Source organism: Paraplanobispora takensis (assembly GCF_016863195.1).
GTDB classification, from domain to species: domain Bacteria; phylum Actinomycetota; class Actinomycetes; order Streptosporangiales; family Streptosporangiaceae; genus Planobispora; species Planobispora takensis.
Genome location: NZ_BOOK01000055.1, coordinates 1 through 56624, shown reverse-complemented (window position 1 = coordinate 56624; position 56624 = coordinate 1). Strand labels below are relative to the sequence as shown.

General features: G+C 71.3%; 56 protein-coding genes and 1 tRNA gene (1 of these 57 running past the window's edge). 41 read left to right on the top strand and 16 right to left on the bottom strand.

Annotated features, from left to right (window positions below):
• The 8 genes from Pta02_RS33430 to Pta02_RS33395 form a co-directional block, all read left to right on the top strand.
• Nucleotides 1-739: the end of a glycosyltransferase family 2 protein gene (locus Pta02_RS33430; protein WP_203878995.1), read on the top strand. 1157 nt of this gene lie to the left of the window's left edge; only the last 739 of its 1896 coding nucleotides appear in the window; its start codon lies beyond the left edge, outside the window; the stop codon is at nt 737-739.
• A 200-nt stretch (nt 740-939) separates the two neighbouring features.
• Nucleotides 940-1962, top strand: a complete 1023-nt coding sequence (locus Pta02_RS33425) for an energy-coupling factor ABC transporter permease (protein WP_203878994.1) — start codon at nt 940-942, stop codon at nt 1960-1962.
• A gap of 73 nt (nt 1963-2035) precedes the next feature.
• Complete coding sequence (cbiQ, locus tag Pta02_RS33420; protein WP_203878993.1) at nt 2036-2815, top strand: cobalt ECF transporter T component CbiQ; 780 nt, start codon at nt 2036-2038, stop codon at nt 2813-2815.
• Nucleotides 2812-3543, top strand: coding sequence for an energy-coupling factor ABC transporter ATP-binding protein (locus Pta02_RS33415; RefSeq protein ID WP_203878992.1), 732 nt, complete (start codon nt 2812-2814; stop codon nt 3541-3543). The genes cbiQ and Pta02_RS33415 overlap by 4 nt, the downstream gene beginning before the upstream one ends.
• Before the next feature lie 165 nt (nt 3544-3708).
• Nucleotides 3709-4047 (top strand): STAS domain-containing protein, encoded by a 339-nt coding sequence (locus Pta02_RS33410; RefSeq protein ID WP_203878991.1) that lies wholly within the window; start codon nt 3709-3711, stop codon nt 4045-4047.
• An 80-nt stretch (nt 4048-4127) separates the two neighbouring features.
• Nucleotides 4128-4901 carry an SDR family oxidoreductase gene (locus Pta02_RS33405; protein ID WP_203878990.1) on the top strand — a complete coding sequence of 258 codons (774 nt, stop codon included), beginning with the start codon at nt 4128-4130 and terminating at the stop codon, nt 4899-4901.
• A gap of 8 nt (nt 4902-4909) precedes the next feature.
• The gene (locus Pta02_RS33400) at nt 4910-5695 is read left to right on the top strand and encodes a crotonase/enoyl-CoA hydratase family protein (protein ID WP_239131430.1); all 786 of its coding nucleotides are present in this window, start codon (nt 4910-4912) and stop codon (nt 5693-5695) included.
• A 156-nt stretch (nt 5696-5851) separates the two neighbouring features.
• Nucleotides 5852-6496, top strand: coding sequence for a rhomboid family intramembrane serine protease (locus Pta02_RS33395; RefSeq protein ID WP_203878989.1), 645 nt, complete (start codon nt 5852-5854; stop codon nt 6494-6496).
• On the opposite strand, the gene Pta02_RS33390 is transcribed toward Pta02_RS33395, so the two are convergent.
• On the bottom strand, nt 6490-7113 hold the full coding sequence (locus Pta02_RS33390) for a TetR/AcrR family transcriptional regulator (RefSeq protein WP_239131429.1): 624 nt from the start codon (nt 7111-7113) through the stop codon (nt 6490-6492). The genes Pta02_RS33395 and Pta02_RS33390 overlap by 7 nt on opposite strands.
• A gap of 89 nt (nt 7114-7202) precedes the next feature.
• On the opposite strand from Pta02_RS33390, the gene Pta02_RS33385 reads away from it, so the two are divergent.
• The gene (locus Pta02_RS33385) at nt 7203-7784 is read left to right on the top strand and encodes an anthrone oxygenase family protein (protein WP_239131428.1); all 582 of its coding nucleotides are present in this window, start codon (nt 7203-7205) and stop codon (nt 7782-7784) included.
• Between the two features lie 49 nt (nt 7785-7833).
• Here the strand turns inward: Pta02_RS33385 and serC are convergent, their stop codons facing one another.
• A complete protein-coding gene (gene serC, locus Pta02_RS33380; RefSeq protein ID WP_203878988.1) occupies nt 7834-8943 on the bottom strand; it encodes a phosphoserine transaminase in 1110 nt (369 codons plus the stop codon).
• Nucleotides 8944-9067: 124 nt separating this feature from the next.
• Nucleotides 9068-10174, bottom strand: coding sequence for a citrate synthase 2 (locus Pta02_RS33375; RefSeq protein ID WP_203878987.1), 1107 nt, complete (start codon nt 10172-10174; stop codon nt 9068-9070).
• Between the two features lie 169 nt (nt 10175-10343).
• On the opposite strand from Pta02_RS33375, the gene pdxH reads away from it, so the two are divergent.
• The 5 genes from pdxH (at nt 10344) to Pta02_RS33350 (ending at nt 16491) form a co-directional block, all read left to right on the top strand.
• Nucleotides 10344-10997 carry a pyridoxamine 5'-phosphate oxidase gene (gene pdxH, locus Pta02_RS33370; protein ID WP_203878986.1) on the top strand — a complete coding sequence of 218 codons (654 nt, stop codon included), beginning with the start codon at nt 10344-10346 and terminating at the stop codon, nt 10995-10997.
• A 56-nt stretch (nt 10998-11053) separates the two neighbouring features.
• Nucleotides 11054-12304: an MFS transporter gene (locus Pta02_RS33365; RefSeq protein ID WP_203878985.1), complete on the top strand. Its 1251-nt coding sequence runs from the start codon at nt 11054-11056 to the stop codon at nt 12302-12304.
• 208 nt (nt 12305-12512) lie between these two features.
• Nucleotides 12513-13217 carry an iron-dependent transcriptional repressor DtxR gene (locus Pta02_RS33360; protein WP_203878984.1) on the top strand — a complete coding sequence of 235 codons (705 nt, stop codon included), beginning with the start codon at nt 12513-12515 and terminating at the stop codon, nt 13215-13217.
• Nucleotides 13218-13337: 120 nt separating this feature from the next.
• The gene (locus Pta02_RS33355) at nt 13338-15569 is read left to right on the top strand and encodes an ATP-binding SpoIIE family protein phosphatase (protein WP_203878983.1); all 2232 of its coding nucleotides are present in this window, start codon (nt 13338-13340) and stop codon (nt 15567-15569) included.
• 133 nt (nt 15570-15702) lie between these two features.
• Entirely contained in the window at nt 15703-16491 is a 789-nt protein-coding gene (locus Pta02_RS33350) for an alpha/beta fold hydrolase (protein ID WP_239131427.1), read from the top strand.
• A 25-nt stretch (nt 16492-16516) separates the two neighbouring features.
• Here Pta02_RS33350 and Pta02_RS33345 read toward each other — a convergent pair whose 3' ends face one another.
• A complete protein-coding gene (locus tag Pta02_RS33345) occupies nt 16517-16678 on the bottom strand; it encodes a hypothetical protein (RefSeq protein ID WP_176728366.1) in 162 nt (53 codons plus the stop codon).
• Between the two features lie 133 nt (nt 16679-16811).
• Between Pta02_RS33345 and Pta02_RS33340 the strand changes: the two genes are divergently transcribed.
• Entirely contained in the window at nt 16812-17312 is a 501-nt protein-coding gene (locus tag Pta02_RS33340; protein WP_203878982.1) for a hypothetical protein, read from the top strand.
• On the opposite strand, the gene Pta02_RS33335 is transcribed toward Pta02_RS33340, so the two are convergent.
• Complete coding sequence (locus Pta02_RS33335) at nt 17309-18646, bottom strand: methyl-accepting chemotaxis protein (protein ID WP_203878981.1); 1338 nt, start codon at nt 18644-18646, stop codon at nt 17309-17311. The genes Pta02_RS33340 and Pta02_RS33335 overlap by 4 nt on opposite strands.
• A 108-nt stretch (nt 18647-18754) precedes the next feature.
• A complete protein-coding gene (locus Pta02_RS33330; protein WP_203878980.1) occupies nt 18755-19900 on the bottom strand; it encodes an acyl-CoA dehydrogenase family protein in 1146 nt (381 codons plus the stop codon).
• A gap of 288 nt (nt 19901-20188) precedes the next feature.
• On the opposite strand from Pta02_RS33330, the gene Pta02_RS33325 reads away from it, so the two are divergent.
• Together Pta02_RS33325 and Pta02_RS33320 are read left to right on the top strand one after the other, a co-directional pair.
• Complete coding sequence (locus Pta02_RS33325) at nt 20189-21556, top strand: hypothetical protein (protein WP_203878979.1); 1368 nt, start codon at nt 20189-20191, stop codon at nt 21554-21556.
• A gap of 27 nt (nt 21557-21583) precedes the next feature.
• Nucleotides 21584-22438: a class F sortase gene (locus Pta02_RS33320; RefSeq protein ID WP_203878978.1), complete on the top strand. Its 855-nt coding sequence runs from the start codon at nt 21584-21586 to the stop codon at nt 22436-22438.
• 41 nt (nt 22439-22479) lie between these two features.
• Here the strand turns inward: Pta02_RS33320 and Pta02_RS33315 are convergent, their stop codons facing one another.
• The gene (locus Pta02_RS33315) at nt 22480-22899 is read right to left on the bottom strand and encodes a hypothetical protein (protein ID WP_203878977.1); all 420 of its coding nucleotides are present in this window, start codon (nt 22897-22899) and stop codon (nt 22480-22482) included.
• 340 nt (nt 22900-23239) lie between these two features.
• Here Pta02_RS33315 and Pta02_RS33310 point away from each other — a divergent pair, with 340 nt between their 5' ends.
• The 4 genes from Pta02_RS33310 to Pta02_RS33295 all read left to right on the top strand — a co-directional run bounded on the left by Pta02_RS33310 (nt 23240) and on the right by Pta02_RS33295 (nt 29392).
• Nucleotides 23240-24151: a hypothetical protein gene (locus Pta02_RS33310; protein ID WP_203878976.1), complete on the top strand. Its 912-nt coding sequence runs from the start codon at nt 23240-23242 to the stop codon at nt 24149-24151.
• Between the two features lie 13 nt (nt 24152-24164).
• Nucleotides 24165-25103: a class F sortase gene (locus Pta02_RS33305; protein WP_203878975.1), complete on the top strand. Its 939-nt coding sequence runs from the start codon at nt 24165-24167 to the stop codon at nt 25101-25103.
• Nucleotides 25100-26764: a DUF2079 domain-containing protein gene (locus tag Pta02_RS33300; protein WP_203878974.1), complete on the top strand. Its 1665-nt coding sequence runs from the start codon at nt 25100-25102 to the stop codon at nt 26762-26764. Before Pta02_RS33305 ends, Pta02_RS33300 begins: the two co-directional genes overlap by 4 nt.
• 351 nt (nt 26765-27115) lie before the next feature.
• The gene (locus Pta02_RS33295) at nt 27116-29392 is read left to right on the top strand and encodes a rhamnogalacturonan lyase family protein (protein ID WP_373872429.1); all 2277 of its coding nucleotides are present in this window, start codon (nt 27116-27118) and stop codon (nt 29390-29392) included.
• Nucleotides 29393-29461: 69 nt separating this feature from the next.
• Here Pta02_RS33295 and Pta02_RS33290 read toward each other — a convergent pair whose 3' ends face one another.
• Complete coding sequence (locus Pta02_RS33290; protein WP_203878972.1) at nt 29462-30061, bottom strand: TetR/AcrR family transcriptional regulator; 600 nt, start codon at nt 30059-30061, stop codon at nt 29462-29464.
• Between the two features lie 89 nt (nt 30062-30150).
• Here Pta02_RS33290 and Pta02_RS33285 point away from each other — a divergent pair, with 89 nt between their 5' ends.
• Together Pta02_RS33285 and Pta02_RS33280 are read left to right on the top strand one after the other, a co-directional pair.
• Nucleotides 30151-30516 (top strand): DUF4267 domain-containing protein, encoded by a 366-nt coding sequence (locus tag Pta02_RS33285; RefSeq protein WP_203878971.1) that lies wholly within the window; start codon nt 30151-30153, stop codon nt 30514-30516.
• 166 nt (nt 30517-30682) lie between these two features.
• A complete protein-coding gene (locus Pta02_RS33280) occupies nt 30683-31828 on the top strand; it encodes an acetyl-CoA C-acetyltransferase (protein ID WP_203878970.1) in 1146 nt (381 codons plus the stop codon).
• 200 nt (nt 31829-32028) lie between these two features.
• On the opposite strand, the gene Pta02_RS33275 is transcribed toward Pta02_RS33280, so the two are convergent.
• The 6 genes from Pta02_RS33275 to Pta02_RS33250 form a co-directional block, all read right to left on the bottom strand.
• Nucleotides 32029-32199 (bottom strand): hypothetical protein, encoded by a 171-nt coding sequence (locus Pta02_RS33275; RefSeq protein WP_203878969.1) that lies wholly within the window; start codon nt 32197-32199, stop codon nt 32029-32031.
• A gap of 277 nt (nt 32200-32476) precedes the next feature.
• Nucleotides 32477-34351: an acyl-CoA dehydrogenase family protein gene (locus Pta02_RS33270; protein WP_203878968.1), complete on the bottom strand. Its 1875-nt coding sequence runs from the start codon at nt 34349-34351 to the stop codon at nt 32477-32479.
• 32 nt (nt 34352-34383) lie between these two features.
• Complete coding sequence (locus tag Pta02_RS33265; protein WP_203878967.1) at nt 34384-35790, bottom strand: sensor histidine kinase; 1407 nt, start codon at nt 35788-35790, stop codon at nt 34384-34386.
• Nucleotides 35790-36485, bottom strand: coding sequence for a response regulator transcription factor (locus Pta02_RS33260; protein ID WP_203878966.1), 696 nt, complete (start codon nt 36483-36485; stop codon nt 35790-35792). Before Pta02_RS33260 ends, Pta02_RS33265 begins: the two co-directional genes overlap by 1 nt.
• Nucleotides 36486-36655: 170 nt before the next feature.
• A complete protein-coding gene (locus Pta02_RS33255; protein WP_203878965.1) occupies nt 36656-37180 on the bottom strand; it encodes a hypothetical protein in 525 nt (174 codons plus the stop codon).
• Between the two features lie 122 nt (nt 37181-37302).
• Nucleotides 37303-38013, bottom strand: a complete 711-nt coding sequence (locus tag Pta02_RS33250) for a class I SAM-dependent methyltransferase (RefSeq protein ID WP_239131426.1) — start codon at nt 38011-38013, stop codon at nt 37303-37305.
• Nucleotides 38014-38437: 424 nt separating this feature from the next.
• Between Pta02_RS33250 and Pta02_RS33245 the strand changes: the two genes are divergently transcribed.
• From Pta02_RS33245 to Pta02_RS33235, 3 genes are read left to right on the top strand one after another with little or no spacing between them, the layout of a single operon-like run.
• Entirely contained in the window at nt 38438-40480 is a 2043-nt protein-coding gene (locus Pta02_RS33245; protein ID WP_203878963.1) for an ATP-binding protein, read from the top strand.
• Nucleotides 40481-40532: 52 nt separating this feature from the next.
• Nucleotides 40533-41102, top strand: a complete 570-nt coding sequence (locus tag Pta02_RS33240) for an RNA polymerase sigma factor (RefSeq protein ID WP_203878962.1) — start codon at nt 40533-40535, stop codon at nt 41100-41102.
• Entirely contained in the window at nt 41089-42057 is a 969-nt protein-coding gene (locus tag Pta02_RS33235; RefSeq protein WP_203878961.1) for a hypothetical protein, read from the top strand. The genes Pta02_RS33240 and Pta02_RS33235 overlap by 14 nt, the downstream gene beginning before the upstream one ends.
• 40 nt (nt 42058-42097) lie before the next feature.
• On the opposite strand, the gene Pta02_RS33230 is transcribed toward Pta02_RS33235, so the two are convergent.
• A complete protein-coding gene (locus Pta02_RS33230; protein WP_373872428.1) occupies nt 42098-43141 on the bottom strand; it encodes an adenosine deaminase in 1044 nt (347 codons plus the stop codon).
• Nucleotides 43142-43233: 92 nt separating this feature from the next.
• On the opposite strand from Pta02_RS33230, the gene Pta02_RS33225 reads away from it, so the two are divergent.
• From Pta02_RS33225 to Pta02_RS33215, 3 genes are all read left to right on the top strand, one after another.
• Nucleotides 43234-43734, top strand: a complete 501-nt coding sequence (locus Pta02_RS33225) for a SigE family RNA polymerase sigma factor (RefSeq protein WP_203878959.1) — start codon at nt 43234-43236, stop codon at nt 43732-43734.
• Nucleotides 43731-44717 (top strand): PASTA domain-containing protein, encoded by a 987-nt coding sequence (locus tag Pta02_RS42085; protein WP_203878958.1) that lies wholly within the window; start codon nt 43731-43733, stop codon nt 44715-44717. Before Pta02_RS33225 ends, Pta02_RS42085 begins: the two co-directional genes overlap by 4 nt.
• A 207-nt stretch (nt 44718-44924) precedes the next feature.
• Nucleotides 44925-46973: an ATP-binding protein gene (locus tag Pta02_RS33215; protein WP_203878957.1), complete on the top strand. Its 2049-nt coding sequence runs from the start codon at nt 44925-44927 to the stop codon at nt 46971-46973.
• A gap of 108 nt (nt 46974-47081) precedes the next feature.
• Here the strand turns inward: Pta02_RS33215 and Pta02_RS33210 are convergent, their stop codons facing one another.
• Nucleotides 47082-48287, bottom strand: coding sequence for a pyridoxal phosphate-dependent aminotransferase (locus tag Pta02_RS33210; RefSeq protein ID WP_203878956.1), 1206 nt, complete (start codon nt 48285-48287; stop codon nt 47082-47084).
• A 244-nt stretch (nt 48288-48531) separates the two neighbouring features.
• On the opposite strand from Pta02_RS33210, the gene Pta02_RS33205 reads away from it, so the two are divergent.
• From Pta02_RS33205 to Pta02_RS33150, 12 genes are all read left to right on the top strand, one after another.
• A tRNA-Trp gene (locus Pta02_RS33205) sits at nt 48532-48604 on the top strand.
• A 75-nt stretch (nt 48605-48679) separates the two neighbouring features.
• A complete protein-coding gene (gene secE, locus Pta02_RS33200; RefSeq protein WP_203878955.1) occupies nt 48680-48928 on the top strand; it encodes a preprotein translocase subunit SecE in 249 nt (82 codons plus the stop codon).
• Nucleotides 48929-49013: 85 nt separating this feature from the next.
• The gene (gene nusG, locus Pta02_RS33195) at nt 49014-49856 is read left to right on the top strand and encodes a transcription termination/antitermination protein NusG (RefSeq protein WP_203878954.1); all 843 of its coding nucleotides are present in this window, start codon (nt 49014-49016) and stop codon (nt 49854-49856) included.
• A gap of 116 nt (nt 49857-49972) precedes the next feature.
• Nucleotides 49973-50404 carry a 50S ribosomal protein L11 gene (gene rplK, locus Pta02_RS33190; protein ID WP_203878953.1) on the top strand — a complete coding sequence of 144 codons (432 nt, stop codon included), beginning with the start codon at nt 49973-49975 and terminating at the stop codon, nt 50402-50404.
• Nucleotides 50405-50496: 92 nt separating this feature from the next.
• Nucleotides 50497-51210, top strand: a complete 714-nt coding sequence (gene rplA / locus Pta02_RS33185; RefSeq protein ID WP_203878952.1) for a 50S ribosomal protein L1 — start codon at nt 50497-50499, stop codon at nt 51208-51210.
• 143 nt (nt 51211-51353) lie between these two features.
• Complete coding sequence (locus Pta02_RS33180; RefSeq protein WP_203878951.1) at nt 51354-52193, top strand: SCO4651 family lipoprotein; 840 nt, start codon at nt 51354-51356, stop codon at nt 52191-52193.
• 315 nt (nt 52194-52508) lie between these two features.
• Nucleotides 52509-53033, top strand: a complete 525-nt coding sequence (gene rplJ / locus Pta02_RS33175) for a 50S ribosomal protein L10 (protein WP_203878950.1) — start codon at nt 52509-52511, stop codon at nt 53031-53033.
• Between the two features lie 82 nt (nt 53034-53115).
• Entirely contained in the window at nt 53116-53511 is a 396-nt protein-coding gene (gene rplL, locus Pta02_RS33170) for a 50S ribosomal protein L7/L12 (RefSeq protein WP_203878949.1), read from the top strand.
• Between the two features lie 231 nt (nt 53512-53742).
• Entirely contained in the window at nt 53743-54744 is a 1002-nt protein-coding gene (locus Pta02_RS33165; protein ID WP_203878948.1) for an ABC transporter ATP-binding protein, read from the top strand.
• A 92-nt stretch (nt 54745-54836) separates the two neighbouring features.
• Nucleotides 54837-55319, top strand: a complete 483-nt coding sequence (locus tag Pta02_RS33160) for an Rv1363c family protein (protein ID WP_239131424.1) — start codon at nt 54837-54839, stop codon at nt 55317-55319.
• Nucleotides 55316-55852 (top strand): Rv1363c family protein, encoded by a 537-nt coding sequence (locus Pta02_RS33155; RefSeq protein ID WP_239131423.1) that lies wholly within the window; start codon nt 55316-55318, stop codon nt 55850-55852. Before Pta02_RS33160 ends, Pta02_RS33155 begins: the two co-directional genes overlap by 4 nt.
• 453 nt (nt 55853-56305) lie before the next feature.
• Nucleotides 56306-56624 (top strand): hypothetical protein (locus Pta02_RS33150; RefSeq protein ID WP_203878947.1); only part of this gene is annotated, 319 nt, incomplete at its 3' end.

The following is a 56624-nucleotide window of genomic DNA, read 5'->3' as shown; positions in this document are numbered from 1 at the left end:
CTCGCTGGTGCTCAAGCCGCGGCAGGCGGGCGAGGGGCCGGACTCCGCCGTGGTCGTCCCCGTGGCCTCCGACGGCGAGGAGTTCGCCGGGGTCGTCGACCTCGCCGTGCTGCCCTCCGGCGTCTGGGACGTCCACGTGGCCGTCGTCTGCGAGGGGGTGGTCAGGACGGGGCGGCTCGGCGCCGAGCGCGACCAGCGCATCGCCCGCCCCGCGCCCCGGATGATCGGCGGGACGGTCGTGCTGCCGTACTTCACCCGCCCCTACGGCAACCTCAGCGTCGACGTCGGCGGGCACGTGGTCAGCCCGCCCGGCATCGTCCGGCTGGTCCGCGCCCGCTGGGCCGCCTGGCACCGGCTGGTCCTCGACGGCGAGATCACGATGGGCGCGCTCACCCCGGACCCGCGGACGGTGCGCCACCTGGTGTGGCGCGAGCGCGGCTCCGGGAAGGAACGGCGCGTGCCGGTCGCGTCCGAGCCGGGCGGGACGTTCACGGCCGGTCAGGCCGTCGGCAGGCTGCGGCCCGGCACCTGGGACGCCTACCTGGAGCTGGAGCTGGGCGGGCCGCCGGTGCGCTTCCGGGTCGAGGCCGAGCCGGAGCTGGTCGCCCCGCCGCGCACGTGGTGGCGGGGGACGGCCGTGCGGACCGCCAAGCCGTACGCCACGGCCGGCAAGGGACGGCTCAGCCTGGTGGTGCGGGCCACCGGCCCGAAGGCGCTCCTGCGCCGCCTGCTGCGCTGAACCTCCCTGCGCCCTCCCACCGGGCCTCCCTGCGCCCTCCCGCTGAATCCTCCGGCCGTGCGACACATCCAGGAGCCGGCGTCCGCCGTACTGGACTGTGAAGCGTTCGCTCCTGCCATCGCCTCCTTAATGCCCATAGATTGCAATAACAAGGTGATGGCTTAAGGTGATGGGGCACCGCGCATTACCGGAGGTCTCCCGTGCACGTTCCCGATGGTTTCTTCAACCTGGCCGTATCGGTCTCCGCCGGGGCCGTCGCCGCGGCCGGGGTCGCAGTCTGCCTGCGCGGCGCCCGTCGCGAGCTCGACGACCGGACCGCCCCCATGGCGGGCCTGGTGGCCGCCTTCGTCTTCGCCGTGCAGATGCTGAACTTCCCGGTCGCCGCAGGAACGAGCGGTCACCTGCTCGGCGGGGCGCTGGCGGCGATACTCGTCGGGCCGTACACGGCCGTGCTCTGCATGGCCGTGGTCCTGCTGGTGCAGGGCTTCTTCTTCGCCGACGGAGGGCTGACCGCGCTGGGCGTCAACATCACGCTCATGGGCCTGGTCACGGTCCTGGCCGGCTGGGGCGTCTTCCGCCTGATCACCCGCAGCGTGCGGAGCCGGGCCGCGATCACCGCGGCGTCGTTCGCCGCCGCGCTGGTCTCGGTGCCGGCCTCGGCCCTGGTGTTCACGCTGCTGTTCTGGATCGGCGGCACCGCGCCCGTCGAGATCGGCACGGTCGCCGCCGCCATGGGCGGGGTGCACACCCTCATCGGCATCGGCGAGGGCCTGATCACCGCGGTCACCGTCGGCACCGTGCTGGCCACCCGGCCCGACCTGGTGTACGGCGCGCGCGGGCTGGCCGCCCCGCTGGTCCTGCGCGGCGCCGACGGCGACGTCACCGTGGTCCCGGAGGGCCGGGTCGGCGTCAGGACCCCGGTCAGGCGCTCTCGCCCGTTCCTGCTGGGAGGCGTCGGCGTCACGCTCGTGCTGGCGGGCGCGGTCTCCTTCTTCGCCTCCGGCGACCCCGACGGGCTGGAGCGGGTGGCCGAGGACGAGGGCTTCATCGGCCAGGCCGCCGACCACGCGTTCGGCGCCTGGACGCTGGCCGACTACGGTGACGTGGGCGGGATCCCGGTCGGCATCGCGGGGATCATCGGCGTGGGGATCACCCTGATCGTCGCGGGAGTCGTCGCCTACGCCGTGCGCCGGCGCGGCCACGGCGGCGACCTGCCGGTGTGACGGCCCGCCGCGGGGAGAAGGCGGCCCATCCGGGCGCGTCCCGGGCGCGAACGCCCGGCAGAGAGGATGTCCAGTGAGCGCGGGTCACCACCAGCTCTACCGGGCGGGCGACACGCCCGTCCACCGGCTGCCGCCGCAGTGCAAGCTGGCGGCGGTGGCCGTGTTCGCCCTGGTCGTGGTGGCCACGCCGCGCGAGTGGTTCGCGGCCTTCGGGGCCTACGCGCTGCTGCTGGCCGGGGTGGCCGTGACGGCCCGGGTCCCGGCGGGGTCCGTGCTGCGGCGGATGGTGATCGAGATCCCGTTCGTGCTGTTCGCGCTGGCGATCCCGTTCATCGGGACGGGGGAGCGGGTGCAGGTCGCCGGCCTGTCGCTCAGCCTGCCCGGTCTGTGGGCCGCGTGGAACATCCTGGCCAAGGCCACCCTGGGCGTGGTCGCGAGCATCCTGCTGGCGGCCACGACCGAGCCCCGGATGCTGCTGCTGGGCGCCCGGCGCCTGCGGCTGCCGCCGATGCTGGTGCAGATCGCGATGTTCATGCTCCGCTACATGGACGTGATCCTGGAGGAGATGCGCCGCATGCGGGTGGCCAGGGAGTCGCGGGGGTTCACCGCCAGGGACGCACGGCACATCCCGGTGGTCGCCCGCTCGGCCGGGGCGCTGTTCATCCGCTCCTACGAGCGGGGGGAGCGGGTGCACCTGGCCATGCTCAGCCGCGGCTACACCGGCTCGATGCCGGTGATCCAGGATCTGACCCCCTCTGCCGGGCAGTGGCTCCTGGCCGGTACGCTGCCGGGCGCGGCGCTCGCGCTCCTGCTGGGAACCTGGGGGCTGAGGGCGATGTGGGGGATGTCATGACGGCGTCGCTGGAAGTGGACCGGCTGGCCTACGCGTACCCGGACGGCACGCAGGCGCTGTTCGGCGTGGACCTGCGCATCGAGCGCGGCGAGCGGGTCGCGCTGCTCGGGCCGAACGGCGCGGGCAAGACCACCCTGGTCATGCACCTCAACGGCATCCTGACCGCCGGGCACGGCACGGTGACCGTGGCCGGCCTCCCGGTCTCCAAGGACTCGCTCAAGGAGATCCGGCGCAGGGTCGGCCTCGTCTTCCAGGACCCCGACGACCAGCTCTTCATGCCGACCGTCCGGGACGACGTCGCCTTCGGCCCGGCGAACCTCGGCCTGCGGGGGGAGGAGCTCCAGCAGCGGGTCAAGGACGCGCTGACCCGCGTGGGCATGCTGGAGGCGATCGACAGGCCCCCGCACCACCTGTCCTTCGGCCAGCGCCGCCGGGTGGCCGTGGCCACCGTGCTGGCGATGGAGCCGGAGATCCTCGTACTGGACGAGCCCTCGTCCAACCTGGACCCCGCCTCGCGCCGGGAGCTCGCCGAGATCCTGCGGAGCCTCGACGTGACCGTGCTCATGGTCACCCACGACCTGCCCTACGCGCTGGAGCTGTGCGAGCGCTCGCTCATCCTGTCCGGCGGCGTGATCGCCGCCGACGGCCCGACCCGGACGATCCTCTCCGACGCCGCGCTGCTCGCCGGGCACCGGCTGGAGCTTCCGTACGGCTTCACCGTGCCCTGAGCCGCCCCTGAGTCGTCCTGGGGCGTTCTGGGCCGCCCTGGACCCTCCTGAGCGGGCCTGGGCCGTTCTGATCGTGCTCCGCGGATCGATCGCGGAGCCGGACGACCTCGCATACGGTTGTGCAAAAGTAAAGAGACTTGCCTCTCATGGCCGTGAGGAGTGCCGATGAAGCTACGGCTGGCTCGTCGCATCGTCGGCGACGCCGTGGTGGTGGCCGTCGAGGGTGAGCTCGACCTGTTCACCGCGCCCTTCCTGCGTGACGAGGTGCGTGAGGCCATCGAGCTCGACGGCTCGCGGCTGGTCCTCGATCTGACGGAGCTGTCGTTCATGGACTCCAGCGGCCTGTCGGTGCTGATCGAGGCCTGGCGGCTGGCGACGAGCGGGGGCGGAGGGGTCTGCCTGGCCGCTCCCCAGGCGCCGGTGGCGCGGATCCTGCGCACGACCGGCCTCGACCGCCGCATCAAGGTCCACCCCGACGTCGACAGCGCCGTCGGGACGATCTAGACGTCGGACGGGGAGGGTGTGACGGAGATTTAGCCCACCCCCAGTAGAACTTCATTCGGTAGCCGCGTTAAAGTCCGCTCATGGACCTGAACGGAGCAGCAGCAATCATCTCGGGCGGTGCCAGCGGACTCGGTGAGGCCACGGCCCGCGACCTCGCCGCGCACGGTGCCACCGTGGTCATCGCCGACCTGAACGAGGAGCGCGGCAAGGCGCTCGCCGACGAGCTCGGCGGTGTCTTCGTCAAGACCGACGTGTCCGACGAGGCCCAGGTGCAGGCGGCCGTGGACGCCGCGGTGGCCACCGGCAAGCCCCTGCGCGTCGTGGTGAACAGCGCGGGCATCGGCTGGGCCACCCGGACCGTGAACCGTGACGGCTCGCCGCACGACCTGGCCTCCTACCGCAAGGTCATCGACGTCAACCTGATCGGCACCTTCAACCTGATGCGCATCGGCGCCGCCGCCATCGCCAAGACCGAGCCGGTCGACGAGGACGGCCAGCGCGGCGTGGTCATCAACACCGCCTCCGTGGCGGCGCTGGAGGGCCAGACCGGCCAGGTGGCGTACTCGGCCTCCAAGGGCGGCATCGTCGGCATGACGGTCCCGGCGGCCCGTGACCTGGCCGCCGTCGGCGTCCGCGTCAACACGATCTGCCCGGGCATCATCGACACCCCGATCTACGGCTTCTCGCCCAACTCCGACGAGTTCAAGGCCAAGCTGGTCGCGCCGGTGGTCTTCCCCAAGCGCATGGGACAGGCCTCGGAGTTCGCCCACCTGGTCCGCGCGCTGATCGAGAACGACTACATGAACGCCGAGACCATCCGCTTCGACGGCGGCATCCGCTTCCAGCCCAAGTAGGAGTCACCTTGTCTGAGCCGACTTCCGGAACCGGTGACGAAGTCCTGGTCGAGGTCGAGGACGGCGTGGCCGTCATCACGATCAACCGTCCCAGGGCCAAGAACGCCGTCAACGGCGTCGTGGCCCGGGGCATCGCGGCGGCGCTGGACGAGCTGGAGGAGCGCAAGGACGTCTCCGCCTACGTCCTGACCGGCGCGGGCGGCACGTTCTGCGCGGGCATGGACCTGAAGGGCTTCCTGAGCGGGGACTTCCCGGTCGTCGAGGGCCGGGGCTTCGGCGGCATCGCCGAGGCGCCGCCGGCCAAGCCCATCGTCGCCGCCGTCGAGGGCTACGCCCTGGCGGGCGGCTTCGAGCTGGCTCTGGCCTGCGACATCATCGTCGCCTCCGAGGAGGCCAAGTTCGGCCTCCCCGAGCCCAAGCGCGGCCTGGTCGCCGGGGCGGGCGGCGTGATGCGGCTGCCGCGGCGGATCCCGTACCACCTCGCCATGGAGATCGCCCTGACCGGCGACCACTTCCCGGCCTCCCGGCTCTACGAGGCCGGCCTGGTCAACCACGTCACGCCCGCGGGCGAGGCGCTGGCCAAGGCCCTCGAACTCGCCAAGAGGATCGCCGCGAACGCCCCCCTGGCGCTGGCGGCGACCAAGCGGGTGATCGTCGAGTCCGCCGACTGGAGCCTCGACGAGATGTTCAAGAAGCAGGGCGAGATCATCAACCCGGTGTTCGGCTCCAAGGACGCCATGGAAGGCGCGGCCGCTTTCGCCGAGAAGCGCGCTCCGCAGTGGAAGGGCGAGTAGGCTCCCCTCTTCGGACTTCCTCCGGGCGCGCCGGGTGCGATCCGCGTGATCGCACCCGGCGCGTTCTTGTCCGGAAGTGCGTACGGTGAAGGTGTGGGCGCGTGCGGCAGGGGCACGTGACCTTCACCTGAAGGCTCCACGAAGCCAGGAGACCGCATGAGCGACTATCCGACCGGGATCACTCCTTCCGGCCGCCCTTCCCGTGAGCGCCTGCGGCGCGGCGCGAGCAGCCTGGTGGCCGGTGCCCTGGGCGCGGCGCTCCTGGTCATCCTCCTGGTCGGGAGCATGTGGGCGATCGAGATCGCCGACTACGTGCTCCCCGGCAGCTTCGACGACAACGGCATCAGGGCCTGGAACCCCGACGGGCTCCCGGGCATCGTCTTCGCGCCGTTCCTGCACGCGGACTTCGGCCATCTGATGGCCAACTCGCTGCCCCTGCTGGTCCTCGGCTTCCTCGCGGCACTGCGCGGGGTGGGCCGCTTCCTGGCCGCCAGCCTGATCATCATCCTGGTCAGCGGCGTGGGCGTCTGGCTCACCAGCGACCCCAGATACGTCACGGTCGGCGCCAGCGGCCTGGTCTTCGGCTACTTCGGCCTGGTCGTGGCCCGGGGCCTGTTCGACCGCCGCCTGCTCGACATCGTGATCGGCATCGGCGTCGCCATCGCCTACTACTCGATCATCTGGGGCGTCCTGCCGACCGAGGCCGGCGTCTCCTGGCAGGGCCACCTGTTCGGCCTGGTCGGCGGCATCCTGGCCGCCTGGGTCCTGCGCCGCAAGCGCTCCGAGATCGCCCCTTACTGACCCACGCCTGTCAGGGCCAGGAAGCGGTCGGCCGCGAGGCGGGCGCCGGTGCGGATCTCGTCGGCCGAGGGGGTCCGCTCACCCAGCAGCACCCGGATCTGCAGATCGCGTACGGCCAGGCCGTACAGAAGCCCGAACGCCTCCGCCGGGTCGTCGATCCGCAGTGCCCCGTCGGCGGCCAGCCGGCCGAGATAGGCCTCGACCAGCGGGCCGGTGGCGTGCCGGCCGTGCCGCAGCAGCAGCTCCGACAACTCCGCCGACGCCATGGCCGCCCGGTTCAGCGCCACCGAGGCCTCGCCGACGAGCAGGCCGAGCAGGTTCTCCGCGATGGCGGCCAGCATGGCGCGCGGTTCGGCCGGGCGTTCGAGAGCTGCCGTCACCGCGGCGTTGACTTGCTCCGACTGCCGTTCGATCAGCGCCGCCAGCAGCCCCTGACGGTTGCCGAACCAGCTGTAGAGGCTCTCCTTCGACGACCCGGCGCGGGCCGCCACCGCCTGCATCGTCATGCCCTCCACGCCGTGCTCGACGAGCTCGGCGAGTGCGGCGTCGAGCGCCGCCCGGCGCCGGGTGGCCTGTTCACCCGAGCGGGGGCGGCCACGGCGGCTCTGTCCGGTCACGATCTCTCCTGCTTCCTGCTCGCCATTATTCGAACCATGGAGTACGGTTAAATACGTACCCGATGGTTCGATTTTAGCCGGAGCCCTCCATGCTGCTCTCCCCGCCTCCCTCCGAGACCTCTGGAACCCCCGAGACCCCCACCCCCGCCAGCCGGGCCGCCGAACGCGCACGCGGCTGGGCGCTGGCCTCCGCGACGACGCTCATGGGGCTGATCGCGGGGTTCTTCTACGCCTATGCCTGCTCCGTCATGATCGGGCTGGCGCGGGTCGGCGACCGCGTCTTCGTCGACTCCATGCAGTGGATCAACGCGACCGTGCGCAACGTCTGGTTCGCCCCCGGTTTCTTCGGCGCGCTGGTGGCGACCGCCGTCGCCGCCGTGCTGCACCTGGGCCGGGCGGGCAGGCCGGTGCTGCCGTGGGTCCTCGCGGCGCTCGTGCTGTACGGCGCCGCCTTCGCCGTCACCATGGGTGTCAACGTGCCGCTCAACGATCAGCTCGCCGCGGCCGGGGACCCGGCGGCGATGGCGGACCCGGGAGCGGTGCGCGCCGCCTATGAAGGCGTCTGGACGGCCTGGAACACCACGCGCACGGTCGCCTCGACCGTGGCGCTGGCCTGCCTGGTCCGGGCGCTGGTGCTGCACGGCCGGCACACCGCGCGCCGGGAGCGCTGAAAAAGGAAAAGCCCCGGGGATCCGTCCCCCGGGGCCTTCGCGGGAAGCGTCAGAGGCGCTCGACCACGTAGTCGATGCAGCGGGTCAGGGCCTCGACGTCGTCGGGGTCGACGGCCGGGAACATGGCGATGCGCAGCTGGTTGCGGCCGAGCTTGCGGTAGGGCTCGGTGTCCACGATGCCGTTGGCGCGCAGGACCTTGGCGACCGCGGAGGCGTCCACCTCGTCGGAGAAGTCGATGGTGCCGACCACGTTGGAGCGGAACTCGGGACCGGCGAACGGCGTGGTGTAGGAGGTCTTCTCCGCCCACGTGTAGAGCCGGCCGGCCGAGTCGGCGGTGCGGGCGGTGGTCCAGGCCAGGCCGCCGTTGCCGTTCATCCACTCGATCTGCTCGGCGAGCAGGAACAGGGTGGTGACCGCCGGGGTGTTGTAGGTCTGGTCCTTGGAGGAGTTGTCGATCGCGATCGGCAGGCTGAAGAACTCGGGGATGTAGCGCCCGCTGCCGGCGATCTCCTCGACCCTGGCCAGCGCGGCCGGGGACATCAGGGCGATCCACAGGCCGCCGTCGGAGGCGAAGCTCTTCTGCGGGGCGAAGTAGTAGACGTCGGTCTCGCTGATGTCGACGGGCAGGCCGCCGGCTCCGGAGGTGGCGTCCACGAGGACGAGCGAGCCCTCCTCGCCGACCCGCCTGATCGGCATCGCGACGCCGGTCGAGGTCTCGTTGTGGGTGAGCGCGTAGACGTCCACGCCGGACTCGGTGACGGCCTCGGGGTGGCTGCCGACCTCGGACTTGATGACGGTCGGGTCGCCCAGCCACGGGGCCTTGGACACGACGGAGGCGAACTTCGAGGAGAACTCGCCGAAGTGCAGGTGCTGCGACTTCTCGCGGACGAGCCCGAAGGCGGCGATGTCCCAGAACGCGGTGGTGCCGCCGTTGCCGAGGACGACCTCGTACCCCTCGGGCAGGGAGAACAGCTCCGACAGGCCCGCGCGCACCCGCCCGACGAGCGACTTCACCGGCTTCTGGCGGTGGGAGGTGCCCACCACGGAGGTGCCGGAGGCGGCGAGCGCGGAGAGCTGCTCGGGGCGCACCTTCGAGGGCCCGCAGCCGAAACGGCCGTCGGCGGGCTTGAGGTCAGAGGGAATCACGATGTCAGCCACCTGACCAGCCTACTGACCCCGCCGATTGGACTAGACCGGGGTCCGGATTATGAGATGAATCCCATGGAAATATGGGACGGCCGCCGCGCGGGCGATCCCGGGCGACGGCCGTACGGAGTGCTGATCAGGCGTTGCCGAGGATCTCGGCGGCGCCGGGGACGTCGTTGACCGAGCGCTGCGGCGGGCCGACGTAGTTGGCGCTGGGGCGGACCAGCCTGCCCGTGCGCTTCTGCTCCAGGATGTGGGCGGCCCAGCCCGCGGTGCGGGCGCAGGTGAACATCGAGGTGAACATGTGCGAGGGCACCTGGGCGAAGTCCAGGATGACCGCGGCCCAGTACTCGACGTTGGTGGCGAGCACCCGGTCGGGCTTGCGGGCGTGCAGCTCCTCCAGGGCGGCCTGCTCCAGGGCGGCGGCGACCTCGTAGCGCGGCGCGCCGAGCTCCTTGGCGGTACGGCGCAGCACGCGGGCGCGCGGGTCCTCCGCGCGGTAGACGCGGTGGCCGAAGCCCATCAGGCGCTGGCCCCGGTCGAGCTCGCTCTGGACGTACTTCTTGGCGTCGCCGACCTGCTCGACACCCTCGATCATGTGCAGCACGCGGGCCGGGGCGCCGCCGTGCAGCGGGCCCGACATGGCGCCGACCGCGCCGCTCAGCGCCGCGGAGACGTCGGCGCCGGTGGAGGCGATGACGCGGGCGGTGAAGGTGGAGGCGTTCATGCCGTGCTCGGCCGCGGAGACCCAGTAGGCGTCGATGGCCTTGACGTGCTTGGGGTCGGGCTCGCCCCGCCAGCGGATCATGAACCGCTCGACGATGCTCTCGGCCTCGTCGACCCGGCTCTGCGGGACCATCGGCAGGCCGAGGCCGCGCGCCGACTGGGCGACGAAGCTCAGGGCGGTCACACTGGCGCGCGCGAGGTTCTCGCGCGCCTGGTCCTCGTCGATGTCCAGCAGCGGCTTGAAGCCGTAGGCGGGAGCCAGCATGGCCAGCGCGCTCTGCACGTCGACGCGGATGTCACCGGAATGGACAGGAATGGGGTACGGCTCGGCCGGGGGAAGGCCCGGCTGGAACTTGTTGTCGACGAGCAGGCCCCACACGTTGCCGAACGAGACACGGCCGACCAGCTCTTCGATGTCGACGCCCCGATAGCGGAGGGCGCCCCCTTCTTTGTCCGGTTCCGCGATCTCCGTCTCGAAAGCTACGACGCCTTCGAGCCCGGGTTTGAAGTCGGACATTCTCGGCCGCCTCCCTTTCTTGAAGTCAAAGCCTTGATGTCGAGATACCGGCGAGTCATATTCAACCCGCTGGGTTGCGGCGCTGTGTCACCGGACCCACCACAACGCGATCCCCCCTGGTGAGGGGCGGTGCACGGGCTCTCTGTCAAACACGCGACAATACCGTTTCGTGGAGGACACCTCGCGCCCGCCCTCGCTGGCTGGGCTCCGCCGTACCTACGAGGGGCAGCCGCTGCTGGAGGCCCATCTCGCATCCGATCCCGTGTCCCAGTTCGCCGCCTGGTTCGGCGACGCCGTGGACGCCGGGCTTCCCGAGCCGAACGCGATGATCGTCGCGACCGCCTCCGCCGGCGGCCGGCCCACGGCCAGAACCGTGCTGCTCAAGGGCTACGACGAGAACGGGTTCGTCTTCTACACCAACTACGAGTCGCGCAAGGGCCGCGACCTGGCCGAGAACCCGCGGGCCTGCCTGCTGTTCCCCTGGCACTCCATCCGGCGGCAGGTGCGGGTGGAGGGTCCCGTCGTGCGGATCCCGCGGGAGGAGTCCGCCGACTACTTCAGGTCGCGGCCGTACGGCTCGCAGATCGGGGCCTGGGCCTCGCGCCAGTCCGCGGTCGTGGGCTCCAGGGACGAGCTGGACGAGCGCTACGACAGGCTGGCGGCGCGCTGGCCGCAGGACCCGCCGGTGCCGGACTTCTGGGGCGGCCTCCGGGTCGTGCCCGCGGAGGTGGAGTTCTGGCAGGGCAGGCTCGACCGCATGCACGACCGCCTGCGTTACCGCCGCTCGGGGGGAGCCTGGGTGATCGAGCGTCTCGCTCCCTGAGATCCTGGAGCATCGGCATAGCCGGATATGTCCGGGCAAGGGGGCTCGCTGTGGGGATGTCGGATTTTGTGCGCAGGCACATGGTGGACACCCGGCCCCTCTCCTCTGCGGACTACCGGCGGCTCTGGATGGGCCAGGGCGTGTCGTTCATCGGCTTCCAGCTCACCTCCACGGCGGTCAGCAAGCAGATCTACGACATCACCGGCTCGTCCTTCTGGGTGGGCATGCTGGGTCCGGCCAACCTCATCCCGCTGGTCGTCTTCGGGCTCTGGGGCGGCGCGATCGCCGACGCCGTCGACCGGCGCAGGCTGCTGATCGTCGGCGCGCTGATCGCCTGGACGGCGACGCTCGTCCTGCTGATCCAGACGGCCCTCGGCTCCCGGAGCGTCGTCCTGCTGCTGGTGACGGTGGCCGTGCACGCCACCGGGTTCGCCATCACGGGCCCGACCCGGGGCGCGATCATCCCCAGGCTCCTGCCGGTCGAGCTGGTCCCCGCGGCCAACACCCTCAACTTCCTGGTCGCCAGCCTGGGCTCGGTGATCGGCCCGCTGCTGGCCGGGGTCGTGCTCGCCCGGGGCGGGTACGGCACCGCCTACCTCGCCGACGCGCTGCTGTTCGGCGCGGGCTTCTACGCCGCGGTACGGCTGCCGCGGCTGGAGCCCGTCGGGGACGTGGTCAGGCCCGGCCTGCGGTCGGTCGTCGACGGGCTGCGCTACATCTCCGGGAACCGGGTGGTGATGATGTCCTTCGTCGTGGACATCATCGCCATGGCCTTCGCGCTGCCCAGGGCGCTGTTCCCGGAGACCGCGGCCGAGAGGTTCGGCGGCTCGTCCATCGCGTTCGGCTGGCTGACGGCGAGCATCGCCATCGGCTCGGTGCTGGGCGGCCTGCTGTCGGGCTGGGTGGGCCGGGTGCGGCGCCAGGGGATGGCGCTGACGTTCACCATCGCCGTGTGGGGGCTCAGCGTCGCCGCGGCCGGGCTCGCCCGCGAGCTGTGGCTGATGGTCGCCCTGCTCGCGGTCGGCGGCGCCGCCGACCTGGTCTCGGCGGTGTGGCGGCAGACGATCCTGCAGACCCACGCCCCCGACGAGATGCGCGGCCGGATGCAGGGGGTGTTCACGGTGGTGGTGGCCGGCGGCCCCCGGCTGGGCGATCTGCGGGCCGGGATCACGGCGGCCTGGTTCGGCGCCACCGCGGCCTGGGTCGGCGGCGGGCTGGCGTGCGCGGTGGCGGTGCTCGTCGCCGGGGCCGCGGTGCCGGCGTTCTGGAGGTACCGGCCGACGACGCGCGAGACCGGCGACAAGTAGAGGTCGGCGATATATGAGGTCGGCGATACGTGAGGTTTAACACGTCTTGGAAGGATTCGGGGCGTGTTGGTGTTGCCGTCCTTTGCAGTCATGGGCCGCCCAGGGGAGTTCTCCCAATAGGGTCGGAGTCCGAAGACTTTTCTGTCCGGCGCAGCCATGTGGAGACGGCCCGTGGCGGACATAGCATCGAGATAGGACGGGAGGAGCCTTGACCGCACACGGCCTGATCGATACCACGGAGATGTACCTCCGGACGATCTTCGAGTTGGAAGAAGAGGGAATCGTCCCCCTGCGTGCGCGCATCGCCGAGCGGCTTCAGCAGAGTGGTCCGACCGTCAGTCAGACGGTCGCGCGGATGGAGCGTGACGGCCTGGTCAAGGTGGAGGGCGACCGGCACCTGACCATGACCGACCTGGGCCGTACCCTCGCGACCCGCGTCATGCGCAAGCACCGCCTCGCCGAATGCCTGCTGACCCAGGTGATCGGTCTCCCCTGGGAGGAGGTGCACATCGAGGCGTGCCGCTGGGAGCACGTGATGTCCGAGTCCGTCGAGGCGCGCCTGGTCAGTCTGCTGAACAACCCGACCCGCGACCCGCACGGCAATCCCATCCCCGGCCTCGAGGAACTCGGCGTCGAGGGCGCCTCCACGGCCGAGGGGCAGCAGCTCCCGTCCATGGCCAGCGTGGCGGGACCGCGTGATCTGCCCGTTGTCGTGCGGCGAATTAGCGAACAAGTGCAAAGCGATCCCGCTGTGATGCTTAAACTCAAGCAAGTTGGGATACAACCCGGACGCGAGGTAACGCTCGCGGCGAGCGACGATGGTGTGCGGGTGATTGGTGACGATGAGACGGGCAACTCTCTTGCGGACCTCCCGCGAGACATCGCTGCCCATGTCTTCGTCTCCGTGCGCTGACCGAAGCGCTTCTGCTTGGTTGGATCCCACACGGGAGGCCCTCCACTCCCACGCCGAGACTGCAGCAGGAGCAACCGTGGTTCGCTTTGCGCACAGCCGTCCCCGAGGGGTGGTCGCCGGATGAAGCGGTGGGGGGATCTTTCCCAGGACGCCGCCGACCATCTCTCGGCCGGTGCCGTCCTGGACCAGGCCGAGATGGCCGTGGTCGTCACCGATCGGTTCAGCAACCTCCTCTACTGGAACCCGTTCGCCGAGAGACTGTTCGGCCGGGGAGGGGGGCCGGATTCCGGTGACGGGTCCGACTTCTCCCTGGGGATCATGGAGAAGGACAACCCGCTGGCCGTCGAGCTCGCCAAGCACGTCCTCAAGGGAGGTGTCTGGGAGGGCACCTTCGACGTCAAACGCGCCGACGGGACGATCATCTACGTCCGCGCGCAGGCGGTGCCGATGCGGCACCCCTCGGGGTCGGTGACGGGCATCGTCATCACCGCCCGCGAGGCCATGCGCAGCAACGAGCGGGAGAAGGACCGCTTCGGCCTGCTGGAGCGCATCGGCGAGCGCCTGGCCGGCTCGCTCTACGTCGAGGAGACGCTCAAACGCGTCGCGGAGATGCTCGTCCCGCAGTTCGCCGACCACTGCTTCATCGAGCTGGCGGAGGGCGACCGGCTGATCCGCAGGGTCTCCACCCACGTCCAGGGCTGGAGCCCGCCGCCGGACACCTGGGCCCCGATCGGCGCCGAGATCCGCTATCCGGTGGGGCACTACGCCGAGCTCGCGCTCCGCCGCCAGGAGACGATCCTGGTCGAGGACTTCGCCCAGACCACCTACCCCAGCCCCAGCGAGGGCAGCACCCGGCTGGCCGCCGAGATCGGCATGACCTCCGCCATCGTCGCGCCGCTGTGCGTGCGCGGAGAGACCCTCGGGCTGATGTACCTCGGCCTGTCCAACCTGACCGACCGGCGCAGCCCCCACTACGACACCTTCGACCGCGACTTCGTCGGCGCCATCGCCACCCGGGTCGCGCTGGCGGTGGACAACGCCCTGCTGTTCGAGGAGGAGCGGCACACCGCCGAGTCCTTCCAGAAGCACCTGCTGCCCAGGGCGCTGCCCCAGCTCGACGGCCTGGAGATCGCGGTCCGCTACTTCCCGGCCGCGCCGCTCGCCTCGCACGGCCAGGGCATCCAGACCCAGGTCGGCGGCGACTGGTACGACGTGATCCCCCTGTCGGCGGGCCGGGTCGGCATCGTCATCGGCGACGTCGAGGGCCGGGGCGCCAAGGCCGCCGCGATCATGGGACAGCTCCGGGCCGCGCTGCGCGCCTTCGCCCAGGACGACAAGCCGCCCGCGGAGATCCTCGCCCGGCTCGACGAGTGGACCCGCATCATCGCCACCCCCGAGCAGGACGACAACGGCGAGGACATCAGCGTCCCCCCCATCGTCACCTGCCAGTACCTCGTCTACGACGCGTGGTCGCGCCAGCTGTCCTTCGCCAACGCCGGGCACGCGCCGCCGCTGCTGCTGGTCGACGGCACCTGCGTCGAGCTCGACATCAAGGAGGTCGGCCAGCCCCTGGGCGTGCGCGCCAAGGGGCTCCACGCCGACCTGGTCTACAAGGAGGAGACCCGGACGCTCCCGCCCGGCGCCGCCCTCCTGCTCTACACCGACGGCCTGGTGGACCGCCGTCCCATGCGCGACTCCGGCGAGCGGCCGCCCAGCGACGAGGAGATGCTCGCGCTGCTGTGCGACAAGCTCGTGAAGGTCTCCCGCGACTCGGTCGAGCGCATCGCCGACGCCGCGACGGTGGCGGTGCCCGGTGAGATCGACGACGACATGGCCATCCTGGTGGTCAGGTCCTCGCCCGCCGACCTGGACGTCGAGGAACGCACCTTCCCCGCCCAGCCGATCATGGTCGGCGAGGCGCGGCGGATGGCCGCCGAGGCCTTCGCCGGCTGGAACGTCCCCGAGGAGCGCGCCGAGCTCGCCTGCCTGCTCGTCTCCGAGGTGGTCACGAACGTCGTGCTGCACGCCGCCGGAGCCAGCATCCCGCGCCGTGAGCTGGTGATGGACGGCGGCCTGCCGGGCGGCTTCGAGGACTCCTGGGACATCCCCGGCTTCGACGACGACATCATCAACGACAAGGAGTTCACGCTCCGGCTGCGCCGGGGCGGGGAGTCGGTCTGGGTCGAGGTGTTCGACCAGGACCTGCGCCTTCCCCGCATCCGCAGCGCGGGTGAGAACGACGAGGGCGGCCGCGGCCTCTACCTCGTCGACCAGCTCGCCCGCCGCTGGGGCTCCCGCCCCACCACCGAGGGCAAGGCCGTCTGGTTCGAGATCCCCACCAAGTCCCGCTGACCCCCTCTCCCTTCCGCCGGGCCCGCTTTCCGGTCACGGCGCCGGTACGGCGGTGCGGTGTGCGGGCCGGGACGGCGCCCGTGTGCGGCGGGTGACCCGCAAAGCCCCCCTAGGCTCAGGTGCCGATCGATGCTTGAGTGGATACATGGAGCTGGCCTTCGAACGGCGTGGGGCTGGACCGCCCCTGATCTTGCTGCACGGCATCGGGCACCACTGGCAGGCGTGGCTGCCGGTGCTCGACCGTCTCTCCGCCGAGCGCGACGTGATCGCCGTGGACTTCCCGGGGTTCGGCGTCTCTCCGCCGCTGGCCATCGGCCAGCCGTACACGGCCGAGACGCTCGCCGACTCGATCGAGTCGTTCTGCGGGATGCTCGGCGTCCGCGAGCCCCACGTGGCGGGGAACTCCCTGGGCGGGTACGTGGCCCTGGAGCTCGCCTCCAGGGGTGTGGTCCGCACGGCCACCGCACTCTCCCCGGCGGGCTTCTGGACCAGGGGAGAGCTCCGCTACGCCCAGTCCGTGCTCGGGATGACCCGGATGGCGGCGCTGAACCTCCCGCCCGAGCGGGCCGGGGACCTGATGCGCAACCCGGTCGCCAAGGCGGTGTCGGTGGGCCTGATGGTCGCCCACCCGAGCAGGCTCTCCGACGAGGCGCTCCTGGCCTCCTCGGAGGCCCTGCGCAACGCCGTGGGCTTCGACGAGACGCTTGAGTCGTTCAGCTGGCTGATGCCGCCGGCCCCGCCGAAGACGCCGATCACGATCGCCTGGGGCGAGCACGACCGGCTGCTGCTGCGGCGCCAGGCCGTACGGGCCGCCAAGTGGTCGGGGCAGCGGGTGAAGCTGCTCAAGGGCTGCGGGCACGTGCCGATGAGCGACGACCCGGAGCTGATCGCCAGGGTGCTGCTGGAGTCGTCGGCGGTGTGAGGCGCCTCCCGGCCGCGGGGGCGGGTCAGCGCATGGTCTGTCCCCAGACGGCGAGCATCACGATGATGAACACGATCATCACGCCCGCGTAGGCGACCGGGCCGAACCGCAGCGCCCGGCGCACCCGGTTCAGCCCCCAGGCGAACAGGAACGCCAGGAACACCAGCAGGATCAGTCCGCTGTCCATCGTCACCGCCTCGGGGGAGCCTTCGCTGACCAGTATGCGCCGTCGGGCCGCGATGCGGGCGGGACCGCTCCCGCCCGCACCGTGAACTCGCGGTGGGACGCGGTCCCGCGGATCCGTGGCAGGGTGGGGCCCCGTGAACGGAACGTCGAAGACCGGCGGCCTCGTGCCGGCGGCCGCCCTCGCCCTCGCCCTGGTGCTCTCCGGCTGCTCGGAGGCCGACCCCCCGGCCGCCCCGGCCGCGCCGTCCGCCTCCGGGCCGGCACCGGCCTCACCGGCCCTCTCGGCCGGCACTGACCCCGCTCCCACACCCACGCTCACCGCCTCCGCGTCGCCGAGCCTGAGCGGCACTCCCGCGGGCCGGGGGTTGTACGCCGACCCGGTGGGACAGGTGACCTTCGTCGGCGGGGAGCGGATCAGGGTGGAGCCGGACGACGGCGAGGCGGTCGAGGGCGAGCTGACGCCCTTCACGGTGGTCCTCGACGTGCAGGGCGGGATCTGCGACAAGGGCGAGATCCCGCACAAGTGCAGCGTCGCCCAGCTGAAGAAGGCGCTGAAGGCGGACGTCGCCCTCTACGCCGAGGTCACCGTCAAGGACGGGCTCGTCACGCAGGTCGAGGAGATCGTCAGGAACTAGGGTGCGTCCGGCCCGTTCCCCTCGATGAGCGCCGCCATGACGTACCGGTGGATGCGGCCCACCGCGGCGGGCGGGACGTCGGTGAAGCGCAGGCCGATCTCGGTGCCGCCGTCGGTCACCCGGCGGTGGACGACCTCGGCGCCCAGCGTCAGCGCGCTCTCGCCCTTCAGCGGGATGTCGATCTCGACGAGGGCGCCCTCGCTGAGCGGGACGTCCCGTTCGGCGGCGCAGTGGGCCCCGGACGCGCTCAGGTCGAGCAGCCGGGCGGTGCAGGTGCGATCGGCCGAGCGGATCCGGGCGACGCCGTCGACCGCCGCACGCGGGGAGCCGCGCCGCTCCAGCTGCTCGGTCAGGTCCGTCATGGTGGAGATCCGGTGGATCGCCCGGTCGAGATACTCCTTGAGCAGGTCGACGCTGGAGTTCTGCTGCCGGGTGATGACGCCGACCTGGGCGGCGGCCTCGTCGAGGTCGTTGACGTCGCCGGTCATCTCGGTGAGCGTGCCGGTCATCGCGCCGGCGTTCTCCTCCAGCGACCGGATGATGGCGGTGATCTCGTCGGTCGAGTGGGTCGTCGCCGTGGCCAGCTCCTTGACCTCGTTGGCCACGACGCTGAACCCCTTGCCGGCCTCGCCCGCGCGGACGGCCTCGATCGTGGCGTTGAGCGCCAGCAGGTGGGTCTGGGTGGCCACGCCCGAGATGATGTGGGCGATCCCCTCGACCCTGCGCAGGCTCTCTTCGAGCTGCTCGATGGTGGCGTTGGCCCGGCGCACCTGGTCGACGACGCGCTGGGTGACGACGTCGGTCACGCCGACCCGCTCGTCGATGGTGCCCGCCGTACCGCGCAGTTCGTCGGTCTTGTCCGTCACCACGCGGAGCTCGTCCATGATGGTCGAGACGTTGGCGTCGATCATCTCCTGGGCGCGCCGCCTGGCCTGCCGCTCGTTGAGCTGACGCTCGGCGTACGCGGTGCGCAGGTGCTCCTCCCGCGTGTTCTCGGCGCGCTCCAGCTCCGCCGCCTGCTCGGCCATCATGTCGAGCACGGCGTCGAAGGCCCGGCCCAGCGCGCCGATCTCGCCGCGGTCGCCGGATCGGATCCGCAGGCCGCGGTCACCGGAGACGACGGCCTCGGCGGTACGGCGCAGCGGTCCGACCCGCCGCCGGACCTCGTGGCGGACCAGGGCCGCCACCGCCCCGGCCAGGAGCACCGCCGTGACCACGGTCAGAACGGACGCGGCGGTGGAGGCCCCGCGCAGGGCCATGAAGGCGAGCAGGGCGACCAGGAGGGCGACGGCCCCCGCCGGGGGAGAGGCCGCCCACGGACGTCTGAGTTTCACGGCGGTCTTATCGGGCGGCGAGGGCCCGCCATGAGCCGAAATCTCCGGCCGGTCTCACCGACCTGCGCGTGAGCCCTCGCGAACCCCGTGCGAGCCGTCGCGAACCCCTCAGAAACCGAAGGACCGGCCGATGATCTCCTTCATGATCTCGGTGGTGCCGCCGTAGATGGTCTGCACCCGGCTGTCGATCCAGGCCTTGGCGACGGGGTACTCCATCATGTAGCCGTAGCCGCCGTGGAGCTGGAGGCAGCGGTCGATGACCTTGGTCTGCAGCTCGGTGGTCCACCACTTGGCCTTGGCGGCGTCCACGACGCTGAGCTGCCCGGCGTTCAGGGCGCGGATGCACTTGTCCACATAGTGCCGGGCGATCTCGACCTCGGTGTCCAGCTCGGCCAGGACGAACCGGGTGTTCTGGAAGGTGCCGATGTTCCGTCCGAAGGCCTTGCGGCTCTTGCAGTACTCGATGGTCGTCGCCAGGACGGTCTCGGCGGCGGCCACGGCCGCCACGGCGATCGACAGGCGCTCCTGCGGCAGGTTGGTCATGAGCTGGAAGAAGCCCTGGCCCTCCTGCCCGCCGAGCAGGTTGGCGGCCGGGACCCGCACGTCCTCGAAGAACAGCTCGGCGGTGTCCTGGGCCTTCATGCCGATCTTCTCGAGGTTGCGGCCCCGGGTGAAGCCCTCCGCGCCGCGCTCCACGACCAGCAGGGAGATGCCCCGGGCGCCCTCCTCCGGGTTGGTCTTGGCCACGACCACGACCAGGTCGGAGTTGATGCCGTTGGTGATGAAGGTCTTCTGGCCGTTGAGGACGTAGTGGTCGCCCTCCCGCCGGGCGGTGGTCCGCACCCCCTGCAGGTCGCTGCCCGCCCCCGGCTCGGTCATCGCGACCGCCGTGATCAGCTCGCCGCTCGCGAACCCGGGCAGCCAGCGGGCCTTCTGCTCGTCGTCCGTCGTGTCGACGAAGTACGGCGCCATGACGTCGTTGTGCAGAGAGAAGCCGAGCCCGGACGCCCCGATCCGGATGATCTCCTCGACGATGACGGCGTTGTAGCGGAAGTCGGTGATCCCCGCGCCGCCGAACTCCTCCGGCACCCCGAAGCCGAACATCCCGATCTCGCCGGCCTTCTTCCACACCTCGCGGGGGACGATGCCGTCCTTCTCCCACTGTTCGTGGTGGGGTGCGACCTCCCGGGCCAGGAACTCGCGCACGGTCTCCCGGAAGAGGTCGTGCTCCTCGTCGAAGAGGTCTCGCTGCATTGACTGCCTCCTACTCGGTCTCGCGAACAGAATACGATTCTGTTACCTGGAGGTACAGGCGCCCGGCGGTTTCCGTGGAGGCTTTGGATCGTGCCGAGATCACAACTCCATGACAGTGCCCTGCGAGCTCCGCCGTCTCCATGCGGAGCAGGACCGAGGACCACTACGATCCGACCTGGTTGTGATGGAATGACCAGTTTTGTCTCTCGGTGCTGGTGAGCGGAGTTTCCAGTGGTGCGGTTGGGAGCAGGGCTCCGTGCGGCTGTCGCGGTTTCGACCCTGGGTCTGTTGAGTGGCGCGTTCGTCGTGCTGTCGTCCGGTACGGCCGCCGCCAACAACGCCGAGTTGGTCGTGGACTACCGGTGCACCAGCGGTGCCGAGGGCATCGCGCGCAACGGCTCGGTGGACCTGCGGACCACGGTGTCGATCCCCACCACGCTCTCGGTGGGGCAGCCCCTCAGCATCGGCTGGACGATCGGCTACAAGCCGGGCACCTCCCGGTTCGGCTCGCCGGACTACTTCGCCGCCCAGGGCAAGGTCTCGGTCATCGGGAACCTGCAGCTGTCCGGGGGCTGGGTCGGCGTGCTCCAGCCGACCGGGAGCCTCACGCAGGCCGGGCCGCTGCAGCCGGGCACCGTACTGGAACTCCCTCCGTCGATCTCCGACTCCGCGCACACCGACCGGGCGGCGAAGGTCAAGATCACTCCCCAGAGGCTGTACGTGGACTTCACCCCGCCGGAGGGCGAGGTCATGGTCAACGACGACGACTCCCGGGTGAAGTACTTCCCGTTCCCCGGCAACTGGTACGACCTGAACGACCAGCCGCCGAACGCCAACGACCACCACCACGACCTCCACCGGACGAACACCCCCGGGGCCAGCGCCTCCTTCGATTTCACCGGCACCGGGATCGAGTACGTCGCCCGGCGGGACAAGGACGCGGGCCGGGTCTTCTTCAAGATCGACGGCCAGGTGGCCACGCCGTCCTACATCGACGCCTCCAAGGAGCCCAACGGCGACCCGACGAACTCCTCCACCGAGGGCGGGCAGACGCTGTGGAGCTTCCGCGGCCTCGACTACGGCAAGCACACCATCGAGATCTTCGATGACGGCACCGACGACAAGTGGACGCAGCTCGACGCCTTCCGGGTGATCACCGAGGAGCTGCCGAGCCCGCCGCCGCAGTACCGGGCCACCTGCGTGCTGATCAGCGCGCCGGTCTCGGTGGACGTCACCATCTCCGACGCCCCCACCGCGACCCCGACGAACACGACCACCGCGTCCCCGACGGGCACGTCGAGCCCGACCGGCACGTCGAGCCCGACCGGCACGTCGAGCCCGACGGGGTCCGGCTCCCCCTCGCCCAGCGGCAGCAACAAGAGCAGCTCCTCGCCCTCCGCGAGCTCGTCGGCGGCGGGGACGACCCCCAAGCCGACCATCACCGTGACCGCGGTCGTCACGCCCACCCGGGCGACGCCCACCACCCCGCAGGTCACCGTGATCCCGCAGGGCGGCGCGGACACCGGTGTGGGACCCGAGCAGGAGCGCCCGGGCCTCGCGCTCGTCGGCGCGGGGTCGGCGATGGCCCTGGGCAGCGTGCTCGGGGGAGTGGCGCTCAAGCGGCGCAGGTCGGCGCACACGGGCGGCCGGGGATAGGCACCGGGACAGGCAGGAGCCTCAGGAATGCATCCAGGACCTTCGTACGGCGGCCATGACCCCTACCAGGGGCAGACGCCTCCGCCCAAGCCCAGGCGGAGCCTCATGCTGCCGGCGTTGCTGGTGGCCGGGTCGCTCGGCGGGGTGGCCCTGGTGATGGCCGGGCTGCTGGCCTATCTCGGCCCTGTCTCGGACGAGGAGGTCTACGGACCCCCGGTCCCGCAGGCCGCCGTGCAGGAGAACGCGCCGGGGCAGGTCCAGCCGGTCGACCCCGGCCGGCAGCCGCAGAACGTGAGCGCGGTGGTCCCGCCGGCCGAGGTGGGGCCCGGCGGGCCGGACGTCCCGCTGACCGCCGCCGCCCCCACGGCGGCGCCCCCGCTGCCCGTCGTGACGCCGCCGCCGCCGCTCAAGACCGCCAAGGCCACCAACCCCAGGAAGCTGGCCATCCCGAAGATCGGCGTGATGACCACGCTGACGGCGCTCGGGACCGACGCCAAGGGCAGGGTGCAGACGCCTCCGCTGAGCAGGCCCCAGCTGGCGGGCTGGTACAGGCACGGCCCCATCCCGGGCCAGCAGGGTCCCTCGGTCATCCTCGGCCACGTCAACGCCAACGGTAAGGCGGGGGTCTTCAGCCGCCTGCGCGAGATCAGGCGCGGAGACAAGATCAAGGTGTCGCGCACCGACGGGGCCGTCGTGGAGTTCACCGTCGACGGGGTCGAGCAGGTGAGCAAGACGGCGTTCCCGTCCAAGCGGGTCTACGGCAACACGGGTGAGGCCACCCTGCGCCTGATCACCTGCGGTGGCGTCTACAACCCCAAGACCCGCCACTACACCGACAACATCATCGTCTACGCGACCCTGTCGGCCACCCGCCGCGCCTGACCCGCCCGCCCGGCCGGCGGCGGGGGCCGGGACGGTCGGGGTCAGTCGCGGGAGAGCTCCTCCAGCACCAGGCCGGTGCCGATGCCCAGCAGCCAGACGTCCTTGGCGACGCCCAGGCCCTGGTGGGTGGGGCGCAGGCTGCCCTCCTCGCGCATGCCCGGGGTCTTCAGGTACAGGCCCATCAGGCCGCCGGAGAAGGCGGTGAGCGCGGCGCCCGCGAGTGCGGAGGGCACCAGGGGGATCATCAGGGCGGCGCCGAGGGCGATCTCGGCCCTCGACAGCAGCCGGGTGAAGTCCTGCGGGTCCATGTCCTTCAGGAAGGGATAGGCGCCCGAGGCCATCCCGTGGAGCTGGGCCGCGGTCTCCTTGTCCGCGGACGCCTTGGTCAGGCCGGAGTTGAGAATGATCGAACCGGCGGCGATCCGCGCCGGCATCTGGTGCAGGCGGGCCAGGAACCTCATGAGTCCTCACAGTGGTTTCGGCAGGGCGGGCTGGCAGGACGGGCGAGGGGACCGAGACCAGCCCTTCCCCGCTTTTCGCGGGGCTACCGGGTATCGCCCGCTTTTTTGGGAAAGTGGGAGCCCTCCGCCGGGTCGCATGCGCGCAGTCGTGGCCGCTGAGGGGCCGTCCCCCACCCGGAGAAACGGTCGTCCTGGGACGTGAGAGAATTTATGCCCGTTTTGCCGAGAGGCTCCCGCTTATTACCGGGGCTTCATAGGATCTAGGGCGGACCGTGACCATCGGCTGGAATCGTGGGTAGTGACCCAGGCCGGTCAATCGCACCGAAATGGAGAAGAGACCGTGCTGAAGCCCAAGACGCGAGGACGCGTCATGGCCAAGACGGCGGCCATCGCGGTGGTGGGGGCAGGCGTGCTTTTCGGGGCCGTTCCGGCACTCGCCTCTCTGGTGGCGGTGCCCAAGCCGGTCACCTATGACTGTGCCACCTCCGCGGGCGCGACGACCGCCTACCGGATCCAGATGGACCTGACCGGTCCCGCCAACCCGGCTCCCAGCTCGACGATCGTCGCGACCTGGAAGATCGGCCCCTCGGCCTCACCCGGTATGACCGCCGCCTCGGCGATCCCCTCCGGCGAGCGCATCGCCGTCGAGGCCGACGTGCTGGTCACCGGCAGCCCCGTCCCCTCGGAGCTGCGTTCGGTCGGGGCCACGGGGACCGCCTCGGCGATCGCGGCCGGATCCACGATCCAGCCGCCCAACGTGCTGATCACGATGACCCCGACCGCGACCGGCGTCATCGGGATCCAGCCCGACGGGTTCACGCTCTACCTGGCGCCGACGGCCGGCGCCCCCGCGGGCACGGAGGGCGAGCTGCTCACCTGCACCGTGGCCACGACCGCCTCGGCCGAGGCCTCTGCGGCGGCGCTGCTGATCACCGTGAAGCCCTCGACCGCGAACACGAACACCGGGACGCCGACCCCGACGAACACGAGCACGAACACCGGGACGCCGACTCCGACCCCGACGAACACCAGGGCGTCGGTGAAGCCGACGATCACCGTCTACGAGACGGTGACGGCCAGCAGCACCAGGACGCGCCAGATCGAGCGGACCCCCGGCGGAGGGGCCGCCACCGGCGGAGGCGGGGACGCGGGGCCGGACGCCCGGGTGATCATTCTGAGCGGGACGCTGATGGTGGCGGGCGCGGCGGTCGGCGGCATGGTGCTGCGGCGCCGTACGGCGGCCCGAGGTTGATCGAGGCGAGACGATGACCACGCCGACCCCGGACGACCGGCGGCCGCGACCTCCCGCGGGAGGCGGTGGGCCCGCCGGGCCCGCGCAGCCGTACGGGCACCCGCGGCCCGGCCGTGCGCAGCCGGGGGCCTTCCCGCCGGGCCGTCCCCGGCCGGGCGCCGTGCCGCCGGGCCACCCGCGGCCGGTCCCCGGCTATCCGATCGCCGCCTACCGGCAGCCCGGGTATGAGCAGCCCTACGACGACCCGGGCGACAGCGGCAGGACGCTGCGCTCGGTGCTGATCCTGGCGGCGATCGCCGGGGTGGTCACGGTGCTGGTCGGCGTGTTCTACATGGCGGCCTCACCCGAGCAGTACGGCCTGGCCGACGAGCGCTCCGCGCTGCCGCCGCGGGCCCAGCAGAACGCCGCCGCGCCCGGGCAGCCGTACTTCCAGGCGCCCCCGACCGCGCCGCCGCCGCAGCCGACGGTTCCCGCGGCCCCGGCGATGCTGCCCTCGACCCCGATGCGGCTGGTCATCCCGCGGCTCGGCGTCGACGCGCCGATCAAGTCGGTCGGACTCGACAAGAAGGGGGCCATCGAGGTGCCGCCGGTCGGCGATCCCAACCTCGTCGGCTGGTACCGCGAGGGACCCACGGCGGGCGAGGCCGGGCCGGCGATCATGCTGGGCCACAAGGACACCAGGTCGGGCAGCGCGGTGTTCAGCCGCCTGGACGAGATCCGCAACGGCGATGTCATCGAGGTGCACCGGAAGGACGGGACGATCGCGGTGTTCACCGTGGGAGGGCTGGAACAGGCCGACAAGTCGGTGTTCCCGACGCAGCGGGTGTACGGCGAGTCGCGCGCCCCGCAGCTCCACCTGATCACGTGCGGCGGGATCTACGACCGCTCGAGCGGCCACTACACCGACAACGTCATCGCCTACGCGACGATGACGAGCACCCGTCCGGCATGAGCGCGGGTACCGCGTCCGGCGCCGGGAAGACGGAAGCCGGGACTGAGACCGAGGCCGGGACCGACGCCGGGATCAAGGAGACCGAGACCGAGGCCGGGACCGGGGAAGCCGGGAAGACCGAGGCCGGGAAGGCCGAGGACGGGGCCGGGCCCGGGCGGGACGGGGAGGACGGGCAGGCCGGGACCGCCGAGGGCGCCGACGAGCCGGTGGACGAGAGGGCTCCGCGGTTCCGGTGGCGGCGGCCGCACGCCCTGGTGCTGGGCGCGATCGTCACGGTGGCCGCGACCGCCTACGCCGTGCTCGGCCTGGTCAAGCTGGGCACCTTCCGGGCCAGCATCTTCGACCTGGTCATCTTCGACCAGGCCGTGCGCGGCTATGCGGGCTTCGGGCTCCCGGTGGAGCCCTCGGTCGGCATGTTCTACGGCCGCGGCATGGACTTCGTCCAGCTCGCCGACCACTTCTCGCCGATCGTGGTCCTGCTGGCCCCGCTGTACTGGATCCACGACGGACCGGAGACGCTGATCATCGCGCAGGCGGTGCTGCTGGCGCTGGCCGCGATCCCGATCTGGCGCTTCGCCGAGCGCCGTCTCGGCGCGTCCTGCGCGCACCTGGTCGCGGTGGCCTACGTGGTGTCGTGGCCGGTGGCGCAGACCGCCGGGTTCGACTTCCACGAGGCGGCCTTCGCCCCGCTGCTGACCGCGATCATGATTGAGCGCTTCGACGCCGGCAGGAAGCTGCCCGGGTTCCTGGCCGCGCTCGCGCTGCTGCTGGTCAAGGAGGACATGGGCCTGCTCGTCGCGGCCTTCGGCGTCTACCTGTTCTGCACCCGGCGGCGGCTGGAGGGGGCCGCGCTCGTCTCGTTCTCCCTCGGCGCTCTGGTGATGATCCGCAACGTGCTGATGCCGATGGCGGGCTCGGGGGAGGGCGGCTTCCACTGGGCCTACGGTCAGTGGGGGGCGACCCTGGGGGAGGTCGCCCTGGGCCTGGCCCGCGACCCGCTCGGCGCGCTGTGGCAGTTCGTCAGCCCCGAGATCAAGGTGGACACCCTCGCCTTCCTGCTGTGGCCGCTGCTGCTGACCGCGCTGTTCTCGCCGCTCACCCTGGTGGCGCTCCCGATGATCGCCGAGCGGTTCCTGGGCGACCGTACGCAGTGGTGGGGACCCGACTACCACTACAACGCCTTCATCGTGGCCATCCTGTTCTGCGCGGCGGTGGACGGCGTGGACCGGCTCGGCAGGCTGCTGGCGAAGCGGTTCGGCAAGCGGCTGCGCGGCTGGTCCCCGGCCCGCAACTGGGCGGTCGCCGTCTGCGTGATCGGCATCACGCTGATCCCCCGCTTCCAGCTGGGCAACCTCGTCGAGTGGTCCTTCTACGAGGGCGAGCCGCACGTCGCGGCCGCCCGGCAGGCGGCGCAGACGGTCCCGGACGGGGTGATCGTGGAGGCGGTCAACAGCGTCGGCCCGGCGCTGACCTCGCGGACGACGGTGCTGCTGTGGGGCATGCAGCCGTACGGCTCGCCGTGGATCGTGGCCGACGTGGACCGCTGGAGCTATCCCTTCCCCTCCCACGACCAGCAGCGCGAACGGGTCGAGGGCGCCCTGCGCGAGGGATACCGGAAGGTCTTCGAGCGCGACGGCTACGTCGTGCTGCACCGGCCGTGAGGCCGCGGCCCGGCGCCGCCGTACCGCCCGTGAGGCCGCCGTAACGGCTGGAAGACCGCGTTCCGGCGCTTCCGCTTTAAAGCGTTCGCCCTCCCGGAGCGGTCGTCCCGATCCGGGGGCCGCCCTGCGCCGGACGGTCACCGGGTTGTAAGTTTCACGGCCGCTCGCCGCCGCCTCGGTGCCGATGCAGCGCTCTGACCTGGGATGCCACGGGCGAGATGGGCGCCGGTACCGGAGGCGGGACGCGGTCCCGGTTGACGCTCCCGCGGGCGCCGCCCTACGGTCTGGGCGTTTTCCCGTCCCCGTCCCCGGCGTCTGAGATCGGAACCGGAAATGAAACGTTTCAATCCCTTGGGAACCAGGCGTCGCAGAGCGATCGCCGTCGCCGCGGTCGTCGCCGCGGCGGTGGGAGCGGCCGGAGCCGGGCAGGCCACCGCCCAGGCGGCCGCCGGTTGCCGGGTGGGCTACGCGGTGTCCGCCCAGTGGCAGGGCGGATTCACCGCGGACGTCAGGATCACCAACCTGGGCGACCCCGTCGACGGCTGGACGCTCACCTGGAGCTTCACCGGGGGACAGAAGGTCACCCAGGCGTGGAGCGCGACGGTGGGCCAGAGCGGCGCGCAGGTGAGCGCCGAGGACGCCGGCTACAACGCGGCCATCGCCACCGGGGCCACGGTGGCGTTCGGGTTCAACGGCTCGTGGGAGGGTTCGGCCAACCCCGTCCCCGCCTCCTTCGCCCTCAACGGCGTCACCTGCACCGGGACGGCCACCCCGACCGCGACCCCGACCGCGACCCCGACCGTCACTCCCACCGCGACCCCGACCGCGACCCCGACGGTGACTCCCACGGCGACCCCGACGGTGACGCCGACGACGATCCCGGCCGGCGCCAAGCAGGTCGAGGACCTGGACCGCGGCCTGATCAGCGTGCGCTCCGGCAGCGGCAACCTGGTCTCGTGGCGGCTGCTGGGCACGGAGTCCGCCTCGACCGGCTTCAACCTCTACCGCGGTGCCACGAAGGTCAACGCCACGCCGATCACCGGCTCCACCAACCACCTGGACGCGGGAGCCGCCGCCGACGCCTCCTACACGGTGCGGGCCGTCGCGGGCGGTGCCGAGCAGGCCGCCTCCGCCCCGTCGCTGCGGTTCGGCAACGGCTATCTGGACGTGCCGATCCAGCCGCCGTCCGGCGGCACCACCCCGGACGGGGTCGCCTACACCTACGCCGCCAACGACGCGAGCGTCGGCGACCTGGACGGCGACGGGCAGTACGAGTTCGTGCTGAAGTGGGACCCGTCCAACGCCAAGGACAACTCCCAGTCCGGTTACACCGGCAACGTCTACGTCGACGCCTACAGGCTCGACGGCACCCGGATGTGGCGCGTCGACCTGGGCCGCAACATCCGGGCCGGGGCGCACTACACCCAGTTCCAGGTCTACGACTACGACGGCGACGGGAAGGCCGAGGTGGCGATGAAGACCGCCGACGGCACCCGCGACGGCCGCGGCACGGTGATCGGCTCCTCCTCCGCCGACCACCGCAACTCCTCCGGCTACGTCCTGGCCGGGCCGGAGTACCTGACCATGTTCAACGGCCAGACCGGCGCGGCGATGTCCACGGTGAACTACGACCCGCCGCGCGGGACCGTCTCCTCCTGGGGCGACTCCTACGGCAACCGGGTGGACCGCTTCCTGGCCGGCACGGCCTACCTGGACGGGCAGCGCCCCTCGCTGATCATGTCGCGCGGCTACTACACCCGCGCGGTGATCGCCGCCTGGGACTTCCGCAACGGCACCCTGACCAAGCGCTGGACCTTCGACTCCAACGGCAGCACGACCTACGCCGGGCAGGGCAACCACGCCCTGACGATCGGCGACGTGGACGCCGACGGCAGGGACGAGATCGTCTTCGGCGCCGCCGCCGTCGACGACAACGGCTCGCCGCTGTGGAACACCCGCCACGGCCACGGTGACGCGGCGCACCTGGGCGACCTGGACCCGTCCCGGGCCGGCCTGGAGTACTTCAAGGTGAGCGAGGACTCCTCCAAGCCGGGATCGTGGTTCGCCAGCGCCCGCACCGGCCAGGTGCTGTGGTCCACCGCCTCCGGCGGCGACAACGGCCGCGGCGTCTCGGCCGACATCTGGGCCGGGAGCCCGGGGGCGGAGTCGTGGTCGGCGATGGACACCACGCTGCGCAGCACCACCGGCGCGTCCCTGGGCCGGGAGCCCTCCTCGATCAACTTCCTGGCCTGGTGGGACGCCGACCCGGTGCGCGAGCTGGTGGACGCCACGCGCGTCGACAAGTACGGCACCGGCGGGGAGACCCGGCTGCTGACCGCCTCCGGCGTGCACTCCAACAACGGCACCAAGTCCACCCCGTCGCTCTCGGGCGACCTGTTCGGCGACTGGCGCGAGGAGGTCGTCTGGCCCACGGGCGACAACACCGCCCTGCGCGTCTACAGCACGCCCCACCAGACGACCCGTCGCATCCACACCCTGATGCACGACCCGCAGTACCGGGTCGCGATCGCCTGGCAGAACACCGCCTACAACCAGCCGCCGCACCCGTCGTTCTTCATCGGCGACGGCATGGCCACCCCGTCGCAGCCCAAGGTCTACGTGCGCTGACGAGGCCCGCGGTTCCCGCCCGGCGGCGCCGGGCGGGAACCGTCCGCTTCTCCGCCGGGCGCGGAGGCGTCAAAGCGGGTGACCGGAGTCCGCGGGTTCGCGGGTGAAGCACGCGAGCAGGAGCGCGAGCCTGCGGTCGTGCTGCCCGCGCGGGAGCCGGCCGCCGCGCGTCAGCGTCACCAGGCCGTGCAGAGCGGCCCAGAAGGCCTCGGTCAGCAGACCCGGGTCCGCGCCGTCCGCGTGCGGGCCGACGGCCTGGGCGAGTTCGTCGAACCCCGCGTGCAGGGCGGCCGGAGCCTCGGGTGCGGCGAAGGGCAGGTCCACCTTCTGGCTGAACATGGCGTCGTAGAGGGCCGGTCGCCGCTCGGCGAACGCCACGTAGGCGGCACTGATCCGGGCGAGGGCGCGGGCGGCGTCCGGCGCCGCGGTCCGGGCCGCGCGCAGCTCGGCGGCCAGGTCGGCGAAGCCCTCCAACGCGACGGCCGTCATGATCGCGTCCTTGCCCTTGAAGTGGCTGTAGAGGACCGGCTGACTGTACTCGACCCGCTCGGCCAGCCGCCGCGTGGTCACCGCCTCCCAGCCCTCGGCCTCGGCCAGCTCCCGGGCCGCCGTGATGATCATCTTCTCCCGCTGTGCGCGTTCGCGTTCCCTGCGCTCCTGGATCGACATGCTTTGAAATCTAGCACCGCTAGCGTAAATATCTGCGCTCTGCTAGCTTCGTTCTTGTCCCTAGCACTGCTAGCAACGCGGAGACGCACATGCTCACCACCCTCGCCTACGGTCTCGCCCTCGCCATCAACCTGCTGTGCCTGGTCATCGGGGCCAATTTCCTGCGCGCGCCGTACGCCGCCGCCGCGGGCTACGGCGTCCCCGCCGAGACGGATCGCGCGTATCTGACGATCAAGGGCCTGCGCGACGGCACCTACGGCCTGGTCGGCCTGGCCCTGCTGGCCTTCGTCGGCGCCCAGGCCGAGGCCTGGTTCCTGCTCGTCGCCGCCCTGCTCCCGTTCGGCGACACTCTGATCGTGCTGCGCAACGGCGGCACCAAGGCGGTCGCGTTCGGCATCCACTTCGCCACCGCCGTGACCATGCTGGCCGGCGCCGCCCTGCTCTTCGCCGTCTGACCGGACACCGCTCTCGTAGGGCGGGCGGGGGCGTGAGGGCCGCTCGCGCGGCTGTTGCGGGCATCACAATCCACCGTTCCGGGGAGGGCGTGGACGGATGTTCTGTTGTAACCTCCTACTGACCGAACATTGCTCGGTTTCATAGGGACGGGACCCAGGAGGCACTGTGGCAGAGGCGTACATCGTCGGGGCGGTCCGTACCCCGGTCGGCAAGAAGAAGGGCGGCCTGTCCACCGTCCACCCCACGGATCTGGCCGCGCACACGCTCAAGGCCCTGATCGAGCGCACGGGCGTCGACCCCTCCGCGGTGGAAGACGTGATCATGGGCTGCGTCATGCAGTTCGGCCCGCAGAGCATGGACATCGCCCGCAACGCGTGGCTGTCGGCCGGGCTCCCCGAGAGCGTGGCCGGCGTGACCATCGACCGTCAGTGCGGCTCCTCCCAGCAGTCGATCCACTTCGCGGCCCAGGGCGTCATGTCCGGCACCCAGGACCTCGTGGTGGCCGCGGGCGTGGAGTCCATGAGCATCGTCCCCATGGGGTCGAGCATCACCGCCGCGCTGGAGAAGGGCATGCCCTTCCCGTTCGGCGAGGGATGGGTCGAGCGGTACGGCAAGCAGGAGATCTCCCAGTTCCGCGGCGCCGAGCTGATGTGCGAGAAGTGGGACCTGCCGCGCGAGGAGCTGGAGCGCTTCGCCTACGAGAGCCACCAGCGGGCGGCCAAGGCCGTGGCCAACGGCTACTTCAAGGACCAGATCGCCCCGGTCAACGGCGTCGAGGACGACGAGGGCCCGCGTCCGGACAGCACGCTGGAGAAGATGGCCGAGCTGAAGACCCTGCGCGAGGGCGGACGGATCACCGCCGCCACCTCCTCGCAGATCTCCGACGGCTCGGGCGCGGTCCTGATCGCCTCCGAGCAGGCTGTGCGCGACCACGGCCTGACCCCGCGCGCCCGCATCGTCACCCTGGCCCTGACCGGCGACGACCCGGTCTACATGCTGACCGCGCCGATCCCGGCGACCCAGAAGGCGCTGAAGAGGTCCGGCCTGTCGATCGAGGACATCGACGTCACCGAGATCAACGAGGCGTTCGCCCCGGTCCCGCTGGCGTGGATCAAGGAGATCGGCGCCGACCCGGCGAAGGTCAACCCGAACGGCGGCGCGATCGCCCTGGGCCACCCGCTGGGCGGCACCGGCGCGATCCTGATGACCAAGCTCCTGCACGAGCTGGAGCGCACCGGCGGCCGCTACGGCCTGCAGACGATGTGCGAGGGCGGCGGCCAGGCCAACGTCACCGTCATCGAGCGGCTCTGAGCGGTTCGAAGCCGAGCGGCGCCGGGGCTGGCGGGCTCCCGGCGCCGCCCGTCACCCGAAGAGGACGGACGCCCGCGTCCGTCGACTGAGAGGGCGGACGCCCGCGTCCGTCGACTGAGAGGGCGGACGCCCGCGTCCGTCACGTGGGAAAGCCGGACCCCGCGGTCCCGTAGTGGGCGGGACCGCGGGGTCCGGCTTCTTCAGCGGCCGCCCTTGCCGGGGATCCGGCGCGGCTGCTGGGTCGGCCTCATCGGCATGTGCGGCTTGGGCATCTGCCGGGGCACTGGTGGCATGCTCCACTCGGGAAGCGAGGTGGAGGTCTTCGCGGGCTTGTTCTTCCCGGAACGCTTCTTAACTGAGCGGGTTCGCATATGGACTCCTCGAAGATCTGTGGACGACGCGGCGCCGCGAGGGGCCGGGCCTGAGAACTCAGCTGCCGCGTCGGAGGTACGGGCCGGAGAGCTGAGTGCGGGCGGATCGGCGTGGCCGATCGACGCCTGCTCTAGGAGTTAATCCACATGCCGTCGACACTATGCGGCCGCCGCCGGGCCGTGCAAGGCATTTAACCGGGGGCCGATCTCCCCGGCCGCGGCGCACGCGAGGGTGTGGGTACGGCGGGGCGCAGGCCGTACCCACACGTTCCGCGGGTCACCGGATCGGACGGTGCACGTTCTCGGTCTCCGAGGGACCGGAGCCGGTGACGGCGATCCACGGCCCCTCGATCGAGGCGTCGAGGATGCCCTCCTCCAGGAAGGCGTAGCGGCCCTGCAGGAGATAACGCGCCAGCCGTACGTCGCGCGCGTCGGTGTTGGTCCACAGCCGGCGGAACAGCGCCTCGGCCCGCAGCCGCGCCTGGCGGCAGAAGACGTCGGCGACCTCGGCGGGCTTGCACCCCAGCTCGGCGGCCTCCTCCTGGGCGCGCACGCACGTCGCGGTGATCGCGAACAGCTCGGCCCCGATGTCCACGATCCTGCCCAGGAAGCCCTGCTTGTGCTCCAGCCGCCCCTGCCAGCGGGACATGCCGTAGAACGTGGAGCGGGCGAGCCTGCGGCCGGCGCGCTCGACGTAGCGCAGGTGACCGGCCAGGGGGCCGAAGTCACCGTAGGCGCCGGGCCGGTTGCCGGAGCCCGCGACCAGCGTGGGCAGCCAGCGGGCGTAGAAGCCGCCGGCGCGGGCGGCCGCGCGGGCCTTGTCGCGGCCGGAGGCCGCGGGGTCGATGAGCCGCCCGGCCACCGACAGGTGCGTGTCCACCGCCTCGCGGGCGATGAGCAGCTGCATGATCTCGGTGGAGCCCTCGAAGATCCGGTTGATCCGCACGTCCCGGAGGATCTGCTCGGCGGGCACCCCCCGCTCGCCCCGGGCGGCCAGCGACTCGGCGGTCTCGTAGCCGCGCCCGCCGCGGATCTGCACCAGCTCGTCGGCGACCCTCCAGGCCATCTCCGAGGCGTACAGCTTGGCCAGGGCGGCCTCGATCCTGATGTCGTTGCTCTCGTCGTCGGCCAGACGGCAGGACAGGTCCATCACCGCCTCCAGCGCGTAGGCGGTGCCGGAGATGAACGCGATCTTCCGTGCCACCGCCTCGTGCCCGCCGATCGGGCTCCCCCACTGCACGCGCTCCGTGGCCCACTCGCGAGCGATCTTCACCGCCCACTTGGCGTTGCCCGCGCAGGTGGCGGGCAGGGACAGCCGGCCGGTGTTCAGGGTCGTCAGGGCGATCTTCAGGCCCTGGCCCTCGCGGCCGATGAGGTTGGCGGCCGGGACGCGGACCCGGTGGAACCTCGTCACGCCGTTCTCGATGCCGCGCAGTCCCATGAACGCGTTGCGCCGCTCGACGGTGACGCCGGGGCTGCCCGCCTCGACGACGAAGGCGGAGATGCCGCGCTCCGTGCGGGCCATCACCACCAGCAGGCCCGCCACCACCCCGTTGGTCGTCCAGAGCTTCACGCCGTCGAGGACGTAGTCGTCGCCGTCGCGCGTGGCCGTGGTCCCCAGCCTGGCCGGGTCGGAGCCGACGTCGGGCTCGGTCAGCAGGAAGGCCGAGATCTCGCCCTTGGCGCACCGGGGCAGGAAGGCGCGTTTCTGCTCCTCGGTGCCGAACAGCTTCAGCGGCTGCGGCACCCCGATCGACTGGTGCGCCGACAGCAGGGTGCTGATCGCGGGGGAGTAGGAGCCGGCGAGCAGCAGCGCGCGGCCGTAGTGCAGGTGGCTGAGGCCCAGCCCGCCGTACTCCTCGTCGATGGTGATCCCGAACGCGCCGAGCCCCGCGAGCCCCTTGACGACCTGGTCGGGGATCTGCGCGGTCCGCTCGATCAGCGCCGGGTCCACCGCGGTGTCGAGGAAGCGGCGCAGGGCGCGCAGGAACTCCTCGCCCTTCTTGGCCTTCTCGGGCGGCGGGGCGGGAGCGGGATGGACCAGATCGAGGCGGAAGTCGCCGAGAAAGAGCTGCTTGCCGAAGCTGGGCCGGACCCACTCCTTCTCTCGGGCCTGCTCGGTCACCTCGCGTGCCTTGGCGTACTCGGTCATCGTGACCTCCTCGGGCGCGGATGGCTCCGACGCTACCCCCGGGTAGGGATCCCGAGAAGGTGCGGGCGCGCGGGAAGCGCCACATGCACGCAGGTGCCCGAGCCCGGAGCCGAGGTGATCCAGCAGCTCCCGCCGTGCGCGTCGGTGATGGCCTTGACGATCGACAACCCGAGGCCGGCGCCGTCGGGCAGCCGTTCCTCACCCCGGTGGAACCGGTCGAAGGCCCTGGCCGCCTGCTCACGGGACATGCCCGGCCCGTCGTCGCCGACCTCGATGAGCACGCCGCCGTCGGAGGAGCCGACGAGCCGGACGGTGGCGGCGGTCCCCTTGGGCGTGTGCGCCCGCACGTTGGCCAGGAGGTTGACCAGGACCTGGCGGATCCGCGCCTCGTCCACGACGGCGGGCAGGGACTCGGGCACGTCGGCGGAGATCAGCGCGTCCGGGTCGATCGCCGTGCAGTCCGCGATCACGTCGCGCGCGACCGCGGCCAGGTCGGTCTCGGCCGGCTGCAGGGCCGCGATCTGGTCCAGCCGGGCCAGCTCCAGCATCTGGCTGACGAGCTCGCCCATCCGGGTCGCCTCGTCCTCGATCCTGCCCATGACCCTGGACAGGTCCGCGGCGCTCAGCGCGCCGGTCCGGTAGAGCTCGGCGTATCCCCGGATCGTCGACAGGGGGGTCCGCAGTTCGTGCGAGGCGTCCGCGGCGAAGCGGCGGACCCGCTCCTCCGAGGCCCAGCGATCCCGCAGGGCGCCCGCGATCCGTTCGAGCAGCAGGTTGACCGCCGCGCCGAGCCGCCCGACCTCCGAGGGGCCCTCGGGCATGCGGACCGACAGGTCGCCGTCCCTGGCCATGCTGTAGGCCGAGCCGGCTATCCGCCCCAGCGGGGCCAGGCCCCGGGTGATCAGCGTGCGGCCGGCGAGGGCGAGCAGCAGGATGAGCGCGCCGCCGGTGAGCAACTCGGTGACGACGAGCCGGCGGATCGGCGCGTCGACCGACTCCAGGGGGACGGCCACGATCACCAGCCGGTTGCCCTGCCGGGCCTCGGCCGCCCGTGCGATCAGGCGGTACTCGCCCGCCGGATCGAGGTCGAAACGCTCGTTCGCCGCCGCGTAGGTCTTCAGCAGGTCGCGGCCCAGCCTCTCCACCAGGTGCGGCACGACGCCGGCCTCGGGAGCGTCCCCGTTGACGAGCCTGGCGTTCCCGGTGGCGAGGTTCAGTACGGCGACCGCGTAGGTGGAGCCGGCCAGCGTCTGGGAGAGCGTCCCGCCGGGCGGGGACACGACCTTCTTGGCGGCCGTCGCGGTGGCCGCCCGGAGCTGCCCGTCGACCCGCTCCAGCAGGTGCCCGTGCAGGACGAGCACGCTCACGCCGGAGAGTGTGAGCAGCAGGACCGTGCTCACCGCCAGCAGGCCCGTGAGCAGGCGGGTGCGCAGGGACATCAGGTGTCCTGGGAGCGGCGCAGCGTGTATCCGATCCCGCGCTGGGTGTGGATCAGCGGCGGGCCGAGCGGGTCGAGCTTGCGGCGCAGGTAGGAGATGTAGGTCTCGACCACCTGGGAGGGTCCTCCGTAGCCCCACACGCGCTCCAGCAGCTGGCGCTTGGTCAGCACCCGGTCCGGGTTCTCCATCAGGAAGGCGAGCAACCGGAACTCCGTGGGGGACAGGTCGACCGTGACCCCGGCCCGCCGTACCTCCCAGCGCGACTCGTCGAGCTCCAGGTCCGCCACCCGCAGCACGGCGTCGGCGGGCCCCTGGGCGGCGGGTGCGGCGGCGCGGCGCAGGACCGCGCGGATGCGGGCGACGAGCGCCTCGACGGAGAAGGGCTTGGCGACGTAGTCGTCGCCGCCGAGGGCGAGCCCGTGCACGGTGTCCGAGGTGGCGTCCCTGGCGGTCAGGAAGATCACCGGGGTGTGCGGGTCCCGCGCGCGGATCCTGCGGCACACCTCGAACCCGTCGATGTCGGGCAGCATCACATCCAGCACGACCAGAGCGGGCGGATCGCGGTGCACCTCGTCCAGGGCCTCCCCGCCGGTGGTCACGCCCCGTACCCGGAACCCGTGGAAGCGCAGGGCGACCTCGACGATGTCGCGGATGTTGGGGTCGTCCTCGACGACAAGGATGGCCGGCTCACTCATGGGGGGAAATCTTCGCCTATCCAGCCCCATGGGGCCATGTCTATCTTTATCGGGCTATCGGGCTATCGGGCTATCGGGTTCGTCGGCTTCACCGGGCGGAACGGTGAGGGCCCGGCGCATCCGGCGGGCCCTCACCGCCCCCGATCATCTCCCCGAGGCCGGCCGGGGGCTCAGCTCCCCGAGGGCGCCGGGGTGGCCGGCTGGTCCAGGACGGCGCGGTTGCGCGGCACGAACACCGCCGCGGCGGTCGGGTCGGTGGAGGTCGGGACGCCGATCACGAAGACCCCGTCACCGACGACCAGCTTGGACAGGTCGGCGCGCGCGCCGAGCCTGCGGATCCGGGTGGTCGGGTCGAGGTTCCAGTTGCGGTAGAGCCCGTCCTTGCTCTTGACCGTCAGCCGGCCGTCGGCCTTGGCGGTGATGACGCCGCGCTGCCAGGTGTAGTTGATGAACACCTGGTTCTTGTCGCGGACCGTGGCCTGGCCGTGGATCCCGACGACCCAGAGGTTGTAGTGGCTGCGCAGGCCGGGCCCGCGCAGCGTGGAGTCGGCCTTCAGCAGCTGGTCGGCGATCGCGGTGACCCCGGCCGGCACGGGGGCGGCGGTGTCGGCGGTGCCGGTGGCCCAGGCGCTGGAGCCGGTCAGCATGATCGACGCCGTAATGGCCGCGGCGCCGAGTGCCAGTCGTCTCTTCATGATTCTCCTTCGAGGGTGCCCTCCCGGCGGGAGGTGACGATCATGCAACCGTCCGGTGCTTGGACCGCCGGAGGAGAACCCTGGGAGTTTCGTGAGAGTGGGTACGGCGCGCGGGGCGCGGGTCAGCGCGGGACGCGGGCGACGCAGAAGACCGTCTGGCCGAAGGGGGGCCGGATGAACCGCTCGATGAAGCGGGTGGCCGGCACGACCGTGCGGTCGTAGATCTTGACGAGGCGGGGGTCGGGGTAGCCGACGCCGCCGCGGCGCACGGCGGCCCACCAGGCGATGCCGCCGAGGAAGTTGATCGGCTTGAGCACGTCGATGTCGAGCCCGGCCTTGGAGACCGTGCTGCGCAGCGTGGCCGGGGTGTAGCGGGTGACGTGGCCGACCTTGCGGTCGAAGTCCCCGTAGAGCTGCATGTAGCCGGGGACCCAGATGACGATGCGCCCGCCGGGCGCGGTGACCGCGGCGAGAGAGCGCAGGGCCTCGACGTCCTCCTCGATGTGCTCCAGGACGTTCATCATGACGACGGTGTCGACCTTCTCCCCGATGGGGATCTCGGTCGGCAGTCCGAACTGCAGGACGTCGACGTCGTCGTGGGAGGCGAAGCGCTTCTGCAGCTGCTCCACGCAGTAGGGGTCGAAGTCGCTGACCACCAGCCGGTCCAGCCGGGGCAGGAACTGCTCGGCGAAGTGTCCCAGGCCGGAGCCGATCTCCAGCAGGGAGCGGCCCACGTGCGGGGCGACCATGTCGAACTCGTACTGCCGGTAGTTCTTGGCCTCGTCGCCACCGAGGTGGTTCTCCAGGGCCTCGTCGCCGGCCGCGGGTTGCACTACGCGGTCATACCCAGACATGCGTTTCCGTCCAGCTCGCAGAAAACCGTGGCGCGGTGGCCACGGCTCGGACAGGCAGAGTCTAGTAGCCGTTCCCCCGGCGGGGTTCCGCAAACCTTTTTCCGATCTTCGGAAGGAGATCTCCCGCGATGCGGAGAGAGCGTCCGGAGACGGAGACCAACGGGTCCGGGAACGTTCTCCGGTGGCGATCCATTACGGCATTTTCTTTATGAATCCCCAGTTCAGCCGCGCCACCGGGGTAACGGGGAGGATTCGGACGTTCCCGCGTTCTAGGAGGAACTTCGCCCCTGGTGAGCAGGGAGATTTCTCCTCGGGAGGAAGAATCCACACCCGCAAATCCCATCACGCTGAGTTCGTAATCCTCACCAGGTGTTATGTCTTTCAGTGGAAGGAGCACGAAACTATGTCCAACCCATGGTGGCGTGGGAACCTCCCCGCGGAGACGAGCAGTTTCATCGGCCGGGAGGCCGAGATCCGGAAGCTGATCAAGACTCTCGCCGACACGCCGCTGGTCACGGTCGTCGGCGCCGAAGGCGTGGGAAAGTCGCGGATCGCCGTCAAGGCGGCCGAGGAATGCCGCGACTTCCATCTGGACGGCGCCTGGCTGGTCGAGCTGTCGGGCGAGCGCAACGGCGACCTGCTGGCCCACACGGTCGCGGCCGTCCTCGGGCTCCGTGAGGAGTCGCCCCGTCCCCAGTCCGAGGTGCTCGTGGAGTTCCTCGCGGGCAAGAAGCTCCTGCTGCTGCTCGACACCTGCGAGAACCTCCTGCCCGCCTGCCGGGAGCTGGTGACGGCGATCCTGGCGGGGGCGCCCGGCGTGCGGATCGTCGCCACCTCCCGTCAGCCTCTCGGCCTGGCCGAGGAGGCGGTCCTGCGCGTCGAGCCCTTCCCGGTGCCCCGGCCCGGCGACGCGGCACCGGGGGAGAACGACGCGCTGCGGCTCTTCCTCGACCGGGCCCGGTCCACGACCTCCGATCCGCCCCCGGACGGGACGGCTCTGGAGGCCGCCGCCCGGATCTGCCGCCGCCTGGACGGCATCCCCCTGGCCATCGAGCTGGCGGCCGGGCAGGTCACGACGATGCGGACGGAGGCGTTCGCCGAGCGGCTGGAGAGCCGGTTCACCGCGCTGTCGGCCAACCGGGCGCTGATCTCCCACCGGCAGACGCTGCGCGCGGCGATCGCCTGGGCCTGCGAGCTGTGCACCCCCGACGAGCGCCTGCTCTGGGCGCGCCTGTCGGTCTTCGCCGGGAACTTCGACGCCGAGGCGGCCGTCTGGGTCTGCGGCGACGAACACCTGCCGGACGTCCCCGGCCTGCTGTCCGCCCTCGTGGAGCGGTCCCTGCTGATCCGGGTGCCCGGCGGCTACCGGCAGCTCGACACGATCAGGGAGTACGGCAGGGAGCAGCTCGTCGGGCTCCACGACGAGGAGCGGCTGGCCCTGCGGCACCGCTACTACTATCTCGACCTCGCCCGCCGCGCCGACCGCAACTGGTACGGCCCCGACCAGGAGAGCTGGGCCCGGCGCCTGAACTTCTCCATCACCAATCTCCGCCTCGCCCTCGACTCCGACGTGCCCTCCAGCCCGATGTCCATCGAGCTGGCCGGGACGCTGTGGATCCTCTGGTTCTGCCTGGGCCGCATGCACGAGGGCCGCTACTACATGAAGCGGGCGATCGACGTCGCGCCGATCACCGACCCCGGCCTGCCCAAGCTCCTGTGGGCCGACGGCTGCGTGGCGATGGCCCAGGGCGACATGGAGTCCGGCCGCCACCGGGCCGAGATGGCGCTGGCGGCCGCCCTGGACTGGGGCGACTACGCGGCGGCCGGCCACGCCCAGCTCCGCCTGGCGACCCGGGCCCTGTGCGTGGGAGAGCTCGAAGAGGTCGCCCCCAGCATCGAACTCGTTCGCGAATACTTCCGGAGGGCACAGATCATGACCGTCAGCGAGCCCCTCGCCCTGGTCACCGCGGCCATGGCCGCCGTCTGGCAGGGTGACTTCGCCAAGGCCATCGACGTGCTGGAGGAGACCCAGCGTCTGTGCGACGGCCGCGGCGAGCGCTGGGCCCGCGCCTACGGCGACTACGTGCTCTCCATCGCCCAGCTCGGCCTGGGCCGGGCTGAGGAGGCCGAGTTCGCCGCCCGGCAGTCGCTGGAGGCCAAGTGGCGGCTGCGCGACACCACCGGGGTGGCGCTGGCCCTGGAGCAGCTGGCGGTGATCGCCGCGGTCCGGGGCGACGGATACCGTACGGCGCGGCTGCAGGGGTCGGGCATGCGGCTGTGGACCACGTTCGGGCTGCGGGGGTTCGGCACGGAGAGCATGTCGGAGCCGCGGACCGTGGCCGAGCGCACCGCCCGGCAGCTCGTCGGCGACGGGACCTACGACGCCGCCTTCGCCGAGGGACACGACGACGACCCCGACGCCGCGGTGGCCTTCGCCCTCGACTAGGGGAAGATCCACGAGACACGCCCCGGGGGCTTCCGTCCGGGACCGCGATGCGGTGAAATCTGTCAGGACATCCGAAGGAGTCCAGACGGACGACGACGAGGCGATCGCCCGCTCCCTGGCCGGTGACCTGTCCGCCTACGAGGTGCTGGTCACCCGCTACAGCATGCTCGCGCACCGCACCGCCGCGATGCTCGGCGCCGGGGACGAGGCCGAGGACGTGGTCCAGGAGGCCTTCGTCAAGGCCTACCGCCACCTGGCCGGCTTCCGCCGCGACGCCCCCTTCCGGCCCTGGCTGCTGCGGATCGTCGCCAACGAGACCCACAACCTGACGCGCTCGCGCGGGCGCCGCGCCGACCTCGCCGGCAAGCTCACCGACCTCGACCCGCCCGAGGCCGAGGGGCCCGAGGACGCCGCCGTGACCACCGACCGCCGTACCCGGCTGCTGGAGGCGGTGCGTACGCTTCCCGAGCGGGAACGTCACCCGGTCGTCTGCAGGTACTTCCTACAGCTGTCGGAGGCCGAGACCGCCCAGGTGCTCGGCATCCCGGTCGGCACCGTCAAGTCGCGGACCTCCCGCGGCCTGGCCCGTCTGCGTGAGGAGGTGGACCGTGACCTCACCTGACGAGCCCGACGACCTGGAGTCCGGCCTCCTCGCCCTCGGCGAGTCCCTCGACGTCCCCGTCCCACCCCCCGCCGACGTGGCGGCCGCCGTACGCGCCCGCCTCGAAGCCCTCCCCGCCGCCCAACGCCACCCCCTCCCCCCCTCCCCGCAAACCGCTCCCCCCGGTCCCGGCTCCGAGGGCGCCGCGCCGGACCCGGCTTCCCCCGATCCCGGGTCCTCCGGCTCCGGGGAGTCCGCGCCGGCCGATCCGGATGCGCCCGGCCGGGCCTCCCCGGGCTCAGGCCCGTCCCGGCCCGCACCGGGCTCCCGTCGTCCACGGGGTTTCCCTCCGGCGCCGGTACGGCGGGCGGGGCGTACGGCGCGGCCCGGCGCCCGGGTACGGCGGCGCGTCGTGGTGGCGGTGGTGGCCGTCATGGTCGCGTTGTTCTTCGGCGCCACTCCCGTGGGACGGGCCGCCGTGGCCGAGATCCTCAGGTTCGCCGGGATCGAGCTGCGGATCGGCGGGGAGCCGGGGCCGCTGCCGTCCGGGATGCCGAGCCCGTTGCCGGGGGAGGAGCGGGTCACGCTGCAGCAGGCGCGCGAGCGGGTCGCCTTCCCCCTCGGGGTCCCGGCGGCGCTGGGTGAGCCGCAGGACGTCAGGGTCGGCGACGGCGGCAGGGTGGTGTCGATGCTGTGGCCCGGCGTCAGGCTGGACCAGTACGACGGCACGCTCGACATCGTCTTCCGCAAGGACCTGGGCGAGCCCTGGCCGGAGGAGACCGTGGTCGGGAACTCGCACGCCTGGTGGATCCCGGCCAAGCACGCTTTGACCTACCGGCCCAGAGCGGGCGGGCCCGAGGTGGAGTCCCGTTTGTCCGGCCCTACCCTCATCTGGCAGCGCGGCCAGGTCGGCCTGCGCCTGGAGGGACCCGCCGACCTCGACCGCGCCCGGGAGATCGCCGAATCGGTCCGCTGAGCGCCGCCGTCGGACTCCACCGGTCCGTCGATACAGTCCCTCAGCTCGCCGGCTCCGGCGGGACACCGGACGCCAGCCAGTCGTCCACTCCCCGCAACAGCTCCTTGCGCACCGTCTCGGGCGCCGCCGAGCCCCGGATCGACTGCCGGGCCAGCTCGGCCACCTCCGCGTCGCCGAACCCGTGCGTCCCCCTGGCCAGCTCGTACTGGTCCAGCAACCGCGAGCCGAACAGCAGCGGGTCGTCGGCGCCCAGCGCGATCGGCACCCCCGCCTCGAACAGCCGCCGCAGCGGCACGTCCCCGGGACGCTCGGCCACCCCGAGTCCGACGTTCGACATCGGGCAGACCTCGCACGTGATCCGCCGCTCGGCGAGCAACTCCATCAGCCGGGGCGACTCCGCGGCCCGCACCCCGTGCCCCAGCCGGTCGGCGCCCAGCTCCTCCACGCACTCGGCCACGCTCGCCGGGCCCAGCAGCTCCCCGCCGTGCGGCACGGCCAGCAGCCCCGCGCCCCTGGCGATCCGGAAGGCCCGGTCGAACTCGCGGGCCCGGCCCCGGCGCTCGTCGTTGGACAGGCCGAACCCGACCACGCCCCGGTCCATGTACTGCACCGCCAGGCGGGCGAGCGTCCTGGCGTCCAGCGGGTGCCGGGTCCGGTTGGCGGCCACCACGACCGCGATCCCGATCCCGGCGTGCTCGGCGGCCCGGTCCACCGCGTCGAGCATCAGCTCCATCGTGGCCGTGAGCCCGCCGAAGCGCTGGGCGTATCCCGACGGGTCCACCTGGATCTCCAGCCAGCCCGACCCCTCGGACGCCTCGTCCTCGGCGGTCTCCCGCATCAGCCGGTAGAGGTCGCCGGGCCGCCGCAGCACCGACCGCGCGATGTCGTAGAGCCGCTGGAAGCGGAACCAGCCCCGCTCGTCGGTGGCCCGGAGCCTGGGCGGCCAGTCCTCCTTCAACGCGTCGGGGAGATGCAGGCCGTACCCGTCGGCCAGCTCCACCAGCGTGGAGTGGCGCATCGAGCCGGTGAAGTGCAGGTGCAGGTGGGCCTTGGGCAGATCGCGGAGCGGACGTGGCATTTCCATATGGTGCCGTACCCTCGGCGCACCGCGGTGAATTCGGCTCTCAACCCGGTGGCGCGTCCGTGCGTTGGGGAGGGTGAAAGGGGACCTCGCTGATGACGGAAGAAGACGAGGCGGCCTTCGACGAGTTCCTGGCCGCACGGAGTACGGCGCTGCTGCGCACCGCGATCCTGGTCTGCGGTGCGTCGCAGCACGACGCCGAGGACCTGGTGCAGAACGCGCTGGAGAAGGTCTACCGGCACTGGAGCCGGATCCGGCACGACAACCCCGAGTCCTACGCCCGCAGGGTCGTGGTCAACGCCGCGATCAGTGCCGCGCGCAGGCGCCGGGTGATCCAGGAGATCACCTTCGCCAGGCCGCCGGACACCCCGGCCGCCTCTCCCGACGTGGAGCTGCGCGAGGAGCTGGTGGAGGAGCTGCGCCGGCTGCCCGCGCGGATGCGCGCGGTGCTGGTGCTGCGCTACTGGGAGGACCTGTCGGAGAACGAGACGGCCGCGCTCATGGGCTGCTCGGCGGGGACCGTGAAGAGCCAGGCCGCACGGGGGCTGGCCAGGATTCGCGAACGCATGGGCCCGCGGGAAGGGGTGCTGGGATGAGGCTTGAAGAGGAACTGGCGGAGGCGATGGAGGCGCACGTCGCGGGGGTGCGCGCCACGCCGGCGATGGGCGGGGCGATCCGCCGCCGCAACCGGGCGCACCGCCTCCGGTTTCGTACGGCGGGCGTCGCGCTGGCCACCGCCGCCGTCGCCGGGGCGGTCCCGGTGTACCTGTCGCTGAACGCCGGCCCGGCCGCCACCGCGCCCGGCCCGGCCGCGCAGCCCGGCCGGGGCACCGAGGTCGCGGTCGTGCGGGACGTGACGGTCCCGGACGTCGTCGGCCTGCACGCGCAGAAGGCGCTGGTCGTGCTGGAGGCGGCCGGGCTCGAGGCGCAGGTCGAAGGTGCCGGGGGGGAGGGGGACCTGGTGGTGCAGCAGACCCCGGCGGCCGGGGAGAAGGTCGCGCGGGGGCACGTCGTCCTGCTGACCTCCGCCCCGCCCGGCCCGACGGAGAACCCGGACCCGACGGCGGATCCGGACCCGACGGAGGACCCCGGCCCTGGGGACGAGCCGAGCATCCCGAACGACCTGGGAGACCTGGGCGACGGCCGCAGGTTCGGCGGCGTGGAGTTCACCTACCTGCCCGAGGGCCTGCAGTGGGGCGAGGGGTCGGTCAAGGACGGCTTCGGCAAGACCAGCTACAGCACCTGGTGGCAGGAGGCCGGTCTGGAGCCCGGCATGTACAGCGTCCAGGCCGTCGTCTACCGGGGGCAGGCGGCGACCGAGCTGGGCAGGCGGATGAAGGGCTACCGCGACCAGGGCGCCAGGCCCGTGGAGATCGGGGGCGAGCGGGTCTACATCGTCCGCGCGGGCGAGTCCGTGGGGCGGATCGAGGAGGGCGGCACCCCCACCGCCGTCTGGACCGAGGGTGCGGGGCTGGCGATCGAGGTCATGATGAGCCCCGACTACTACGCACGGCTCGGTCAGGAGAAGGCCGAGGCGGAGCTGAAGGAGATCGTCGAAGGGGTCGTCCCCGGCAGGTGATCGGGCCGTCTCCGGGAGACGGGGAACGGCGGCGGTACGGCTCCCGCCCGGCGGGAGCCGTACCGCCGCCGGACGCACAGACCGGGTGCGGGGAAGGGCCGTCGGGAATCGTCAAGGAACGAGGGAAATTTCCCAACGGGCTTCCACGCGCACGTGCGTCCGTGCGACGGTAAGTACACGCACAGTTGGGACGACGCCGGGGCTGTTATGGAAGCGGACGTCTTCGTCGGCAGGCAGGCGGAGCTGGCTGACATCTGCGGCCTGCTCGGCAGGGCCCGCCATGTCACGCTGACCGGCGCCGCCGGAGCGGGCAAGACCCGCCTCGCGATGCGCCTGGCCGAACCGCTGGAGCGCGAGTCGCCGGGATACGTCCGCATCGTCGACGTCTCCGAGACGCCGGACGACCTCATGGCCCTGACCGAGACCGTCGCCGGCGCGATCGGCGCCCACCGGCGGCCGGGGAGGCCGGTGGAGCGGGTGGTCGCCGAGCTGTCGGCCAACCCCGGCCTGGTCGTCCTGGACGGCTGCGACCGCGTCGCCCACACCGCGGGCATCCTCGTGGACCACCTCCTGCGGGAGGTCGAGGGGCTGCACGTCCTGGCCACCAGCAGGCAGCGGCTGGGCTTCCCGCACGAGCACGTCTACCCGATCGGCGGACTGTCCACCGCCGACGCCGTCGACCTGCTCGTCACGCTCGCCGGGGACAGGCTCGCGGGGACCGACCCGGCCGAGATCTGCCGGCGGCTGGACAACCTCCCGCTGGCGATCGAGCTGGTGGCCGAGACCCCCGACCCCGCCGTGGCCGACCTGTTCGCCGGCCCGTCCGACCCGTTCAGGGACTATCCGCACCCCGCCGGCCGCGAACCGGGATTCTCCGGCTGCGCGTCCTCCGGGATGTCCCCCAGGCGCCACGCCTCCCTGTGCGGCGCGCTCGGCATGAGCTACGAGCTGTGCGGCCCCGAGGAGCGCCTGGTGTGGGCCCGGATGTCGGTCTTCTCCGAGTGCTTCGACGCCGAGGCCGCGCAGAGCGTCTGCGGCGCCGGCGACCTCTCGGCCGGGCAGGTCCTCGACGCCCTGAACGGGCTGACCGACAGGTCCGTCCTGACCCGGGAGGGGAGCCCGCGCGGCGCCCGCTACCGCCTGCTCGGCACCGTCCGGGGGTTCGGCGCCGCCCGGCTGGCCGAGCTGGGCGAGACCTGCCAGGCGCGGCGCCGCCACCGTGACTTCTTCTTCGACCTCGCCGCCCGCGCGGCGCAGAGCTGGAAGGACGACCAGCTCACCTGGTACCGCCGGCTGGCACCCGACCTGACCAATCTGCGCCAGGCCGTCGACTACTGCTACGACCGGCCGGAGGACCGCCGCCGGGGCCTCGAACTGGTCTCCTTCCTGTGGTTCCTGTGGATCTGCTGCGGCAGGCACGCCGTCGGATACTCCCTGCTGCAGCGCGGCCTGGAGCTGGAGCGCGAGCCGGGCACCGAGCGGAACAAGGCGCTGTGGGTCTACGCCTGGATGGCGATCCAGCGCGGCGACATCGAGGGCGCCGAGCGCGCCCTCGCCGAGTGCGACACCGGGGTCGCCGGCTGGGACTCCACCGCCTACGTCAGCCATTTCCACGCCCACCTGGCCATGGCCAGGGGCGAGCTGGCCGAGGCGATGCGGTTCATCAAGGACGCCCGGATGCGCCACCGCTCGGCCGGCGACGTCTTCCCGGGCTTCCTGCCCACCTACGTCGTCGTGGCCACCGCGCTGATGTCCGCCGACCGGCACGAGGAGGCGGTGTCGGTCCTGCACGAGGGGCGCGACCTGTGCGCCTCCTGCGGCGACTACTGGACCCTGGCCCGCCTCGACCTGCTCCTGGCCCAGGCCGAGCACCTGCTCGGCAACACTCCGGTGGCCGCCGCGGCCGCCCGGGAGTCCATGCGCGGCGCCCGGCTGTTCGGCGACGACATGTGCCTCGTCGAGGGGATCGAGACCTTCGGGGTGATCGCGGAGGGCGACGGGAACGACGCTCTGGCGATCAGACTGCTCGGCGCCGCCGCCGTGGCCCGCGAAGAGGCCGCCCTGCCGCCGTGCCGCGCGCCGATCCTCGCCGGTCTGCTGGAGGGCTCGGAGGAGAGGCTGCGCGGCCGTACGGACGACAAGGAGTACGACCGCCTCCTCGAACTGGGACGCACGACCGGCCTGGGGGAAGCCGTGGAGCACGCGCTGCAGGGCGTGGCCGAGTCCGGGCCCGAGGACGAGTACGACGACGACTGACGGGACCGGGGGGAGCGCCGGGGGGACGACCGGCGGCCCGTCCGGGGCCGTCCGCGTCCGCGTGCGCGGCCAGGGCCCCGGACCGCGAGAGGGCGGCCGGTCGCCGGGTCAGCGGGCGTCGGCCAGGAACTTGGCGACCCGGCTGACGCCTTCGGCCAGGTCGTCGTCGCCGAGGGCGTAGGACAGGCGGAAGTATCCCGGGGTGCCGAACGCCTCGCCGGGAACGAGCGCGACCTCGGCCTCCTCAAGGATGATCTCGGCCAGCTCGGCGGAGGTCTGCGGGCGCCTGCCGCCGAACTCCTTGCCCAGCAGCTGCTTGACCGAGGGGTATGCGTAGAACGCGCCCTTCGGCTCGGGGCAGAGCACGCCCGGGATCTCGTTGAGCATCCGGACCATGGCCTGGCGGCGGCGGTCGAAGGCCTCGCGCATGCGCTCCACGGCCGACAGGTCGCCGGTGACGGCGGCCAGGGCGGCGGCCTGCGCGACGTTGGAGACGTTGGAGGTGGCGTGCGACTGGAGGTTGGTCGCGGCCTTGACCACGTCCTTGGGGCCGATCAGCCAGCCCACCCGCCAGCCGGTCATCGCGTAGGTCTTGGCGACGCCGTTCAGCACGACGACCCTGTCACCCAGCTCGGGCACGACGGTGGCGATGCTCGCGAAACCGGCGTCGCCGTAGGTGAGGTGCTCGTAGATCTCGTCGGTGACGACCCACAGGTCGTGCTCGGCGGCCCAGCGGCCGATCGCCTCCACCTGCTCCGGCGCGTAGACCGCGCCGGTCGGGTTGGACGGGGAGACGAACAGCAGGACCTTGGTGCGCTCGGTGCGGGCGGCCTCCAGCTGCTCGACGCTCGCGAGGTAGCCGGTGGTCTCGTCGGTCACGACGTCGACCTGGACGCCGCCGGCCAGCTTGATCGCCTCGGGGTAGGTCGTCCAGTACGGCGCGACCACCAGGACCTCGTCGCCCGGGTCCAGCAGCGTGGCGAAGGCCTCGTAGACGGCCTGCTTGCCGCCGTTGGTGACCAGCACCTGGGCCGCGTCGACCCGGTAGCCGGAGTCGCGCAGGGTCTTGTCGGCGATGGCCTGCTTGAGCTCGGGAAGACCGCCGGCCGGGGTGTACTTGTGGAACCTCGGGGTCCGGCAGGCCTCGACGGCGGCCTCGACGATGTAGTCGGGAGTCGGGAAGTCCGGCTCGCCGGCGCCGAAGCCGATGACCGGACGGCCCGCCGCCTTCATCGCCTTGGCCTTGGCGTCGACGGCGAGAGTGGCGGACTCGGAGATCGCGGAGATGCGCGCGGAGATGCGAGGACGGGTCATGCGTCCATGGTTACAGACCGGCCGTCGTGTTCCGGTGGGTATCCAGCATCCGGACGCCCCGGCGGGTCCGCGGCGGTGGGGGCTTGGAAAGTTCGTGACCTGCGGGATCGGTTTCCAGTTCGACGTGGCGGCCATTCCCACGTAGACTCCGGCGTGGCCTCGCCGCCGAGTGCGTGATCGGCGGGCGGGGCCGATGAGCCAGGGACAAACTTCGGGTCAACCGAGGTATGGTGGTTCATGTCTTAGGGCACTAGCGCAATTGGTAGCGCACCGGTCTCCAAAACCGGCGGTTGGGGGTTCGAGTCCCTCGTGCCCTGCGAGGAGCGGTCCGCGCATCAGGGCGTCTAGCGCGCCGCGGATATGCGTTGGATACGACGGATCAGGTGAGGACTGTGGCGATCGACACGCGCGGCGAAACCGCAGACAAGCCGAGCGGTGAGAAGAAGTCCAAGCGCACTTCTCCCGCCCTTTTCTACCGGCAGGTTGTCGCCGAGCTGCGTAAGGTCATCTGGCCGACGCGCAAGGAACTCATTTCTTACACGATCATCGTCCTGGTCTTCGTTTTGATCCTGGTCGGGATCGTGTCCGGGCTCGATGCGCTGTTCACCGAGGGCGTGCTGAGGATCTTCGGCGGATCCTGAGGCGGCGGACGGCGGGCTCTCCCGCCGTGAGCCCATTCCCTCCGCAAGTCCAGTCAGCCCACCGAGGAAAAGAGAAAGAGCCACCGTGTCCGAGTCTTCACAGCCGGCCGGCGAGTCCCGCGAAGAGTGGGAGGGCGGGCCGGAAGAGGCCATCGACGCCGCGGAGGATTCGTTCGACGAGTCCGGTGAGACCGACGTCGAGACGGACGTCGACGCCGAGGCCGATTTCGAGACCGACGCCGACACCGACGACGAGGCGGACGCCGACACCGACGACGATGACGAGGCCGAGCAGGTCCCGGCCGCCGTCGTCGACGAGGACGGTGACGTCCTGCCCGACGTCGACCCGGTCGAGGAGTTCAAGCGCCACCTGCGCGGCCTCTACGGCGAGTGGTACGTCATCCACTCCTACGCCGGCTACGAGAACCGCGTGAAGGCCAACATCGAGACCCGCACGCAGTCCCTCAACATGGAGGACTACATCTTCCAGGTCGAGGTGCCCACCCACCACGTGACCGAGGTGAAGAGCGGCAAGCGCCAGCTCGTCAAGGAGCGCGTGCTGCCGGGTTACGTGCTGGTCCGCATGGAGCTCACCGACGAGTCGTGGTCCGCGGTGCGCAACACTCCCGGTGTGACCGGCTTCGTCGGCCTGTCGAACAAGCCGAGCCCGCTGAGCGTGGACGAGGTCGCCAAGCTGCTGGCCCCCGAGCCCAGCGAGGAGACGAAGAAGACCACCGCCAAGGCCGCCACGGCGACCGTCGACTTCGAGGTCGGCGAGTCCGTCACGGTCATGGACGGTCCCTTCGCCACCCTGCCCGCGACGGTCAGCGAGATCAGCGTAGAGTCGCAGAAGCTCAAGGTGCTCGTGTCGATCTTCGGTCGTGAGACCCCGGTCGAGCTGTCGTTCAACCAGGTCTCGAAGATCTGACCCGTCACATAAACTAAGACGTTCGGTGGCCGTGTTTCGCGAAACACGGCCTTCCGACATGTTCCCCGTCTCTGCGGGGGACCGCATCAATCCGATGAGGACCCGGAGAAAATCTCATGCCTCCTAAGAAGAAGATCGCGGCACTGGTCAAGGTCCAGCTTCCCGCTGGCCAGGCCACTCCCGCCCCGCCGGTCGGTACCGCCCTCGGTCCGCACGGCGTCAACATCATGGACTTCGTGAAGCAGTACAACGCTGCCACCGAGGCCCAGCGCGGCAACATCATCCCCGTTGAGATCACCATCTTCGAGGACCGCTCCTTCACCTTCATCACGAAGACGCCCCCGGCGCCTGAGCTGATCAAGAAGGCCGCCGGAGTGGCGAAGGGCTCGGCCGTCCCGCAGAAGGACAAGGTCGGCAAGCTCACCCGTGAGCAGCTGCGCCAGATCGCCGAGACCAAGATGCAGGACCTCAACGCCAACGACATCGAGGCGGCCGAGAAGATCATCGCCGGCACCGCCCGGTCGATGGGCATCACCATCGCCGACTAGCCGTCTGCGGCACTCGGCACCACAGACCTCGAACCGAGTGGAAGGGCCAGGCGCTGGCCCGCACCACGGACACTCAGATCAGGAGTGAGCAAGTGAAGCGCAGCAAGTCACACCGCGACGCCGCGGCCAAGGTCGACCGCGAGAACCTCTACAGCCCGGCCCAGGCGGCCAAGCTGGCCAAGGAGACGAGCGTCACCAAGTTCGACGCGACCGTCGAGGTCGCTCTGCGGCTGGGCGTCGACCCCCGCAAGGCGGACCAGATGGTCCGTGGCACCGTCAACCTCCCGCACGGCACCGGTAAGACCGCCCGGGTCCTGGTCTTCGCGACCGGTGACCGTGCCGAGGAGGCCCGCGCCGCGGGCGCCGACATCGTCGGTGCCGACGAGCTGATCGACGAGGTCGCCAAGGGCCGCCTCGACTTCGACGCCGTCGTCGCCACCCCGGACCTCATGGGCAAGGTCGGCCGCCTGGGCCGCGTGCTCGGTCCGCGTGGTCTGATGCCGAACCCCAAGACCGGCACCGTGACCCCGGCCGTCGGCAAGGCCGTCACCGACATCAAGGGCGGAAAGATCGAGTTCCGTGTCGACCGGCACGCGAACCTGCACTTCATCATCGGCAAGGTGTCCTTCGGCGAGCGTCAGCTCATCGAGAACTACGCCGCCGCCCTCGACGAGGTCCTGCGTCTGAAGCCGTCCGCGGCCAAGGGCCGTTACCTCAAGAAGATCACGTTCTCCACGTCCATGGGCCCCGGCATCCCGGTCGACCCGAACGTGACCCGTGCGATGACCGCGGAGCTCGACGCCTGATACCCGGGCGTCAACCGCGGAGGCCTCGACCGAATGGCCATTCGGTCGAGGCCTTTTTCGTTCTCTCGGACGACGCGCGGTTTTCCGGGGGCACATAGTCTCGAGGAGACAGGTGATCGGGGGATACGAAGGGGTGAGGACGGATGCGCCGATTGGCTCCCGCAGTGGCACTGGGAGCGGCCGCACTGGTCGCGGTGGCGGGATGCGGCGCGCAGAGCGCCGGTTCCCTGGGAAACGTGAAGCTGGCGGCCGCCGAGGCCGTCCAGGAGAGCGCGCAGCAGGCTGAGGAGGTCACCTCCTACTCCGCGGACCTGGTGCTGGACGCCGCCGACGGCGAGCAGGGCGCCGGCAAGATCCAGGGCAGCATGGTCTACCAGAGCAAGCCCGAACTGGCGACCGACGTCACGCTGGACGTGATCTCCTTCGGCGGGCGCAACGTGCCCGGCGGGGCGCGGGCGATCCTGCTCGGCGACACGGTCTACGTGAAGTCCGAGCTGCTCACCAAGTTCGCCGGCACCGGCAAGCCGTGGCTCAAGGTGTCCGCCTCCGACCTCGGCGCCGGCGACCAGGCCCAGATCAAGGAATTCATGGCCCAGGCCCAGCAGTTCGACCTGGCCGGCACGGTCAAGCTGCTGACCGCCTCCAAGGACGTCAAGGCGGTCGGCACCGAGACGGTCGACGGGGTGGAGACCACCCACTACAGCGGCACCTTCCCGGTGGACGAGGCGGTCCAGCTGCTCGACCCCGCCGAACGCGAGCAGGTGCAGGAGCAGCTGTCGAAGGCCAAGGACGTGAAGTTCGACCTGTGGGCCGATGCCCAGAGCCTGCCCCGCAAGGTCACGCTGAGCGGGTCCGAGCAGGGTGCCACGTTCACCATGGCCGCGCAGTTCCGCGACTTCAACGAGCCGGTGACCATCACCGCTCCGCCCGCCGACCAGGTGGGCGACCTGCCGGAGAACCCCGGCGGGACCGGCGGGAACTGACCCTTCCCGTACGGCTCGCGCCCCGGGCCACCCGGAGGGGCGAGCCGTACGGCCCCGCGGACCGCTCGTCCGCGAGGCCGTACGCCGATTTGGCTTGTGTCCGGACAGCGCGTAAGCTGTCAACGCCGAAGACCGCCGGTCGTCACCTGGCCTCATAGCCCGGTGACCGAAGGATCCGCATTCAGTGGACGGCCAGCGCAGGTGTGATGTGAGCTTCCATCGGGACGTGCCGTCCTCTTGTGAGCCCCGTGCGCCTGCGCCGGGGCTCGTTCTCGTTTATGGGCCTTTGCCGGCGGCACATCTGGAAGGAGGCCCATGGCGAAGGCGGAAAAGGCGACGGCCGTAGCCGAGCTCCGGAGCAGTTTCGAAAGCTCTGGCGCTGCCGTTCTGACCGAGTACCGCGGTCTCACCGTCGCTCAGCTCAAGCAGCTGCGCGTTTCCCTCGGTGAGAATGCGAAGTTCGCCGTGGTGAAGAACACGCTGACCAAGATCGCGGCCAACGAGGCCGGGATCAACCAGCTCGACGACCTGCTCGCGGGTCCGTCGGCGATCGCGTTCGTCAACGGCGACGTGGTCGAGGCTGCCAAGAGTCTGCGTGACTTCGCCAAGGCCAATCCCCTCCTGGTCATCAAGGGCGGTGTCGTCGACGGTAAGGCGATGACCCCGGCCGAGATCAGCAAGCTTGCCGACCTCGAGTCGCGCGAGGTCCTCCTCGCGAAGCTGGCCGGCGCCATGAAGGCGAAGCAGGGCCACGCGGCCGCCGTCTTCAACGCGCTGCCCACCAACATGGCTCAGCTGGCCGAGGCTCTGCGCGCCAAGCGCGCGGAGGCCGGCGAGTAGGTCCGCGCGAGCGGTCCAGGGGATTAGCGCATGCATACCGCGGTCCCAATTCTTCATTAGTTAGATCCATACGGAGGAAATCATGGCGAAGCTCAGCACCGACGAGCTCCTCGACGCTTTCAAGGAGATGACCCTCCTCGAGCTGTCCGACTTCGTGAAGCTCTTCGAGGAGACCTTCGACGTCAAGGCTGCCGCCCCGGTCGCCGTCGCCGCCGCTCCGGCCGCCGCCGGTGCCGCCGGTGGTGGCGAGGAGGCTGAGGAGCAGGACGAGTTCGACGTCATCCTCGAGGCCGCCGGTGACAAGAAGATCCAGGTCATCAAGGAGATCCGCGCCCTGACGAGCCTGGGCCTCAAGGAGGCCAAGGACCTGGTCGACGGCGCTCCGAAGCCGGTCTTCGACGGCAAGGTCAACAAGGAGCAGGCGGAGAAGGCCAAGGCCGCCCTCGAGGGTGCCGGCGCCACCGTCACCGTCAAGTAAGACGTTTCACCGGGAAGAGCGGGTCCACCAGGTGCCGGTGGCCCGCTCTTTTCGCGTTCCCGGGCCCTTCCGCGGCACCGGCGGGCCTCCGCATGGCGGGAGTGGGCCGGACCCTTGTTGGACGGGAAGTCTTATTACCGTGTCGTAACGATCGCCGGATCGTATTGGAACCGCATCCGATTCGGGCGATCGTCGCTACGGTGGGTGCACCGGTCTTCTGGAGGGCGGCACGTGGGCGTCGAAGTCGTGGTGGAGGGCCTGACCAAGTCGTTCGGCAGGCAGGTCATCTGGGAGGACGTCACGCTGACGCTCCCCGCCGGGGAGATCTCCGTCCTGCTCGGCCCCTCGGGCACCGGCAAGTCCGTCTTCCTGAAGTCCCTGGTCGGCCTGTTGCGGCCCGACCGCGGCCACATCTGGATCGACGGCCACGACCTGGCAAACTGCAGTGAGAGCACGCTCTACGAGCTGCGCAGGCTGTTCGGCGTCCTGTTCCAGGACGGGGCCCTGTTCGGGTCCCTCAGCCTCTTCGACAACATCGCCTTCCCCCTGCGCGAGCACACCAAGAAGAACGAGACCGAGATCCGTCGCATCGTGATGGAGAAGATGGACCTCGTCGGTCTCGTCGGCGCCGAGGGCAAGCTCCCCGGGGAGATCTCCGGCGGCATGCGCAAACGCGCGGGCCTGGCCAGGGCGCTGGTCCTGGACCCCGAGATCATCCTGTTCGACGAGCCCGACTCCGGCCTCGACCCGGTCCGCACGGCCTACCTGAACCAGCTGATCGTGGACCTCAACGCGGAGATCGAGGCGACGTTCCTGATCGTCACGCACGACATCAACACCGCCCGCACGGTCCCCGACAGCATCGGCCTGCTGTTCCGGCGCGAGCTGATCATGTTCGGGCCGCGCGAGATGCTGCTGTCCAGCGACGAACCGGTGGTGCGCCAGTTCCTCAACGCGCGCAGGCACGGCCCGATCGGCATGTCGGAGGAGAAGGACATCTCCGAGCTGGAGGCCGAGGCGCAGCTGGGCCACGACCCGGGCGGTCTGCCCCCGATCCCGCCGCAGCTCATGCCGAGCGCGAACCGGATCCGGCGGACGCAGCGCGCGCCGGGGGAGTGGCTGGCCGCCAACGGCGTCATCCCGCCGCCGAACTCCTTCGTGGACGACCGGGGCCGCAACTGGCTGGAGGAGTATCCCCGCCTCGTCGCGGCGCACCTCAACGGCGTGAGATGAGTTCGATGCTCCGCCGGTGACGATCGGCCCGCGTTCGCTATCGTTGACGGCGATCGACCGTGACGGTGTCAGCCGAGCTGGAAGATCGAACCGTGCTGAGGAAGCTCCTGCCCTGGCTCGCGGGCCTGTCGGCCGTCTGTCTCGCGGCGGCCGCCTTCTGGGTGGGCGGGCAGCTGCGCGAGGCCCGCGCGGCCGAGGAAGACCGCCGGGCGGCGCTGCGGGCGGCCGGAGACCACGCCCTGAGCCTGCTCTCGATCGATCACCGCACCGTCGACGCCGGCATCCGGCGCATCCTCGACACCTCCACCGGCCCCGCCAGGGCCGAGTACGCCCGTGACGCCGCGACCCTGAAGGAGACGACCACCTCCGGCAAGGTTCTGCAGACGGGCGCCCTGCGCGCCGTGGGGCTCGTCTCCCTGGAGGACGGCACGGCCCGGGTGCTGGTGGTCGGGGACGCGGTGGTCTCTTCCGAGGGGAGCCGCGAGGCCCCCCGGGAGCGGTTCTACCGCTGGAGCATGGAGGTCACCAGGACCGGGGGAGGCTGGCTCGTGTCGCAGGCGGAGCTGGTCTCGTGAGAGCCGCGCGGCTTCCTTCCGTACGGCGGGGCCTCCCGCTGCTCGCCGCGGCGCTGGCCGTCGTGGCGCTGGTGCTGGCCGGGGCGGCCGGGGTCATGTTCGCGGACCTGCAACGGCTGCGGTCCGGGGAGGAGGCGGGACGGCAGGCGCTGGAGGCCGCCCGGTCGGCGGCCCCGGGCATGCTGTCCTACGACTACCGCACGATCGAACAGGACCTCGCCAGAGCCGGGGGATACACCACCGGGGCGCTCACCGGGCACTACAGGCGGCTGGCCGCGAGCCTGGCGCCGGAGGCGAGGCGGCAGCGGGCGGTGCAGTCGGCCACGGTCACCGGGGCGGCCGTGGAGTCGGCCGGCCCCGACCGGGTCGACGTCCTGCTGTTCGTCGACATGAGCACGGTGCGGGAGAGCCCCGGCGACGAACCCCGCCGCCAGGTCGGTCAGAGCCGTGCCCGGCTGGTGATGGTCAGGGTGGACTCCCGCTGGCTGGTGTCCGAACTCTCGACTCTCCTGGGCAACCCTCCGCCCTTGTGATTTCCGGGCCGGGCGAGGCGTGTTATGTAATTGTTAGCAAACCTTGCGTTTGAAGAAGGTTTGAGGGCGGGTAGATCCGCATGGCGACAGTCGAGCGAGGGTCGGGCAACGGCCAGCGCCCGATCCGTCGGGCGGCGGGTGTTAGCCGTTTCCGAGTCCGGGGTAGTGTTCTGGATCCGGTGGCGCGCACGGGTCGATCGGCGGAAGAAGTCGCAGCTTCACGGCGGTTTGCCGGTGGAAATGTCGCCTTCCGGGCTTGACGTTTCGCCGCCGACGGGCGATGCTGCGACCAACGTGGAGCATGCAGCGAGACTGGGGTGGACAGGCGTGTGCCGTTCGGCTACACTGCCCCTTTGCGCTGCCCTTTGACGACCCGCTTCTTTTGGTGCTCCGATGCATGGTCGTCTGGCGTGCGTGTAGTCAGTCCGCCGCGAGCCCTCGGAAGGACATCTGTTGGCAGCCTCGCGCAACGCCTCCGCCGTACCCGCTGGTCCCCGTCGCGTGTCTTTTGCGCGCATTCAGGAGCCGCTCGAAGTTCCTGACCTTCTCGCTCTGCAGACCGAGTCCTTTGACTGGCTGCTCGGCAACGAGAAGTGGAAGGGGCGGGTCGAGGCGGCTCGCCAGGCCGGGCGCAAGGACGTTCCGGCCCAGTCGGGTCTCGAAGAGATCTTCGAAGAGATCAGTCCCATCGAGGACTTCTCCGGAACCATGTCCCTGTCGTTCCGGGATCACCGGTTCGAGCCGCCGAAGTACTCAGTCGATGAGTGCAAAG

What these genes read in the sequence shown, in the direction of transcription:
- Pta02_RS33385 (WP_239131428.1), top strand. Translation starts at nt 7,203, where the DNA reads ATGCTGCTCTCCCCGCCTCCCTCCGAGACCTCTGGAACCCCCGAGACC.
- Pta02_RS33405 (WP_203878990.1), top strand. Translation starts at nt 4,128, where the DNA reads ATGGACCTGAACGGAGCAGCAGCAATCATCTCGGGCGGTGCCAGCGGA.
- Pta02_RS33290 (WP_203878972.1), bottom strand. Translation starts at nt 30,061, where the DNA reads ATGTCGATCCAGGAGCGCAGGGAACGCGAACGCGCACAGCGGGAGAAG.
- Pta02_RS33245 (WP_203878963.1), top strand. Translation starts at nt 38,438, where the DNA reads ATGTCCAACCCATGGTGGCGTGGGAACCTCCCCGCGGAGACGAGCAGT.
- Pta02_RS33270 (WP_203878968.1), bottom strand. Translation starts at nt 34,351, where the DNA reads ATGACCGAGTACGCCAAGGCACGCGAGGTGACCGAGCAGGCCCGAGAG.
- Pta02_RS33330 (WP_203878980.1), bottom strand. Translation starts at nt 19,900, where the DNA reads ATGCAGCGAGACCTCTTCGACGAGGAGCACGACCTCTTCCGGGAGACC.
- Pta02_RS33225 (WP_203878959.1), top strand. Translation starts at nt 43,234, where the DNA reads ATGACGGAAGAAGACGAGGCGGCCTTCGACGAGTTCCTGGCCGCACGG.
- rplL (WP_203878949.1), top strand. Translation starts at nt 53,116, where the DNA reads ATGGCGAAGCTCAGCACCGACGAGCTCCTCGACGCTTTCAAGGAGATG.
- Pta02_RS33275 (WP_203878969.1), bottom strand. Translation starts at nt 32,199, where the DNA reads ATGCGAACCCGCTCAGTTAAGAAGCGTTCCGGGAAGAACAAGCCCGCG.
- Pta02_RS42085 (WP_203878958.1), top strand. Translation starts at nt 43,731, where the DNA reads ATGAGGCTTGAAGAGGAACTGGCGGAGGCGATGGAGGCGCACGTCGCG.
- Pta02_RS33230 (WP_373872428.1), bottom strand. Translation starts at nt 43,141, where the DNA reads ATGGAAATGCCACGTCCGCTCCGCGATCTGCCCAAGGCCCACCTGCAC.
- Pta02_RS33345 (WP_176728366.1), bottom strand. Translation starts at nt 16,678, where the DNA reads ATGGACAGCGGACTGATCCTGCTGGTGTTCCTGGCGTTCCTGTTCGCC.
- Pta02_RS33265 (WP_203878967.1), bottom strand. Translation starts at nt 35,790, where the DNA reads ATGTCCCTGCGCACCCGCCTGCTCACGGGCCTGCTGGCGGTGAGCACG.
- rplK (WP_203878953.1), top strand. Translation starts at nt 49,973, where the DNA reads ATGCCTCCTAAGAAGAAGATCGCGGCACTGGTCAAGGTCCAGCTTCCC.
- Pta02_RS33215 (WP_203878957.1), top strand. Translation starts at nt 44,925, where the DNA reads ATGGAAGCGGACGTCTTCGTCGGCAGGCAGGCGGAGCTGGCTGACATC.
- Pta02_RS33320 (WP_203878978.1), top strand. Translation starts at nt 21,584, where the DNA reads ATGCATCCAGGACCTTCGTACGGCGGCCATGACCCCTACCAGGGGCAG.
- Pta02_RS33180 (WP_203878951.1), top strand. Translation starts at nt 51,354, where the DNA reads ATGCGCCGATTGGCTCCCGCAGTGGCACTGGGAGCGGCCGCACTGGTC.
- Pta02_RS33410 (WP_203878991.1), top strand. Translation starts at nt 3,709, where the DNA reads ATGAAGCTACGGCTGGCTCGTCGCATCGTCGGCGACGCCGTGGTGGTG.
- Pta02_RS33365 (WP_203878985.1), top strand. Translation starts at nt 11,054, where the DNA reads ATGTCGGATTTTGTGCGCAGGCACATGGTGGACACCCGGCCCCTCTCC.
- Pta02_RS33395 (WP_203878989.1), top strand. Translation starts at nt 5,852, where the DNA reads ATGAGCGACTATCCGACCGGGATCACTCCTTCCGGCCGCCCTTCCCGT.
- Pta02_RS33375 (WP_203878987.1), bottom strand. Translation starts at nt 10,174, where the DNA reads ATGTCCGACTTCAAACCCGGGCTCGAAGGCGTCGTAGCTTTCGAGACG.
- Pta02_RS33415 (WP_203878992.1), top strand. Translation starts at nt 2,812, where the DNA reads ATGACGGCGTCGCTGGAAGTGGACCGGCTGGCCTACGCGTACCCGGAC.
- Pta02_RS33285 (WP_203878971.1), top strand. Translation starts at nt 30,151, where the DNA reads ATGCTCACCACCCTCGCCTACGGTCTCGCCCTCGCCATCAACCTGCTG.
- Pta02_RS33315 (WP_203878977.1), bottom strand. Translation starts at nt 22,899, where the DNA reads ATGAGGTTCCTGGCCCGCCTGCACCAGATGCCGGCGCGGATCGCCGCC.
- Pta02_RS33255 (WP_203878965.1), bottom strand. Translation starts at nt 37,180, where the DNA reads ATGAAGAGACGACTGGCACTCGGCGCCGCGGCCATTACGGCGTCGATC.
- Pta02_RS33355 (WP_203878983.1), top strand. Translation starts at nt 13,338, where the DNA reads ATGAAGCGGTGGGGGGATCTTTCCCAGGACGCCGCCGACCATCTCTCG.
- rplJ (WP_203878950.1), top strand. Translation starts at nt 52,509, where the DNA reads ATGGCGAAGGCGGAAAAGGCGACGGCCGTAGCCGAGCTCCGGAGCAGT.
- Pta02_RS33300 (WP_203878974.1), top strand. Translation starts at nt 25,100, where the DNA reads ATGAGCGCGGGTACCGCGTCCGGCGCCGGGAAGACGGAAGCCGGGACT.
- Pta02_RS33260 (WP_203878966.1), bottom strand. Translation starts at nt 36,485, where the DNA reads ATGAGTGAGCCGGCCATCCTTGTCGTCGAGGACGACCCCAACATCCGC.
- Pta02_RS33305 (WP_203878975.1), top strand. Translation starts at nt 24,165, where the DNA reads ATGACCACGCCGACCCCGGACGACCGGCGGCCGCGACCTCCCGCGGGA.
- Pta02_RS33210 (WP_203878956.1), bottom strand. Translation starts at nt 48,287, where the DNA reads ATGACCCGTCCTCGCATCTCCGCGCGCATCTCCGCGATCTCCGAGTCC.